The organism is Micrococcus sp. KRD026 (assembly GCF_017168445.1).
GTDB classification, from domain to species: domain Bacteria; phylum Actinomycetota; class Actinomycetes; order Actinomycetales; family Micrococcaceae; genus Micrococcus; species Micrococcus luteus.
The window spans coordinates 41,017-82,685 of record NZ_JABFBA010000027.1; the positions used below are offsets into that span (position 1 = coordinate 41,017).

A 41,669-nucleotide genomic window follows, 5' to 3' on the forward strand; every position below is an offset into this window, starting at 1 on the left:
CGGACGCGGGCGCCCGGCGGCAGCTGGGCCGCCAGGCTGAGGTCCGCGCGGGCCACGACGCCGATCACCGGGTAGCCGCCGGTGACCGGATGGTCGGAGAGGAACAGGACGGGCTCCCCCGAGGGCGAGCGCCGCGCCGGCCGGTCCACCGCGATCATGGCCTCCGGCACGCTCCTCTCCCGCGTGCTGGGCCTCGTCCGTGCGACGCTGGTGACGGTGGCGATCGGCCTGTCCGCGGACATGGCCGACATCTTCGAGATCGCCAACTCCCTGCCGAACGTGATCTACCTGCTCCTGGTGGGCGGCGTGTTCAACGTCGTGCTCGTGCCGCAGCTGATCAAGCACGCCCGCGACGCCGACCGGGGCGCGGACTACACCTCCCGCCTGATGACGCTCGGCACGCTCGTGATGCTCGCCGGCACGGTGGTGGTCATGCTGGCGGCGGCCCCGCTCATGACGGCCCTGACCCGCGGCTGGTCGCCGGAGAAGCTCGAGATGGCCACCGTGTTCGCCCTGTGGTGTCTGCCCCAGGTGTTCTTCTACGGCATGTACGCGTTGGTGGGGCAGGTGCTCAACGCCAACGGGCGCTTCGGCGCCTACATGTGGGCGCCGGTGCTGAACAACGTCGTCGCGATCGGCGCGATCGTGCTGTACCTGGGCATGTTCGGGGCGTACCGGGCCGGGGACGACCTCGCCGGGTGGACGAGCGCACAGACGGTCGTGCTGGCCGGCGGCCACACCCTGGGCGTCGTGCTGCAGGCCGTGATCCTCTTCCTGCCGCTGCGCGGGCTCGGCCTGGGCCTGCGCCCGAGGTTCGGCTGGAAGGGCATCGGCCTGCGGGACACCGGCCGGATCGCCGGGTACACCCTGGTCACGATGGTCGCCACGAACGTGGTGCTCCTGCTGTGCCAGCGGTACGTCACCTCCGCCACGGAGGCCCGCGACCGCGGCGAGCTGCGCATCCCGGGCACGGAGACCTGGAGCGCCGAGATGGCGCAGGCGGCCATCCCCGGTGTGGCCGCGTACAACATGGCGATGCTGATGGCCGTGCTGCCCCATTCGGTGTTCGTGCTCTCCCTGGCCACCGTGCTCTTCAACCGGCTGGCCCGCGCCATGGGCCGCCAGGACATGTCCGCGGTGCGGCGCACGACGGCGCAGGGTCTGCGCGCGTTCACCGTGCCGCTGATGTTCTGCCTCGCCGGCGTGGTGGTCCTGGCGGGCCCCCTGGGCCGCGTCTTCGGCTCGACGGCCGAGACGGCGATGGTGGCCGGCGTCGCGGTGGGCTCGGTCCTGCTCGCGCTGGCGCTGTCCATCCCGTTCCGCTCGGGCTCCTTCTACCTGCTGCGCGTGTTCTACGCCGCCGAGGACGCCAAGGTGCCGATGGTGGTCCAGGTCAGCGGCTCGCTCCTGATGCTGCTGCTCTCGTGGGCGGGCGCGATGCTGCTGCCGCTGTGGTCCATGGCCCTGTGGGTCGCGGTCGCCTCGTCCGTCTCGTACGTGTACCAGTTCGTCCTGACCCATGTGCTCACCGTGCGCCGGTTCGGGGACTACGGCCTCGCATCCGTGCTGCGTGCCCACGTCCAGACCGGCCTGGCCGCGCTGGCCGCGGCGGCCGCGGGCGTCGTCGTCGTGTGGCTGCTGGGCGGGTACACCGGCGGGTTCGCGTGGAACTCCATCGGGACGGCGCTGCTCACGTGCGCGGTGGCCGCCGTGGCGATGGGTCCGGTGTACCTGATGGTGCTGCGGGCCATGCGGTTCCCCGAGCTGGACGACGCCCTCCGGCCGCTCGTCGCCCGCGTGCCGGCGCTGGGTCGTCTGCTGCGCGTCGGCTGATCTCTGGCCGCGACGGCCACGCCACGTATCATCGGATTCCGACCCCGTCGTCAGGAGAAGAGCCCGTGCCCCAGCCCATCGCCGTCGGCGCCGTCCTGGGCGGCCGCTATCGCATCACCCAGCACGTGGTGACGTCCGCGGACCAGGACATGGTGTTCCTGGGCACGGACCAGGTGCTCAACCGCCGCGTCACCGTGCTCGTGGCCTCACGTGAGAACGCCACGCAGGTGGCCTCGTCCGCGCGGGAGCTGGCCACGGGCGAGCGCACCGACGACGTGCAGGTGCTCGACCTGGGGCTGTCCGAGGGCCGCACGTACCTGATCGCCGGCGGGGACCCCGACCCGGACGTCCTGCTGGGTCTGGCGTACCCGCAGGAGCTGTACGTGGAGCCGTTCCAGACGGACAGCCTCGGCTCCGAGCTGTTCGGCGAGTCGCGGACCGGAGACCCCCACGCCTACGACGACGACGAGGCGTACTACACCGACCTCGACCGCCGGCTCCGCGCGGACGAGGACGAGGCCCAGCGTCGTCCCGGGTTCCTGAACCGCCTCTCCGAGCGCCTCGCCGAGCGGGTCCGTCCCTCCGACGGCACCGCGGCGAAGGCGGCCGCCGGGGCGTCGGCCCTGGCCGCGGCGGACGCCGCCACCCGGAAGCAGCAGGAGGAGCGCGAGCGGGCCGAGCGGGAGGCCGCCGAGCGGGCCGAGCGGGAGCGCAAGGAGGCCGAGGAGAGGGCCCGCGCCGAACGGGAGGCCGCGGAGCGGGCCGAGCGGGAGCGCAAGGAGGCCGCCGAGCGCGCAGAACGCGAGCGCCGGGAGGCGGAGGAGCGTGCCGAGGAGGAGCGCCGCGCCGAGGCCGAGCGCGCCCGTCGCCAGGCGGAGCAGGAGGCTGAGGATCGGGCCGCGCGCGAGCGAGAGGCCGAGCAGGCCCGGCTGGCCGCGGAGCGGGAGGAGGCCGAGCGCCGCGAGCTCGAGCGCCGGGCCGAGGCCCGCCGTCGTGCCGAGGAGGAGCGGGCCCGGGAGGCCGAGCGGCGCGAGGCTGAGAAGCGCGCGGCCCAGGAACGCGAGGCCGCGGAGCGCGAAGCTGAGAAGCGCGAGGCCCAGGCGGGCACCGCCGCACTCCCGGTTGTCGCGGCGGGGGCCGCCGCCGCGCAGACCACCGACGCCGATGCCGACGGGGCCACGCCGCCCGTCGAGCCCGTCGAGCCCGTCGAGCCCGTGGCGGCCGAGAAGACCGACGCGCCGGAGCCGGTCGCCCCGGACACCGAGGCGATCCCCGTGCGGCGCCAGCGCCCCGTCCCCCGCCGAGCGATCGTGGCCGAGTCCGCGCCGCCCGTCCACGAGGAGTCCCGCGGCACGGCCGCGCCGGTGGCTGCCGGGGCCGGGGCCGCAACGACGGCCGCCGGTGCGACGGCCGCCGCCGCGGCTCCGAATGCTGAAGCTGCCCCGGCCACCACCGGGGGCGACGACGGCGCCACGGTGGCCGACCCGGGCGACGGCAACGGCCGCACGCGCGGCGGCGGTCCGCTGGCCCTGCTCCTCGTGCTCGGCCTGCTGGCCGCACTCGTCGTGGGCGGGGTGCTGCTGGCCCAGAACCTGCGCGGCGGGCCGGCCCCGCAGGCCGCGGCCGCGTCGTCCGAGTCTGAGTCTGCGTCGTCCGAGTCCGCATCGGACACCCCGTCGCCGTCGGAGAGCACCAGCCCCTCCCCCACCCCGACCAGCGAGAGCGCCGCGGCCGCCCCGCAGCCCGTCCAGGCTCTGCGCTCGGTGCCGGACCTGCCGGAGCACGAGGCCGAGCACGACGCGGACCTGAGCAACCTCATCGACGGCGACCCCACCACCGTGTGGCGCACCTTCGCCTACGCACGGCCGAACTTCGGCGGCTATGTGGAGAGCATGAACCTCGTGGTCCAGCTCGAGGAGCGCACCGAGGTGAACGAGGTGACCCTGCAGAGCACGGGGGCCACCGGTGGCGCCTGGTTCGCCTACATCGCCGACTCCCCCGAGGGCGCGAACGCCAAGGAGATCGGCAACGGCACCTTCGACCAGGACACCGTCTCCATCCCCGTGCCCTTCGAGGGCGCCGAGGCCGAGGCCGAGTACGTGATCGTCAGCCTCACCTCGCTGCCCCAGCTGGAGGGCACGACGTCGGACCTCCCGTTCGGCCTGCGCCTCGGCGAGATCGCCGTCCGCTGACCCCGCGCCCAGGCGACGGCGCGCCGGACCTTCCGGCCGCCGTCGCCGGACGTCGCTGCACCGCGGCCCGACACCGCGGAATACCCGCCCGTGGCTCCGCCGTTGTCCTGGAGGAGCGTCCACCACCCCGATCCACTGGAGGAACCCGTGGCCCCCACCGCCCAGGACCAGAGCGTCCACAACGTCGTGATCGTCGGATCCGGCCCCGCCGGATACACCGCGGCGATCTACACCGCCCGCGCCGACCTCTCCCCCGTCCTCGTGGCCGGGGCGGTGACCGCGGGCGGCGAGCTGATGAACACCACCGAGGTGGAGAACTTTCCGGGCTTCCCGGAGGGTGTGCAGGGGCCCGAGCTGATGGCGAACCTCGAGGCCCAGGCCCGCCGGTTCAACACGGAGGTGGTCTACGACGACGTCGTGCAGGCCGACCTGACGTCGAACCCCAAGGTGCTCACGCTCGGCGACGGCACCCAGCTGCGCACCCACGCGGTCATCCTCACGACCGGCTCCGCCTACCGGAAGCTCGGCGTTCCCGGCGAGGAGCGCCTCTCCGGCCACGGCGTCAGCTGGTGCGCCACGTGCGACGGCTTCTTCTTCCGCGAGCAGGAGATCGCGGTCGTGGGCGGCGGCGACTCCGCCATGGAGGAGGCCCTGTTCCTCACGAAGTTCGCGTCCAAGGTGACCGTGCTGGTCCGCAAGGACGAGCTGCGCGCCTCCAAGGTGATGGCCCACCGCGCCATGGAGAACGAGAAGATCGAGTTCCGCTGGAACACCGAGGTCACGGAGGTGACCGGTGACGACAAGGTCAACACCCTCCGCCTGCGGGACACCCGCACCGGCGAGGCGTCCACGCTGGACGTGACCGGCCTGTTCGTGGCCATCGGCCAGGACCCGCGCACGGACCTGGTGCAGGGCCAGGTGGAGCTCACGGAGCACGGCACGATCCGCATCGACCATCCGTCCTCCCGGACCTCCCAGCCGGGCGTCTTCGCCGCCGGCGACGTCACGGACCACACCTACCGCCAGGCCGTCACCGCCGCCGGCTCGGGCTGCGTGGCCGCCCAGGACGTGGAGCACTACCTCGCGACCGTGGCCGATGTGGAGGAGGCCGCGCCGGCCGGCCCGGAGTCGGACGCGAACCCGGCATGAGCCACTGACTCATGACCCCTGACGGAGCGTCATGAATCATGTCGATAACACCCCTGTCCACCCTCGTCAGACACAGAACAAACCCCAGGAGGCTGCCATGAGCACCATCACCGTCACCGACGCCGACTTCGACCAGAAGGTCCTCCAGTCCGAGCTGCCCGTCCTCGTGGACTTCTGGGCCGAGTGGTGCGGCCCGTGCCGCATGCTCGGACCCGTCCTGGAGGACATGGCCGTGGAGCACGAGGGCAAGGCCGTGATCGCCAAGCTCAACGTGGACGAGAACCCGGCCATCGCCGCGCGTTACGGCGTCACCTCCATCCCGCTCGTCGTGGGCTTCCAGAACGGCGAGAAGGTCGCCGAGTCCGTGGGCGCCAAGCCCAAGGCCGCGCTGGAGAAGGAGTTCTCGGCCCTGCTCGGCTGAGCCCCTCCCCCACTCACCACGACGGCCCCGTCACCCCAGAGGGTGACGGGGCCGTCGTGCGTTGATCTTCAGGACCAGCGGCGGGTGCCCGTGGACGCCGTCCGCGGGAACTCCGGATCAGGACTTCTTGCCCTTCCCCTTGCCGTCCTGACCGCCCTGGATGAGGTCCATGATGCGGTTCAGGTCCTCCACGGTGGTGAAGTCGATGGCGATGCGGCCCTTGCGCGCGCCGAGGGTGATCTTCACGGCGGTGTCCAGGCGGCTGGTGAGCGCGGTGGCGTAGTGGTCCAGGCGCTCGTGGCGGGCGTCGTCCGTGCTGCGCCGCGGCGTGCGGCCCGGCCGGAGCCCGCCCTGCAGCTGCGCGACCGCCTCCTCCGTGGACCGGACGGACAAGCCCTCCGACTGGATCCGCTGCGCCAGACGCTCCATGTCCGACGGGTCCGTGAGACCGAGCAGCGCACGCGCATGGCCGGCCGAGAGCGTGCCGGCGGCCACGCGGCGCTGCACGAGGGGCGGCAGCTTGAGCAGCCGCAGCGTGTTGGAGATCTGCGGACGAGAGCGGCCGATGCGCTGGGACAGTTCCTCCTGCGTGCAGGCGAAGTCCTCCATGAGCTGCTGGTAGGCGGCGGCCTCTTCGAGCGGGTTCAGCTGGGAGCGGTGCAGGTTCTCCAGCAGAGCATCCCGCAGGAGGTCCTGGTCCGGGGTCTGGCGGACGATCGCCGGGATGGTGTCCAGGCCGGCCTTCTGGGTGGCGCGCCACCGGCGCTCTCCCATGATCAGCTCATGGGGGGTGGGGCCGTCCACCTCGCGCACGACGATCGGCTGCAGGATGCCGACCTCGCGGATCGAGGTGACCAGTTCCGCCATGTGGTCCTCGTCGAACACCTCACGCGGCTGCCGCGGGTTGGGGTGGATGTCCCCCACCGGGATCTCCCGCAGGACCGCGATGTCCGCGGACACGGTCCCCTCGGTCGCGGCGGACTCAACGCTCGAGTCCCCCGGTTCCTTCCTCGACGACGTCGCGGAGGTGGCACGCTTGCTGGGCGCCTTCACCGTCGGCATGGCCGGACGCCCCTTGGTCGGCCGCGCCGCGGGTGCATCCTCGGACTCTGCGGAGAAGAACACGTCGACGGGACGCTGCGCGGGTCGCGAGGCACGCTTCGACGAGGTGGGCCCTGCCTTCGTGGCGGACGTGGCGTTCCTGCCAGTCGCAGCCGTTGATTTCCCGGCCTGTGTCGTTCGGCCCGCGGTCTTCCGCTGCGAGGCCGACGGGGCGGGCTCGTTGGACCCCCCTGGCGTCTCGGTCGTCGCGGTGCTCCGCGTCGATGTCGTGGTGGCCTCCGCTGCCGCGGCAGCCTTCGGGCCGCTCTTCACCGGCACCGCAGAGTCCTTCGGGGAGGTGGCCTCGGCGTTCTCTTCCGGGGCTTCTACAGTGCTCTGGATCAGGGCGCCGAGGCCTCGCCCCAGGCCTCCTCGACGGCTCGTCTTCAACGGGTCCTCCTGCAGTGAGTGGGTCTGGGATCAGTGTAGGTGAGCGGCCTGGTCTCGATGGTCCCGGGCGGCGGGAAGACACTTCTCAAGGTGCTCTGGCCCTGACCGCCGGGGGGCGCGCGAGGGCCTGACACGTGCAAGGGGCGCGGCGAGGTTCGGGCCTCGGTTCTGGGGTGAGACGTCCGTATTGGGCCCGGACGGCAGGATGTGGGCGCGCGGACAGCACCTGCCGCGAGCGTGAGTGTTTCACGTGGAACACTCATAGTGGGGGCGCTTCGGAAGGGTGCCGCTGCAATCCTCAAGACCTCCTCGTGTTCCCTCTCGAAGTTCACTCGTTTCACATGAAACGCGAGCCCGCGTCGACGAGCGGACGGTATCAGAATCACGGCTGTCAGTTTGTTGTTCGTGTTCTCCCCGGCCGATCAGCCCTCCGTGCGGACGGTACTCAGATCGCTGGCTACCCGCATGATGTATGTGCTTCATCGGACGCGCAATGGCGGACCAGCAGCGAAGCACTCGTGCCACTTCCCCGCGGTGTGATGTGAACACTCGAATCGCCGAACGGATGAGCTCGGCCTACTCGTCGCTTCGCCGTCAGTGCTTCCTTACACCCGCGCAGCTCACGAATTGAACGCTGCCTCACCATCCGCGTTTCACGTGAAACACGGACGAGTCTGTCATCCAAGTACGACATGAGTTCGGGTAACCCACGTGCTCGCTCACCCGCGAGTCAGTGCCACATTACTGCGCCATTCTCGGTCAGCTCGCTCCCGGCACGGATCGTGTGCTCCCTGGATCGCCTGGGATTGTGACCTCGCGGCACGGCGCTTTCACCCGAAGCTCATTTCACGTGAAACGTATCGTTCGAAGATTCGACCATGCACTCGTGCCACGGAAGTCCGCCCACGAGCGGGTTGCATTCAGATACTGGCGTCCATAGGAGGCGTGAGATGCGTTCGAGGTTCAGACTCCTCGCGCTGCTGACGTCGTGACCCGGGCGCGTCGAGCGCCGGACGTCGGTCGTTCGGTTTCACGTGAAACGTGGCGGCGTACTGGGCACGAACGCCGGGTCGCGGGTCCCATGTCGCGCAGCTTGCACCGACTTGTGCCGTTGACCGTACTGTTCGATGTAGTCGCTGCCGTCAGCAGCGGCCGTACAGACATATGGCAGGCCGTTCCGCCCGACAGACCGGGCCCATTCCTCCCGTCTGCCCATTTTGCCCATTAAGTTTCACGTCCGACTCGTGTGGAACCGGGTCTTCACCCGTCCGTCCGCACGCGGCTCCCTCCGGGGATCGACGCTAGATCTACGCGCGAGCATCGTGTTTTACGTGAAACCCCCGGCCACCACCTGAGTGATCGACGTCCTGCTTCCACGTCGTTTGCAGGGGTCAGAACCGTGTGGCCTGAGCGTCCCGCACTGAGCTGATGCGGGTTTCCCGGGGGAGGGGACCCAGGCTGACTCAGCATTCCCCTGCCGACCCCGTACCTAGCCGTCGGGCCGCGCTGGGGATTCGCCAGACCAACCAGCGCCATGGTGGCACCCACGGCCACCTACCCACGGCGTCCCCTTGTCCACAGATCTTGTCCACATATCAACATCGACGATAGCCGCTAACCACTGCTGACTCCGCAAAGTGCCAGCTCACATGCTTGTCTTTGTATACATTGGGGGCGTGCGGCCGCCCCTCTTCGCCGGACTCTCTCCTACTCCGTACACAGGAATGCACAGTAGAACTGTCCTTCTGGCGCCGCCGTTCGGCCCCTCCAACTCAGACGAATCACAGCAGCCCACCATCGCCGCTGACGTCTGCTCTCGCACACGCTGACGGCAGACCGGCCGCGTGCCTCGCGGCGACACCACGGCCCGTGCTCCGCTCTGGCCCCGATTCCCTGCACGTCACCGACGGCGAGGAGGTCTGACCGTGGGGGAGAGGGGGCACCCAGTCACAGCACCCGGCCTGCTCGCTGGCTGCATCCTCGAGGCTGCAGCGCACCCGGGTGAAGGAGGAGGGACGGATTATACCCTGCACGGCCGCGCCCGGCGGCCAGGACGTTCCCCACGCGTCGCGCAGCCCTCGCGGAGCACTTCAACGCAGCGTGCACCGCCGGCCCCCACACAGCCGCCGTCTCCGCCCCGCCGCCATGCCGTTCACCCCGTGAGTTCGTGCGTCGCCGCCCGCGGCTGCACCCAGGCCTCGCGACAGGTGCGCCTGGCCGGCGGCGGAGGCGCCGGCCCAGCGGAAGAGAGGGGAGCGGGACAGATGGGAGCGGTCCACCACGGGCACCCCTCCCCATCGTCCCGCCGCGGCGGCACCACGCTCGCACCCTCAGAGAAGGTCGTTTCACGTGAAACACGAACTTCCGATATGCCCAGCGTTTCCGCTTGTCTTTTCACCCCCCATCTTCCGGGCCACGCTCACTCACGACGAAGCCCGCCGGGGGATCGCTCCCTCCGGCGGGCTTCGTCGTCGTCAGCAGCGCCATTTGGCGACCGCAACAGCGGGTCGCCTGGGCGTCAGCTCTTCAGGGCCGTCGGCGCACCGCGGCCGGCGATCTCCGCGGCCGCCTCCCGGTACGCCACGGCGCCGGCCGAGGCCGGGTCGTAGGTCAGCACCGTCTGCTGATAGCTGGGGGCCTCGGAGATGCGGACGTTGCGGGGGATCGCGGTGTTCAGCAGCTGCTCCGGGAAGTGCGTCCGGACCTCCTCCGCCACCTGCACGGCGAGGTTGGTCCGCGCGTCGAACATCGTCAGCAGGATGGTGCTCACCTGGAGACGCGGGTTCAGGTGCTTCTGGATCATCTGCACGTTCTTGAGCAGCTGGGAGAGGCCCTCGAGGGCGTAGTACTCGGCCTGGATCGGGATGAGCACCTCCTCGGCCGCCACGAACGCGTTGACCGTCAACAGTCCCAGGGACGGCGGGCAGTCGATGAACACGTAGTCCAGCCGCTCCTGGCCGTCCTGCTCGCGCCAGGCGGTGTACGCCTCGAGCGCCCGAGACAGTCGCTGTTCGCGGGCCACCAGCGAGACCAGCTCGATCTCGGCACCGGCCAGGTCGATCGTCGCGGGCACCACCTGCAGGCCGTCCACGTCCGGGGCGTCCTGCACGACGTCCTGGATCTCCATCTCGCCCAGGAGCACGTCGTACACGGAGGCGACGTCTCCGGTGTGGGGGATGTTCAGCGCGGTGGACGCATTGCCCTGCGGGTCGATGTCCACCACCATCACCCGCATGCCCGCGCGGGCGAGGGCCGCGGCCAGGTTGACCGTCGTCGTCGTCTTGCCGACGCCGCCCTTCTGGTTGGACGTCGTGAACACGCGGGTGCGGTCGGGGCGCGTCAGACGGCGACGCTGGAGCCGCGCGGGCTCCTCGGCGTCGGCGCCGCCCTTCTCGGCGGTCCGGCCGGTCCACTTCTGGCGCAGGGCCCTCCAGGCCCCACCCCGGCTCTCCTGCTCCTGCGCCATGCGGCTCTACCTCCTGGGTCGCGGGTGTGCGGATCTGCTGCCGCCCGGCCCGTCCCGTCCCGGTGGGGGAGGGGTCAGCGGGGACGCGCGCTGACGCGCACGACGGTGGTGGTCTCGGGCAGCAGGCCCTCGCCCACCGTGAGGATCTCGGGCTCGGCACCACCATACTTGCGCAGGACCTTGCGGGCGGCGGCGATCTCGTCGGCCGCGGAGCGGCCCTTGATGGCCAGCAGCTCCCCGGCGCCCTGCAGCATCGGCATGGTCAGCGGCACGAGGGTCTTCAGCGCGGACACGGCGCGGGCGGTCACGACGTCGACGTCGAGGTTCCCGGAGACCTGCTCGGCGCGGCCGCGGATCACGTCCACGTTCTCCAGGCCGAGGTCGGCGACCACCATGTCCAGCCACTCCACGCGCCGCTCGAGCGGCTCGATGAGCAGGAACTGGCAGTCGGGGCGCGCGAGCGCGAGGCACAGGCCGGGCAGGCCCGCGCCGGAGCCGACGTCGGCCACGAGCGCGCCCTGCGGGAGGAGCTCCTCGACCACGGCGCAGTTCAGGACGTGGCGCTCCCAGAGACGGGGCGCCTCGCGCGGGCCGATCAGGCCCCACTCGATGCCGGTGTCCGCCAGGTGGGCCACGTACGCCTCGGCACGGGGGAGGCCCTCGCCGAACAGCTCGACGGCGGCCGGACGCAGCGCATCGGTCAGCGGCGGTGCCGGCTGCCCCACGGGCGCGGGGCGCTCGCCCCGGTCCTGAGGATCCAACCCGGGGCGCCGCTCGTAGGCCGAGCCCCGCTCAGTCATCGGCGGAGATGACCACGTGCCGGCGGGCGCCCTCGCCCTCCGACTCGGAGGTCAGGCCGGCGTCCGCGACGACGTCGTGGACGATCTTGCGCTCGTACGCGCCCATGGACTCGAGGTGCACGGGGCCCTCGCCGGCGCGGACGCGCTCGACGGCCGCCTGGGCGGCGGTGCGCAGGGCGACGTTGCGGCGCTCCCGGTGCCCGCAGACGTCCAGGATCAGCCGGGAGCGGTGCCCCGTGGCGGCGAGCACGGCCAGCCGGACGAGCTCCTGCAGGGCCTCCAGGGTGCGGCCGTCGGGGCCGACGAGGCCGTCCAGGCGCTCGTCGTGGTCCTCGGAGACGACGGACACGTACGTGCGCCCGTCGCGGACCTCGATGTCGATGTCCCCGTCCAGGTCCGCGATGTCGAGCAGCTCCTCGACGTAGTCCGCGGCGACGTCGCCCTCCTCCTCGAGGCGGCGCACCGCCTCCGAGACGGCGGCACCGTCCTGCTCCTCGACGCGGGAGCCCTGGCCCGCGGGGGTCTCGACGACGGCGTCCTCGGCCTCGGGGGCCGGGGTCACGTTCTCGGCGGACATGCTCACTTCCTCCTGCGGTTCTTGCGCTGGGGCTGGAGGCGCTGACCCGACTCGCGGACGACCTCACCGTTCAGCACGGCGCCGCCGCGGCCCGCCTGGGTGTGCGCGGATGAGGGCGTGGCCTCGGCGTTCGAGACCTTCTGGCCCACGGGGGGCAGGCCCTTGGCGGCGCGGCGCTCGTTGAGCTCCTTCTCGGCGAGGGAGCCCGGGGTCGGGTTGTTGCGGATGATCCACCACTGCTGGCCGACGGCCCAGAAGTTGGAGTAGGTCCAGTACAGGAGCACGCCGATCGGGAAGTTGATGCCGCCGATGCCGAAGATCAGGGGCATGGCGTAGAGCATGATCTGCTGCGTCTGCATCATGGGCCCGGAGAGGGCCTGCTGCGTCATGTTCTTCGTCATGAGCATCTTCTGCATGAAGAACATCGAGCCCGACATGAGCAGGATCAGCACGATCGCCGTGACGATCACGGGCCCGCTGCCCGGCGCGCCGAGCGAGTTCATGAAGGTGTCCGACATGCGGGCGCCGAAGATCGTGGAGCCCTCGAAGGAGCGGATCTGGTCCGCGGACAGGGCGTCCATGGCCTCGCCGCGCTCGGCCGCGCCGCGGGCGCCGATCAACACCTGGTACAGCGCGAAGAAGAACGGCATCTGGATCAGCAGCGGCAGGCAGGCGGCGAACGGGTTCGCCTTGTGCTCCTTCATGAGCGCCTGCTGCTCCATGGCCATGGCCTGGCGGGAGAGCTGGTCCTTCTTGCCCTTGTACTTGGCCTGCAGCTTCTGCAGCTCGGGCTGGATGGCCTGCATGGCGCGCTGGGCCTTGATCTGCTTGACGAACAGCGGGATCAGCAGGGTGCGGATGAGCACCACCAGCAGGAGGATGGACAGGGCCCACGTCCAGCCGGAGTCCGCGGGCAGGCCCGCAAACTCCAGGATGCTGTGGAACGCCCCGAGCAGCCAGGACATCAGCCAGCGGAACGGGGAGAGGATGGCTTCGAACATGGGGGTCAATCCTCCTGCGGGAGATCAGGTGGGATGGGAGGGTGGTTCAGGGTGAGGATGCGCGGCTGCCGGCCCGGCGGCCAGCGCCGGTGCCCGGGCGGGACCGGGTCCACGCCGCCGTCGTTCCAGGGATGGCACCGGCCGATGCGCCGCGCGGCGAGCCACGACCCCTTCACCGCGCCGTGCACGTGCACGGCCTCCAGCCCGTAGGCGGAGCAGCTGGGGAAGAACCGGCACACGGGTCCGTACAGCGGGGAGACCACGGCCCGATAGACCGTGAGCAGGCCGGCCAGCAGGGCGGACGGCAGCGCGCGCAACGGTCCCCACTCACGGGAGGGCTCGAGCACGACGAAGGGCGAGGGGGTGACGGTCATCTACGCGTGCTCCGAGGCGGCGGGCAGATGCGGCTTCAGGGCCTTGCCGAGCGCGCCGACGGTCTCGCGGCGCAGCAGCGCGTAGTCCGCCTCGGCGGCGGCCGGCAGCGCGCGAACCTGCACCAGAACCGGCAGGTCGCGCAGCGGAGGCAGGCGCATCTGATCCGCGACGACGGCGCGCAGCCGCCGCTTCACCCGGTTGCGGGTCACCGCGTTCCCCACGGCCTTGGACACGACGAACCCGGCCCGCGGCCGAGGGGCGCTCGGCGACGTGGACCGGGTCTGGTCGGGGTCCGTGGCGACGCTCACCACGACGGTGCGCCGACCCGCGCGGGTGCCGGTGCGACCGAGGTGACGGAACTCCGCGGGCGTGCGGACGCGACGGTCACGGGGCAGCACGGGGCGCGCCGTCCCTGGACCGAGGTCCTCAGGCGGACAGCTCGGCGCGGTTCTTGCCGCGGCGAGCGGACAGGATGGCGCGGCCGGCGCGGGTGCGCATGCGGGCACGGAAGCCGTGCTTGCGGGCACGACGGCGGTTGTTGGGCTGGAACGTGCGCTTGGTCACTGTGATCTCTCCACGACGTGTTGTGTGCCTTCGACCGTCGACCTGAGCAGGTGGACCAGGGGGAAGGACCGGTGAGGCTCTGACATGAAATCCCCGGCGGGCACGATCAACCGACACCCGGGGGACCAGACGACTCTAGTGGCCGGGGTACGCAGGGGTCAAACGGGTGCGCGCGGATCCCGGACGCCCGTGGGCGCCCGGGACGGTCGTCCACAGGATGATAGGGGTTGTCCACCGTCTGTGCACAACCCTGTGGACAACCGTTAGACTCCGAGCACCGTCGTCCGTCTCGCGCAGCCGCCCCCGTCCTCGGGGACGTCTGTCCCAGGAAAGGAAGCCTCCGTGGTGGCAGACCAGGCCGTGCTCAGCTCGTGGCGCTCCGTCCTGGGCTCCCTCGAGGACGACGCGCGGGTCAGCGCCCGCCTCATGGGCTTCGTCTACCTGGCCCAGCCGCAGGGCCTCATCGGCAACACGCTCCTGCTGGCCGTGCCGAACGAGACCACCCGCGAGACCCTCCAGGGCACCCAGGTGGCCGACGCCCTCACGGACGCCCTGACCCAGGAGTTCCGCGAGGAGATCCTGCTGGCCATCTCGATCGATGCGAACCTGCAGCCGCCGCGGACCCCCTCCTCCGAGGCCCGCCGCTCCTCCCTCGCCGGCGGGCCGTCCGACGCCGCGGCGCCGGACGTCGAGCTGCCCCCGGCCGCGACCGCCGCCACCTCCCGCCGCGCCGTCGCCGAGGAGCTGCCGGGCTTCCGCATCGAGCCGCCGGCCGACGTCGTGCCCGCCGCGACCGCGGCCCCGAGCGGGAACGGCAAGCCGACCCCCGCACCGCCGTCGACGTCCGCGGAGACCAGCCGCCTCAACGACCGCTACCACTTCGAGACGTTCGTGATCGGCTCGTCCAACCGGTTCGCGCACGCCGCCGCGAACGCTGTGGCCGAGGCGCCGGCGAAGGCGTACAACCCGCTGTTCATCTACGGCGAGTCCGGCCTGGGCAAGACGCACCTGCTGCACGCGATCGGGCACTACGCCCGCCGCCTCTACCCGGGCCTGCGGGTGCGGTACGTGAACTCGGAGGAGTTCACCAACGACTTCATCAACTCCATCCGCCACGACGAGGGCGCCTCGTTCAAGCAGGTCTACCGCAACGTGGACATCCTGCTGATCGACGACATCCAGTTCCTGGCGGACAAGGAGGCGACGGTCGAGGAGTTCTTCCACACCTTCAACACGCTCTACAACAACAACAAGCAGGTGGTCATCACCTCGGACCTGCCGCCCAAGCAGCTCTCCGGGTTCGAGGACCGGCTGCGCTCCCGCTTCGAGTGGGGGCTGATCACGGACATCCAGCCGCCGGACCTCGAGACGCGCATCGCGATCCTCCGGAAGAAGGCGGAGGCCGAGGGGCTCGTGGCCCCGCCGGAGGCGCTGGAGTACATCGCCTCGCGCATCTCCACGAACATCCGCGAGCTCGAGGGCGCGCTGATCCGCGTGACCGCGTTCGCCTCACTCAACCGGCAGACCGTGGACATCGAGCTGGCCGAGCATGTGCTCAAGGACCTGATCACGGACGAGACGGCGCACGAGATCACCCCGGAGCTGATCCTGCACGCCACGGGGGAGTACTTCAATCTCACCCTCGAGGAGCTGACCAGCAAGTCCCGCACCCGCACGCTGGTGACGGCGCGGCAGATCGCCATGTACCTGCTGCGCGAGCTGACCGAGATGTCCCTGCCCAAGATCGGTCAGGTCCTGGGCGGCCGCGACCACACCACCGTCATCCACGCGGACCGCAAGATCCGCGAGCTGATGGCCGAGCGGCGGACGATCTACAACCAGGTCACCGAGCTCACCAACGAGATCAAGCGGAAACAGCGCGGCGCCTGAGCCACCCGCCGTCCCACCCTCGAGTCCCGGTTCGAACATTCGACCGGGACTCGAGCCTTCGTCCACATTGTCCACCGGTGTGGACAACTCTGTGGAGAACCCCCGGTGCTGTGGACAACCTCCGCCCCTGTGGATGGCGGAATCAGGCCGCTCACGCCGCGTCCACACCCCTGGGGACGGCGACGGTGCACAGGCTGGTGAATCACACGGATGTCATTCGATGGTCCACATGTATCCACAGATCTCCACAGCCGAAAACCGCATGATCTCGCGGTTTTCGACGGGTGTGGACGCGTCCTGTGGACAGGAATGTGGACAACTGGGGGGTGGATCCGGGGATGAGTCTGGACAACTCCGGTCGAACCTGTGCAGAGCGGGGGAAGGACCCCCGGGGCTCGTCCACACCGGATGCACACCCCGAACGAGCGGGTGTCCACACGGTTCCCCCAACCGGATCCGCATGCTGACGCGGCAGAACGGCGTTCTCCACAGGATCCACACCCGCTACCACTACTTCTGATCCCCCTTCAGAGATTCCGCCAAGCAACATCATCTCCGCCACCACACACCGAGCTGAGCGCCTCGAGAGCCCGGGCTGCGCCCGTGCGGTCGGAATCCTTGGAATCACACGCTTGTCATTCGCTTCCGACCTGACACCCGCCGCGCGGACCGCCTATGCTGAGGCCCGCGTGTCGCCGTTCCCCCCGGGCCCGCAACCCCCGTCATCACCCCCAGAGAGGCAGTGCAGCTCGTGAAGTTCACCGTCGAACGCGACATCCTCACCGACGCCGTCTCCTGGGCCGCCCGCTCCCTGTCCCCGCGCCCGCCGGTGCCGGTGCTCTCGGGCCTGCTGATCACGGCCGAGGCCGGCGTCGTGTCCATCGCGAGCTTCGACTACGAGACCTCCGCGCGCCTGGAGATCGAGGCCGACGTCGAGACCGCGGGCCAGGTGCTCGTCTCCGGCCGCCTGCTGAACGACATCGTCCGCTCCCTGCCGCAGGCCCAGGTCACGGTGGAGCTCGACGGCGGCAAGGTGCTCGTCACCTGCCGCTCCTCCCGCTTCGCCCTGGCCACGATGCCCGTGGGCGACTACCCGGCCCTGCCCGAGCTGCCGGCCCCCGCGGGCACCGTGGACGGGGCCGCGTTCGCCCACGCCGTCGCCCAGGTCACCGTCGCCGCCTCCAAGGACGACACCCTGCCGATCCTCACCGCCGTGAAGGTGGAGATCGAGGGCGACACCATGACCTTCCTGGCCACGGACCGCTACCGGCTGGCCATGAAGGAGATTCGCTGGACCCCGGCGGACCCGTCCCTCTCGACGTCGCTGCTCATCAAGGCGCGCACGCTCACCGAGGTCGCCAAGTCCCTCGGCTCCGGCGGCGACCTGGAGATCCTGCTCGGTCAGACCGCCGACCTCGTGGGCTTCGCCTCCGGCGGCCGCCGCACCACCTCCGTGCTCGTGGACGGCGAGTACCCCAAGATCCGCTCGCTCTTCCCCGAGTCCAGCCCCATCCAGGCCGTGGTGGACACCGCCGCCCTGGTCGAGGCGTCCCGCCGCGTGGCCCTCGTCGCCGAGCGCAACACCGCCCTGCGCATGGTGTTCACGGACGGCCAGGTCACCCTGGACGCCGGCACCGGCGACGACGCGAGCGCCAACGAGTCCGTGCCGTGCACGCTCGAGGGCGAGGACATCACCGTGGCGTTCAACCCGTCCTACCTCTCCGAGGGCCTGGCCGTGGTGGACCAGCCGCAGGTGCGCTTCGCGTTCACGTCCGCGCCCAAGCCCGCCCTGCTCACCGGCGTGAACCAGGAGGACGGCGTCGTCTCCGACTACCGCTACCTCGTGATGCCGGTGCGCATCGCCTGACGCAGGGGGCCGGACGCTCCCGTGTACCTGTCCCACCTCACCGTCGCGGACTTCCGGTCCTACCGCTGGGCCGACCTGGAGCTGACGCCGGGGTCCACGGTGCTGCTCGGGGCCAACGGGGTGGGCAAGACCAACCTCGTGGAGGCGATCGGCTACCTCGGCGCCCAGCAGTCCCACCGGGTCAGCTCGGACGCGCAGCTCGTGCGCTTCGGCCGGGACCGGGCCCGGATCGCCGGGCGCGTGCACCGCGGGTCCCGCACCGTCGCCCTCGAGCTGGAGATCCTGCCGGGCCGGTCCAACCGGGTGGCCATCAACCGCGGCGCCCCCGTGCGGGCGAAGGAGGGCCTCGGGATCCTGCGCACCGTGGTCTTCGCCCCGGAGGACCTGAGCCTCGTGACGGGGGAGCCCGGTGGCCGTCGTCGTCTCCTCGACCAGCTCATGGTGCAGCTGCGTCCGGCCCTCGGTGAGGCCGCCGCCGACTACGAACGCGTGCTGCGCCAGCGCAACGCCCTGCTCAAGTCGAGCCGCGGCTCTCGCCGCTGGGGCCCCGAGGAGGACGCGACCCTCGCCGTCTGGGACGAGCACCTCTGCGCCGCCGGCGCCCGCCTGCTCCACGGCCGCCTGCACGTGCTGCGCCTGCTGGCCCGCCCCCTCCAGGAGATGTACGCGGCGCTGACCAACGGCTCCAAGGCCGCGGCCTACGCCTACGAGTCCACCGTCCCGCTGGCCCGTGGCACCCACGCGGAGGTCCCGGCCGTGGCGGACCTGGCCGCGGACATGCACCGGACGCTCGAGGCCCAACGGGAGGAGGAGCGGGCGCGGGCGCTCACCCTGGTGGGCCCGCACCGGGACGAGCTCGCCCTCTTCCTGGGCCCGGCGCCCGCGCGCGGCTACGCCTCCCACGGGGAGACGTGGTCGCTGGCGCTCGCCCTGCGCATGGCGGCCTACGACGTGCTCGTGGCCGACGACCCGGACCCCGACGCCCGCCCCGTCCTGATCCTGGACGACGTGTTCGCGGAGCTCGACGCCGCCCGTCGCCGCCGCCTCGCCGCGCTCGTGCACCGGGCCGAGCAGGTGATCGTCACGGCCGCCGCGCTCGAGGACGTCCCCGAGGAGCTCACGGCCCACCGCGTGCTCATCCGCCAGGACGCGGAGGGCTCCGAGGCCGTGGCCGCCGCGGCCCCCGTGGAGGGGGACATCCGCGAGCCTCGGCGCGAGGGCGGCGCCGATGGCTGAGACCCCCGCCCCGTTCGAGCCGGACCGGCCGGACCTGGCGCTCGTGCAGCTGCGCCGGGTCCGCGAGGCCGCCCGGGAGCGGGGCGAGGCGCCGCTGCGGGCGCGAGGGACGGGCGCGGGCCTGGCCGGAGCCATGGCGGGCACGACGTCGGCCGGCCGGGAGCGGCAGGACCGTCGGCGCCCGTTCGGGGGTGCGGACCGGGACCCGGCCACGGTGTCCACCGTGTTCGGCCGGCTCATCCGCGACCGTGGCTGGTCCACCCCCGTGGCGGTCGGCTCCGTGCTCACCCGCTGGGCCGAGCTGGTGGGGCCGGAGATCGCGCTGCACTGCCGCCCGGAGAGCTTCGAGGACTCCGTGGTGCGGGTCCGGACGAGCTCCACCGCGTGGGCCACGCAGCTGCGCCTGATGAGCCCCGTGCTCCTGCAGCGCTTCGACGAGGCGCTCGGGCCCGGCGTCGTGACCCGCATCGACGTGGCGGGCCCGCAGGCCCCGAGCTGGCGCAAGGGGCCGCGCACCGTGCGCGGCGGCCGCGGGCCGCGCGACACCTACGGCTGAGTCCGGGGCTGCCCCCCGCGGCGCACGACGACGTGCCGGACGCGGCGAGGCCATGGGCGCCGCTCTGGCGCGCTCACAGGGTCGGTGACGGCCCGGGAGGCATGGGCGGTCTCCTGCGCACGTCCTGAGCCGTGTCCCTGGCCGCTGAGCGGGTGTTCTCCCCCGGCGGACCCCCGTCGATGCGGGCCCTCGGGGTGTCAGGCGGTACACTGGGACCAGTGAGAGGGGGCCGGCCGTCGTCCGTCCCCCACCCCCGTGGATCTGCGGGAGCGTGTCGCGTGCCGGTTATGTCCGGGCGGCGTCGCGCGCCTGCGCGCGGGTCGACCCTGCCGCCGACGTCCGAGGAAGTGAGCCACCCGTGGTTGACGCCATGCCCGAGAACCCCGCGGAGGAGCCGACCGCCGCGTCGGCCGCGCCGAACCCGGAGGCCGTGCCGGACGCCGTCGGGCAGCCCGAGGCCCCGGTGAAGGACCGGAAGGTGCCCGGTGAGTACGGCGCCAGCGCCATCACCGTGCTCGAGGGCCTCGAGGCCGTCCGCAAGCGCCCCGGCATGTACATCGGCTCCACCGGCCCGCGGGGCCTGCATCACCTCGTGTACGAGGTCGTGGACAACTCCGTGGACGAGGCGCTGGCCGGCTACGCCACCGGCATCGACGTCACGCTGCAGGCCGACGGCGGCGTGCGCGTGGCGGACGACGGCCGCGGCATCCCCGTGGACCTGCACCCCACCGAGGGGAGGCCGACCGTCGAGGTCGTCATGACGATCCTGCACGCCGGCGGCAAGTTCGGCGGCGGCGGCTACGCCGTCTCGGGCGGCCTGCACGGCGTGGGCATCTCCGTGGTCAACGCGCTCTCCCGCCGCGTGGACACCGAGGTCCGCCGTCAGGGGCACGTGTGGCGCCTGTCCTTCGCGGACGGCGGCGTGCCCCAGGGCGAGCTGGTGAAGGGGGAGGCCACGGACGCCACGGGCACCGTGCAGACGTTCTACCCGGACCCGGAGATCTTCGACTCGATCGAGTTCGACTACGAGACCCTGCGTGCCCGCTTCCAGCAGATGGCCTTCCTCAACAGGGGCCTGCGCATCACCCTCACGGACGAGCGCGTCCAAGAGTCCAACGAGGTCGTCGACGACGAGATCGCGGGCGAGGGCGCCGCCGGCGACGACGTCGCGGAGAACGGCCTGGCGGAGGAGGCGGAGCAGGAGCCGCAGCGCCGCTCCGTCACCTACCTGTACGAGAACGGCCTGCTCGACTACGTCCAGCACCTCAACTCCGCCAAGAAGGTCGAGTACGTCCACGACGACGTCATCGCCTTCGAGGCCGAGGACGTCTCGGACGGTCGCTCCATGGCCGTCGAGGTGGCCATGCAGTGGACCTCCGCCTACTCCGAGTCCGTGCACACCTACGCGAACACGATCAACACCCACGAGGGCGGCACCCACGAGGAGGGCTTCCGCGCCGCGCTGACCTCCCTGGTCAACCGCTACGCGCGGGAGAAGGAGATCCTCAAGCCCAAGGAGGACAACCTCACGGGCGAGGACATCCGCGAGGGCCTGACCGCCGTGATCTCCGTGAAGCTCTCCGAGCCGCAGTTCGAGGGCCAGACCAAGACCAAGCTCGGCAACTCCGAGGCCCGCGGGTTCGTGTCCAAGGCGGTCACGGACCACCTCGGCGACTGGTTCGAGCGCAATCCGGGCCCGGCCAAGGAGATCATCCGCAAGGCCATCATGGCCTCGCACGCCCGCCTGGCCGCCCGCAAGGCCCGGGACAACGCGCGCCGCAAGTCCCCGCTGGAGTCCTTCGGCATGCCCGGCAAGCTGGCCGACTGCTCCTCGAAGGACCCCGAGCGCTGCGAGGTGTACATCGTGGAGGGCGACTCCGCCGGCGGCTCGGCCAAGCAGGGCCGCAACCCGGAGACGCAGGCCATCCTGCCGCTGCGCGGCAAGATCCTGAACGTGGAGCGCGCCCGCCTGGACAAGGCCCTGGGCAACGCCGAGATCCAGTCGATGATCACGGCGTTCGGCACCAACATCGGCGAGGAGTTCGACATCTCCAAGCTGCGGTACCACAAGATCGTGCTCATGGCGGACGCGGACGTGGACGGTCAGCACATCACCACGCTCCTGCTGACCGTGCTGTTCCGGTACATGCGCCCGCTCATCGAGGCCGGCCACGTGTTCCTCGCGCAGCCGCCGCTGTACCGCATCAAGTGGTCCAATGCCCCGCACGACTACGTGTTCTCGGACGAGGAGCGCGACGCCGCCGTCGAGGCCGGCCTGGCCAAGGGCTGGCGCTACCCCAAGGACAACGGCGTGCAGCGCTACAAGGGCCTGGGCGAGATGAACTACCAGGAGCTCTGGGACACCACCATGGATCCGGAGAACCGCACCCTGCTGCAGGTGACCATGGAGGACGCCGCCGCCGCGGACGCCGTCTTCTCCATGCTCATGGGCGAGGACGTGGAGTCCCGCCGCACCTTCATCCAGCAGAACGCCAAGGACATCCGCTTCCTGGACGTCTGAGCCGGACCCGCAGACCTGCCTGAGTCGACCACCCTCCCCGCCTGAGGGGAGCACGAGAGGACCCGCGTGAGCGACGAGACCACCCCCCAGACCCCGGACGAGCCCGTCGAGGGCGCCCCGATCCCGGGGACCCCGCAGACCGGCCTGGACATCGAGGTCGAGCACTACGTGCTCCCCGAGGGCGCCGCCGACAAGGTCGAGCCCGTCGACCTCGAGTCGGAGATGAAGCGCTCGTACCTGGACTACGCGATGGCCGTGATCGTCGGCCGCGCGCTGCCGGACGTGCGCGACGGCCTCAAGCCGGTGCACCGTCGCGTGCTCTACGCGATGTACGACGGCGGCTACCGCCCGGACCGCGCGTTCAACAAGTCCGCCCGCGTGGTGGGCGACGTGATGGGCAACTACCACCCGCACGGCGACACCGCGATCTACGACGCCCTCGTGCGCCTCATCCAGGACTGGGTCCAGCGCTACCCGCTGGCGCTCGGCCAGGGCAACTTCGGCTCCCCGGGCAACGACGGCGCGGCCGCCCAGCGCTACACCGAGACCAAGATGGCCCCGCTGGCCATGGAGATGGTCCGGGACATCGACGAGGACACCGTCGACATGCAGGACAACTACGACGGCAAGCAGCAGGAGCCCGTCGTCCTGCCCGCCCGGTACCCGAACCTGCTGGTCAACGGCTCCTCGGGCATCGCCGTCGGCATGGCCACGAACATCCCGCCGCACAACATGCGCGAGGTGGCCGCGGGCGTGCAGTGGTACCTCGAGCACCCCGAGGCCACCCGCGAGGAGCTGCTCGAGGCGCTCCTGGCCCGCGTGCACGGCCCCGACTTCCCCACGGGCGCCCAGATCCTGGGCCGCAAGGGCATCGAGGAGGTCTACCGGACCGGCCGCGGCCCCATCACCATGCGCGCTGTGGTCAACGTGGAGGAGATCCAGGGCCGCACGTGCCTGGTGGTCACCGAGCTGCCCTACATGACCAACCCGGACAACCTCGCCGCGAAGATCGCGGAGATGGTGCGGGACGGCAAGATCAACGGCATCGCGGACATGCGCGACGAGACCTCGGGTCGCACCGGCCAGCGCCTGGTGATCGTGCTCAAACGCGACGCCGTCGCCAAGGTGGTGCTGAACAACCTCTACAAGCACACCGAGCTGCAGTCGAACTTCTCGGCCAACATGCTCGCGCTCGTGGACGGCGTGCCGCGCACCCTGTCCCTGGACGGCTTCGTGCACCACTGGGTGAAGCACCAGATCGACGTGATCGTGCGCCGCACCGCGTTCCGCAAGCGCAAGGCCGAGGAGCGCGCGCACATCCTGCGCGGCCTGCTCAAGGCCCTGGACATGCTGGACGAGGTCATCGCGACCATCCGCCGCTCGGCCTCGGCGGACGTGGCCCGCGAGGCCCTCAAGGAGCTCCTGGACATCGACGACGTCCAGGCCCAGGCCATCCTGCAGATGCAGCTGCGCCAGCTCGCCGCCCTGGAGTCCCGGAAGATCCAGGACGAGTACGACGACCTCATGGCGAAGATCGCCGAGTACAACCGGATCCTGGAGTCCCCGCAGCGTCAGCGCGAGGTCATCTCCGAGGAGCTCGCTGAGATCGTGGCCAAGCACGGCGACGACCGCCGCACCGAGATCATGGCCGGCTTCGACGGGGACATGTCCATCGAGGACCTGATCCCCGAGGAGGAGATGGTCGTCTCCATCACCCGCGGCGGCTATGTCAAGCGCACCCGGATCGACCAGTACCGGTCCCAGGCGCGCGGCGGCAAGGGCGTGCGCGGGGCGACGCTGCGCGGCGACGACGTCGTCGAGCACTTCCTCACCGTGTCCACGCACCACTGGCTGCTGTTCTTCACGAACTTCGGCCGCGTGTACCGCATCAAGACGTACGAGCTGCTCGAGGCCGGCCGCGACGCGAAGGGCCAGCACGTGGCCAACCTGCTCGCGTTCCAGCCGGACGAGCGGATCGCCCAGATCCAGCCGCTCGTGGACTACGGCCGGGCCCCGTACCTCGTGCTCGCCACGCGCGGCGGCCTCGTGAAGAAGACGCCGCTGCTGGACTACGACACGAACCGCACCGCCGGCCTGATCGCCATCAAGCTGCGTGAGGGGGACGAGCTGGTCTCGGCCCGCGTGGTCTCGCCCGACGACGACCTCATCCTGATCTCGCACAAGGGCCAGTCCCTGCGGTTCACCGCCACGGACGAGGCGCTGCGTCCCATGGGCCGTGCGACCTCGGGCGTGACCGGCATGAAGTTCCGCGACGACGACTCCCTGCTGACCATGGACGTGGTGGAGGAGGACGGCTACGTCTTCACCGTCACGGACGGCGGCTTCGCCAAGCGCACCCACGTGGACGAGTACCGCCTGCAGAACCGCGGCGGCCTCGGCATCAAGGTCGCCAAGCTCGTGGACGACCGCGGCGAGCTCGCCGGCGGTCTCGTGGTGCGCGAGGACCAGGAGGTCCTCGTGGTGATGGCCTCGGGCAAGGTGGTGCGCTCCGCCGTCGCCGGCGTGCCGGCCAAGGGCCGCGACACGATGGGCGTGATCTTCGCCAAGCCGGACAAGCGGGACCGGATCGTCGCCGTCACCCTGAACAACGAGCAGGAGATGGAGGCGAAGGCGGACGCCGAGGCCGAAGCGGGGCCGGATGTACCCTTGGACGCAGACATCGACCCGACCGACCCCGTAGCCGCACCGGAGGACGCCCTGACGCAGGACGCCGGTGAGGGTGCAGACGGAGGAGAGCAGTGAGCACGTCCGCGTCGTCGCGTCCCGGCCAGGGACGGAGCACCGGGAAGGCCGCCGAGCCGCGGTCCGGTCGTCCGGTGCGCAAGGCCAGCGGGTCCTCGCAGGAGGACCTGGTCCGCGCCGTCCCGAAGGCCAAGGTGCGCCGCGCCCGCCTGGTGCTGACCCGGGTGGACCCGTGGTCCGTGCTGAAGCTGGCGTTCCTGCTCTCGGTGGCGCTGGGCATCCTCACGGTGGTGGCGGCGGTGGCGCTGTACTCGCTGTCCGACGTCCTCGGGATCTTCGACAGGGTCAACGACGTGATCGGCACCGTGCTCGGCTCCGAGGCCGGGCGCTACACCGTGGCGTCCCTGGCCCCGCTGAGCACCGTGACCTCGCTGGCCACCGTGCTGGCCGTGGTCAACGTCATCCTGCTGACCGCCCTGGCCACCGTGGCCGCGCTGCTCTACAACCTCTGCGCGAGCCTCGTGGGCGGCCTCGGCGTCACGTTGACGGACGACTGAGCAGACCCTCGACGACGCCCCGCGCGGATTTGCGCGGGGCGTCGGCGCTCCTGTACAGTCATCTCCTGTTGTGAACGGCGTCAGCCGTGAGCGACGGTGAGGGCGTATAGCTCAGGCGGTTAGAGCGCTTCGCTGATAACGAAGAGGTCCCAAGTTCAAGTCTTGGTACGCCCACTCCCACCACACAGAGCCCCGGTCCGCTGGGGCTCCGTTCGTCTCCGGAGGTCCTCTCATGGGTCGACTGGCACGCGTGGCCCTCGTGGTCGGCGCCGCGGTAGCCGCCTATGGGGCGCGTCTCTGGCGGGAGAACAGTGCGGGGAAGGACGTCTGGGCCACGGCCACGGACGACCTGCCGGCGGACGCCGACGGCGTCGAGCCGGCACCGGAGGACTGACCGGTCCTCACGGGGGCATGGCGCAATTGGTAGCGCACCTGCTTTGCAAGCAGGGGGTTAGGGGTTCGAGTCCCCTTGCCTCCACCGAAGAAGGGCCCGGGAGTCGTGAGACTCCCGGGCCCTTTCGTATGCCCAGGGTGGCCGCCGGCGCCGGCACCGTGGGCAGAAACCGGCGACCCGGGGGCTCCTGGGGCACAAACTGCAGGACTTCGGGCCCCGTGGGCAGAAGAGAGGGCGTTTCTGCCCACGGAGGGACGGGGATGGCCTGCCCCGAACCCCCGCCGCCGGACCCGCCCACCGCGCCCGTGGCCGTCGCGCGTGGTGTTGGATGGTCCGGTGAACACCATCATCGACACCCCGTCCCCCGACCGACCCGCCCCTGGGCAGGGCACCCCGGCCTACGCCCGGGTGCCCGCGAGCTACTACGACATCTTCGTGGGCGTCTTCATCGCCCTCCTGATCCTCTCCGGCGTCACCGCGGCCAAGCTCTTCTACGGCCCCACCGTCCCGGTCATCTCGGACCTCTTCTACGACGGCGGTCCCCTCATCTTCGACGGCGGCGCCTTCCTGTTCCCGTTCGCGTACATCGTCGGCGACATCCTCGCCGAGGTGTACGGCTGGCGCCGGGCCCGCCGCGCCATCGTCCTCGGCTTCGCGATGCTCGTGCTCGCCGCCCTCACCTACACGGTGGTCTCCTGGACCACGCCCGTCGAGGGCTTCGAGGTGTGGGACCAGGCCCTCGCGCCCATGCTGCGGATCACCGTGGCCGGCTTCGTCGCGTTCCTCGTGGGCTCCCTGCTCAACGCGTCCATCGTGGTCCGCCTCAAGGAGCGCATGAAGGAACGGCACGTGGCGTTCCGGCTCATCCTCTCCACCGTGGTCGGCCAGTTCTTCGACACCCTGATCTTCTGCACCATCGCCTACGCCGGCACCATCTCGCTGCTGGAACTGGCGAACTACACGGTGACCGGCTTCGCGTACAAGACGCTCGTGGAGATCCTCATCGTGCCGGTGACCCTGCTCGTCATCCGCGCCCTCAAGCGCCGGGAGCCCACCTACCGGGCACCCGGCTTCGAGATCCACCGCGACGACGATCCCGCCCTCGCCCCGGCCGCGTCCCGCTGACCCGCACGGGCCCCGGCGTCGGCCGCGCCGGGGCCCGTCCGTCGCGCGCACCCCGCCCAGCGACTACCGTCGGTGCCATGGGCAAGGACCTCTTCGAGCACGAGCAGCAGCAGACCCTCAGCCGTGAGCAGGCCGCCGCACGCCTACGCGACCTCGCCGACCAGCTCTCCCGGCAGAACGAGGTGCGGGTCGAGCACGGCGGCCGCGACGTCGTCGTCACCGTCCCGGACCGCGTGGGCCTCGAGGTGGAGCTCGAGGTCGAGGACGGCGGCGACGCCGAGCTGGAGATCACCCTCAGCTGGTGACCGGCCCCGGGGCGGCCGCTGCCTCCCCGTGCCTCAGAACGTCCAGAGCTCCCCGGGGGCCAGGCGCCGGTAGTCGGTCACGCCCTCGGCGAGACCCGAGAGCACCCGATCCACCACGCCCTTGCCGTCCTCGCTGAGGATGCCGTCGTGGATGGGGCGGGTGTGCGTCGCCGCGATGGCCCGCATCTGGTCCACCACGTCCGCGATGCGCAGCCACGGCGCCGCGGCGGGCAGCAGGAGCACCTCGACGTCGGCGTCCGGCACCGTGAACGAGTCGCCGGGGTGCAGCACGGCCCCGTCCACGAGGTAGGACACGTTGACCGGGCGCGGCACCTCGGCGTGGATCACCGCGTGCTCCCCGCCGAGCACCTCCACCCGGAAGCCGGCGGCCTCGAACGTCTCTCCGGGGACGGCCGTGTGCACGCGCCCGGCGGCGAGCCCCGCCTCCGCCAGCGGCCCCGTGAGGTCCCGTGGCGCCCAGACGTGCGCCTCCGTGCCGGCCAGCGCCCGGGCCAGCTGCTCGGGGACCACGTGGTCCGGGTGGCCGTGCGTCACGAGGACGGCGTCCGCGCCGTCCAGGACCGCCGCGTCGCTGAACGCGCCGGGGTCGAACGCGAGGCGCCGGCCGGCCTTCTCGAGGCGGACGGCCGAGTGGCCGAAGAGGGTCAGGGTCGTGCTCATGCAGATCACTCCTCCGCCCGGCGTCGGGATCCCGGGCGCTCCCAGCCTCCCGCGTGCTCCCGGCGGTGGACAAGGCCCGCGCCCCCTCGGTCCTGCCGAGGATGCGCGGGCCGGGTGCCGTCCGCTGCGCGCTCAGGGCGCGGGGGAGCGGGTCAGCGCTGCTGCCCGGGCTGGACGCCCAGCACCTTGGCGTTGGCGGCGGCCACCGGGTCCGGGGCGGCGGTGTCCACGCGCACGCCCTCGCCCGCCGCGGCCGAGCCGGCCTCGGCCACGACCTTCTGCTGCTGGGCGTAGGGGTTGTTCGCCTCCACCACCGGGATGTTCGCGGTGATCGGGCCCGGGACCGGGGCGGTCCACGGATCCTGCACCGGCTTGGTCAGGCGCCACAGGGCGTAGCCGGCGCCGGCGGCGGCGGCCGCCATGCCCGCGACGATCCAGGCGCGGCCACCCGAGCGGGAGGTCCGGCGACCGGCGGCACGGTTCAGGTCCTTCTCGGCCGCGCCGGCGTACTGCTCGGCACCCTTGCGCAGGCGCTGCACGATCGCCTTGTCCCCGGTGAGCCTGATCAGGGCCTGCTCCAGGGCGTCCGGGACCTCGACGTCGTGGGCGGTCTTGCGGGCGTGCGCGGCACCGTCGGCCAGGCGGGCGGCGGCCACGGGGAGGACCTCCTCCTTGCGGCGCTGGGCGTAGTCGCCGGCGTCGGCCAGGCGGGCCTGCACCTGCGGGCCCACCTTCCCGCCCTGCTCCTGCAGCGCGGACAGACCCGTGGCGAGGAGGCCGGCGAGGGTCAGGCCGCCCGCGGCGGCGGCGTCCTTGGCCTGGCCAGCGCGGTCGCTGAACAGGGCGGCGGACCGCTGCGCGTCCTTACGGGCGCCCTTGGCGGCCTGGCGGCCGTCCCGGCGCAGCTGCTTGGCCTTGCGGCCCCCACGATGGCGGCCCTTCTTCGCGGCCTTCTCAGCGTCCTTGCGCGCCGCGGCGAACTGCTGCTGCACCTCGTGGCCGGCGTCCTGCGCCTGGGCCTGCAGGTGCTCGAGGAAGTCCTGGACGGTGTCCACGCCCTTGGCGACGGCGGGGGCCAGCAGCCCGTACTGGTGCGCGACGGCCTCGCCGGCCTTGCGCGCCCCACGCTCGACCACGGGGCCGTACTCCTGCTTGGCGTCCTGGGCCTTGCGGCGGCCCTCCTCGGCCGCGGCGGAGCCGCCGATCAGCCCGTAGGCCGCGGCCACCTCGCTCCAGGCGCGGGTGGACTCCACCTTCGGGGCGGCCCAGTGGCGCAGGTTCTCCGCCTGGCGTGCGACGAACGCGTTCGCGCCGCCGTCGTGCTGGATCTCGTCGTGCAGGGTCGTGCGAGCCATGTGATGCCTCCCGTGGGTTCTGGATGGTCGTTGAACGCGGTGGTCCTCGAGGCCCAGCCTAGTGGCCGACCCCCGCCGTGGCACGGGTCCCGGCACGCCGGGAGTGCGTACGCCGATCGCGGAAGACCCGCCCCCGGACGGCGGGATCCGGACGGCCCGCCGCCGCGGATGGAACAATGGGGCGCATGGCGAACAAGACGCACACCGCGACCATCCACACGAACCACGGCGACATCGTCGTCGAGCTGTTCGGCAACCACGCCCCGAAGACCGTGAAGAACTTCGTGGGCCTCGCCACCGGCGAGCAGGAGTGGACCCACCCGCAGACCGGTGAGAAGAACAACGGCGCCCCGCTGTACTCCGGCACCGTGTTCCACCGCATCATCAAGGACTTCATGATCCAGGGCGGCGACCCGCTCGGCATGGGCATCGGCGGCCCCGGCTACCAGTTCGGCGACGAGATCCACCCCGAGCTGCAGTTCGACCGCCCCTACCTGCTGGCCATGGCCAACGCGGGCCCCGGCACCAACGGCTCGCAGTTCTTCATCACCTCCGTGCCCACCGGCTGGCTCAACGGCAAGCACACCATCTTCGGCGAGGTGAAGGACGAGGCCTCCCAGAAGGTCGTGGACGAGCTCAACGCCGTCGCCACCGATCCCCGTGACCGCCCGCTCGAGGACGTCGTCATCGAGTCCATCGACATCGACGAGGCCTGAGCAGCCCCTCGGTGAGCACCACCCCCTCCGACCCGCACGGCCCGGACTCCGCGGACGGCACACCCCCGGTGTGCCCGCGGCATCCGGGCCGTGCCGCGTATGTGCGCTGCGCCGTCTGCCGGCGCCCTGCGTGCCTCGACTGCCAGCGTCCCGGCTCCGCGGCCGGACCGGTCTGCGTGGACTGTGCGTCCGGCGTCGTGGCCGGCCCTGCTCCGACGGTGGCTCCCGCCGCCGGCGCCGCCGCGACGGTCCCGGCCCGACGGCGGACGGGCTTCGCCGCCTCGCCCGTCACCTGGATCCTGCTGGCGGTCACGGTGGTGGTCTACGCGGCGCAGTGGCTGACCCGGGATCAGGCGTCCGGCGTGACCGAGGCGCTCTGGTACGCCGGGCTCTACACGTCCCCGTACGGCATGGAGCCGTGGCGGATGGCCTCCTACGCGCTCGTGCACGACGTCACCGGCCCCACGCACCTGCTGCTGAACATGCTCGCGCTGTGGGTGATCGGGCGCGTGCTCGAGCCCGCGCTGGGCTGGTGGCGGTTCCTCGCCCTCTACGTGCTCTCCGCCGTGGGCGGTGCGGTGTTCGCACTGTGGGTCTCGGACCCGCTGCAGCCCGTCGTCGGGGCGTCCGGCGCCGTGTACGGCATGTTCGCGGCCCTGTTCCTGCTCACCCGGGTGCGGGGCGGGCAGGTGCGCTCGATCGCCGTGCTGATCGGCCTGAACCTCGTGTTCTCGTTCCTGCTGCCCGGGGTGGCCTGGCAGGTGCACGTGGGCGGGCTGCTGACGGGCGCCGTCGCCGCCGTCGTGTTCTCCCTGGCCGGCGGGCTGCGGCCCGGCCGCGCGCGCGTGCCGTCCGTGGGCGCCCAGGTGGCCGGCCTCGTGGTCGTGGCGGCGGCGCTGGCGGCGCTCACGGTGCTCGGCGCCGCACGGGTCACGGTGGCCGGCCTGCTGGGCTAGGCCGTCGTCCCCGACCGTCCCCGGAGTTCTCCACAGCCGGGTGTGCACTTCTTCCCACAGGGGTGTCCACACCTGTGGACAACTCCGGGGACAACTCGTCTCCGGGCGGGATCGTGCGGATTCGTCATCCACAGGGTTGCCCACCGCTGTGGAGAACTACACGCGTGTCATTCGCTCCAGCGGGACATCATCAGGAACCCGACGAGCGCGATGCCGAAGCCCACGAGGATGTTCCAGCCGCCGATCTGCACGATCGGGAAGAGACCCTGGGTCAGGTAGTAGACGATGATCCAGAGCAGGCCGAGGATCAGCAGGCCGAACATCACGGCCTTGTACACGGGGGAGAGGGGCTTCGGACCCGGGTCCACGTCCCCGAGGTCCGTCCGCACGGCGGAGCGGCTGCGGCGCGCGGCCTCGAGCTCCTCGCGCTTCCGACGGGCCGAGTCCTTGCGCTTGCCGGCGGGTGCTGCCACGGGTCTTCTCCTCGGGTGGGGGGTGGTGGGCGCCCCCACCGGCGGAGACCGGGGCGGGGACGGTATCCTGCTGACCTGCCCAGGACCGGGGTCAGCGACGTGCCCGGCCAGTCTATGCACCCCGCTCCCACGCGGCGGGGAGGAAAGAGCGCCCCCGTGCAGAGCCCCGAGGTCTCCGTCCTCGTCGTCGACAACTACGACAGCTTCGTCTACACCCTGGTGGGCTACCTCGAGCAGCTCGGGGCCCGCACCACCGTGATCCGCAACGACGAGGTCACCCCCGCCCGCGCCCTCGAGCTCGCTGCCGAGCACACGGCCGTGCTCATCTCGCCCGGGCCGGGCGCACCCGCCGACGCCGGTGTCTCCCTCGACCTCATCCGCTCCGCCGCCGACGGCGGCCGCCCGCTCTTCGGGGTGTGCCTGGGGCACCAGGCCATCGCGGAGGCGTTCGGCGCCACCGTGACGCACGCGGAATCCCTCATGCACGGCAAGACGTCTCTGGTCCGCCGCGGCGAGCACCCCATGTTCGAGGGCGTCCCCTCGCCGTTCACCGCCACCCGCTACCACTCGCTGGCCGCCGTGCGGCCCACCGTGGACGAGGCGGTCCTGGAGATCACCGCCGAGACCGAGGACGGCGTCGTGATGGGACTGGCCCACCGCACCGCGCCCCTGTGGGGCGTGCAGTTCCACCCCGAGTCCGTGCTCACCGAGGGCGGCTACCGGATGCTCGGCAACTGGCTCGAGTCCGTGGGGCTCTCCGGGGCCGCCGAGCGCGGCGGCCGGCTCTCGCCCCTCGTCCGCCAGGACTGACCGGCCCCGGGGCCCGGTTCGCGGGTCCGACGGCGCCCCGTCCGCTCAGGTGGACGGCGGCGGATCGATCGAGGGCTCGGGCTCCGGCGTCAGCGTCGGCAGCGGGTCCACCGGCGTCGCGGTGGACGAGGTGCTCGGCGACTGCTCGGTCGGCTCCGACGAGGTCGACGGGGCCGCCGACGTCGGCGCCGGGCTCTGCGTCGGTGACGGCGTCGCGGTCGTCGTCGGCTCGGGGCTGGGCGTGGCCGAGGCGGACGGCGAGGGCGAGGGTTCCGCGCTCGCGGAGGGCTCGGGGCTCTCCGACGGCGGGGGGCTCGGTGACGCGGACGCCGACGGCGTGGGCTCGGGCGCCTCGCTGGACGGCGGCGCCGGCTCGGAGGGCTCGGCCGTGGGCGCGATCCACGAGGACGCCGTCAGGGTCAGGGAGGAACGGTTGTCCACGCGGACGCCGGCGGGCGGATCCTGGGCCACGACCGTTCCGGTGTCCGTGGTCGCGCCGTCCTCGTCCTGGATCCGCACGCGCAGCTCGGGGGCGCTCAGCGCCAGCTGACGCCGCGCGTCCGGAGCGCTCATCCCCACCACATCCGGCACGTCGACCATGCCGCTGGACAGGTGCAGCACCACGGAGGAGCCGGGCGGCACGTGCGTGCCCATCGCGGGGTCGGTGCGGGCGAGCAGCCCGCGTTCGAGTCGGCCGTCGTCCTGGTACTGCACGGAGGAGACACGCAGGCCCAGCCGTTCCAGCTCGCGGCGGGCCGCGTCCTCGGACAGCCCGTGCAGGGAGTCGGACAGCGCGATGCCCTCCTTGCCGCGGGACACCCGGATCCGCACCTCGGCCCCGCGGGGCACCTCCGTGCCCGTCTGCGGGTCGCTCTGGGTGACGGCCCCGTCCGGGGCGTCGGCCATGTACGCCGACGAGACGACGGCCACCAGGCCCGCGTCCTCGAGCGCCGCGACCGCCTCGTCCTGCTGCAGCCCCACCACCGCGGGCACCTCCGCGGTGGTGGGCAGAGCCGCCGCGAGCCACGGCGCCAGGACCAGGACCAGCGCCACCAGGACCGCGCCGGCCGCCAGGAGCGTGCGCCGGCGGAGGCGCCGGCGCACGCGACGGGGTGTGGCCGTCGCCGACGCCGGCGTGTCCCCGGGCGGTTCGGGCCGGGGCGTCGCGACCGCACCGGGCGTCACCGGCTGGCCGGCCGTCACCGGGCGGGGGCCGTCCATGGCGGCGGCGGCGGCCAGCTGCGCGGCGGAGGCGGCGCCGGGCAGTCCCGCACCCGCGACGGCATGGTTCGCCGCCTGGGGGTGTGCGGCGTCCGGCTCGGCCGGGATGGAGGGCGTCGGCCGGGTCAGCGGGACCGCGGCCGTCGGCACGTCGGCGTCGTCGGCCCCGTGCTCCGCGGCCGCAGAGCCCAGCACCGCGCCGACGAGGGCGGGAGGGACGGCATCGAGCGGCGGGGTGTGACGGCCGGGGCCGGCGTGCGGATCCGCGGCGGCCTCCTCGAGGGCCGCGAGGAACGCGGCGCCCGTGGGGAACCGGTCCTCCGGATCCTTGCGCAGGGCGCGCAGCACCACGGGGTCGAACGCGGGCGGCAGGTCGGGGTCGACGTCGGAGGGCGCCGGCGGCTCCTCGCGCACGTGTTGATAGGCCACGGCCAGCGGCGTGTCACCCGTGAAGGGGGGTCGGCCCGTGAGCAGCTCGAACAGCAGGCAGCCGGCCGCGTAGAGGTCGGCGCGGCCGTCCACGATGCGGCCCGTCGCCTGCTCCGGGGCCAGGTAGAGGGCCGTGCCCACCACGGCCTGGGTCTGCGACGTGGTGGCGGAGGTGTCGGCCAGCGCATGGGCGATCCCGAAGTCCATCACCTTGACGGCGCCCGTCTCCGTGACCATGACGTTCGCGGGCTTCACGTCGCGGTGGACGATGCCCTCCTCATGCGCGTGCTCGAGCGCTTCCAGCACGCCCCGGGTCCAGGCCACGGCACGGTCCGTGCCCACGGCGCCCTCGGCGTGCAGGATCTCCCGCAGCGTCCGGCCGGAGACGAGCTCCATCACCAGGAACGGGCAGTCCACCGGATGGAGGCCGTCCTCGAGAGAGACCTCGCCCGTGTCGTACACGGAGACGATCGAGGGGTGGTTCAGGGAGGCCGCCGAGCGTGCCTCCTTGCGGAAGCGTGCCTGGAAGTGCGGATCGCGCGCCAGGTCCCGGCGCATCAGCTTGACCGCCACCGGGCGGTGTAGCCGCAGGTCCTCGCCGCGGAAGACGTCCGCCATGCCGCCGCGCCCGATCAGCTCACCGATCCGGTACCGCCCGTTCAGGATCCTCTGCTCATCCACAGACACGTCCGCGTGCCCGTCCCGCCCGCCGCTCAAGCGGAGGGCGTGGCGTCGGCGGACGAGGCCTCCGCACCACGCGCGTCAGCGGACGGGTCGGTGGTGGGCTCGCCCGTCGGTGCCGTGGACTCCCCGGAGGACTCCGTCGTCGGATCCCCCGTGGGCGTCGTCGGCTCCTCGGACGGCTCCGGCATGGGCTCCGGGTCGGCGGTGGCCGTCGGGGATTCGGCGGTGGGGGACGGGCGGGGCTCGTCCGAGGCCGACGGGCTCGGCTCGCTGCTCGGCTCGGTGCTCGGCTCCTCCGACGCGCTGGGCTCCGGCTCCGAGGCGGGCTGGGACGCCTCGCGGGTCGGCGCGGCGTCGGACCCGCCGGTGGCCACGATCAGCTGCACGTGCGTGTCGTAGCGGTGACGCTCGCCCTCGCCGGGCACCACGCGCACCACCTCGCCGTCGGCGCCGTCGGCGGACGGGTCGTCCACCCGGTCCACGGTGAAGCCGCGGTCGCGCAGCGTCTGGATCGCGCTCTCCACGGGTTGGCCCACGAGGCCCTCCGGGATGACGCCCTCCCCGGTGGAGACGGCCAGCGTGACGGTCTCACCGCGCCGCAGCGCCCCCACCGGGTTGATCTCCTCGACGGTGCCCTGCGGGCTCTGCGCGTCGCGGTCCTCCTCGCGCACCGCCAGGCCGAGGCCCTCGAGCTCGGTGCGCACCTCGCTCACGGGGCGACCCTTGTACGCCTCCGGGTCCACGTGCACGGACGACTCCTCCTGCGAGGTCGCCGGCGCTGAGCCGCCGACGCCGCGGTCACCCGTGAGCAGCGGCCACAGCAGCGCCCCCAGCAGGGCGAACACCACGAGCCCGAGCAGCGCCCACAGCGGCCAGCGGTTGGCGCGTCGCCGGCGGGCGGGCGCGGATCCTCCCCCGGCGGGCGGGCCCGGGTCCACGACGTCGCCCGGGCGGGTCTGCTGGTCGCGCACGGCGGCGATCTCGTGGTCGCGCGTGCGAGCGCTCGCGGCGGCGCCGAACGCACCGGCCGCGCCCACGGCCGCCGCACCGGCGGCGCCGGTGCCGCGGGCGGCGTCGTCGGTGCGGGGCTGGGCCGTGGTCACCGGCAGCGCCGCGGTGGCGGGGGAGCCGTCCGCCCGGGTGCCCTCGGCGCGCGGATGGGTGGTGCGCATGCCGTCGTAGTCCAGGGGAGCGGTCTCGGCGCCCGAGGGGTCGGTCACGCCCTGCTCCTCGAGGAAGACGGCCAGGGCGGGCACGGCCTCCACGGCGCCGCGGGTGTCCTTGCGCCGCAGCGCGTCGGCGGCGTCCGAGAGCGCGGCCGCGTCCGAGGGCCGCTCCCGGGGGTCCTTCGAGAGCATGCACATGATCAGGGCGCGCACCGGGGCCGGGACGGTGTCCGGCAGGGGCGGCGGCGTGTCGTTGACCTGGGCGAGGGCGATCGCGATCTGGGACTCGCCCGTGAACGGGCGATGCCCGGCGAGGGCCTCGTAGCCGATGATGCCCAGCGAGTAGAGATCGGAGGAGCCGGTGGCCTGCTGCCCCGTGGCCTGCTCGGGCGCGAGGTACTGGGCGGTGCCCATCACCTGGCCGGTGGCCGTGAGGGGGACCTGGTCCGCCAGGCGCGCGATGCCGAAGTCCGTCACCTTCACCCGGCCGGTGGGCGTGATCATGAGGTTGCCGGGCTTGACGTCGCGGTGCACGAGCCCCTGGGCGTGGGCCGCCGAGAGCGCGGCCGCCGTCTGCGCGATGATCCGCAGGGTCCGCTCGGGGGAGAGCACCTTCTCCTTCTCGAGGATGGAGGACAGCGGCTGGCCCGGCACGAGCTCCATGACGAGGTAGGCGGAGCCCTTCTCCTCGCCGTAGTCGTAGACGTTGGCGACGCCGGGGTGGTTCAGCAGCGCGGTGTGCTGGGCCTCCGCCCGGAAGCGGCGCAGGAAGTTGGGGTCACCCGTGTACTCCTCCTTGAGGATCTTCACGGCGGTGATCCGGCCCAGGACCTTGTCCCGCGCCTTCCACACCTCGCCCATGCCGCCGATCGCGATGCGATCGGTCAACTGGTACCTGCCGCCGAGGGTGATGCCCGATGTCGGCCTCATTCCGTGACCACCGCTTCCATGATTGCCTTCATGCCACTGACGACTGTCTGATGTCCAACCCCCGGCGGCTCGTCCTCCACCACGATCGTCACGGCCGCCCGGGGGTTCTCGCTCGCGTCGAAGCCGGTGATCCAGGAGTGCACGTTGCCCGTGTCCCCGACCTCGGCCGTGCCCGACTTCGCCGCGATCCGCACCGTGTCCGACTGCACGGATCCCAGGATGCCGTCCTCCACCGCCGAGACCATCATGTCCGAGACCTGCCCGGCCACCTCGGGGGTCGTGGCCCGGCCGCGCTCACGGGGGCTGAACTCCTGCACCGTGGTGAGGTCCGAACGGCGGACCGCCTTGATCAGCTGCGGCTCCATGACCACGCCGTCGTTCGCGATGCCGGCGGCCACCATGGCCATCTGCAGCGCGGTGGCCTGCACGTCCCGCTGGCCGATCGAGGACTGCGCCAGCGTGGCGTCGTCCAGGTCGGAGGGGAACACGGAGCCGGTCACGGGCAACGGGTAGTCGAAGGAGTCGTTGAAGCCGAACCGCTCGGCGACCTCCCGGATCCGGTCTTGGCCCAGCTCGACGGCGGCCATGGCGAACGGCGTGTTGCAGGACTGCGCCAGCGCCCACGTGAGGGTCTGACGCCCCACGGTGTTGCACGGTGAGCCGTCGTAGTTGGGCAGCTCCGTGGTCGTGCCGGGCAGCGTCCACGCGGCGGGGATGTCCACCGTCCCGCCCGGGGTGTAGTCACCGGACTCGAGCATGGCCACCGCGTCGATCAGCTTGAACGTGGAGCCGGGGGACACGAGCTGCTCCGCGGCGCGGTTGCGGTATGCGCTGGCGCCGGGGATCTGGTCGATCGCGGCCATGGCCGACTGCGCCTCGGCCGGGCTGTGTGAGGAGAGCGCGTTGGAGTCGAAGCCCGGCTTCGACGCCATGGCCAGGATCTCGCCCGTCGTCGGGTCCGTGACCACGGCGGAGGCGCGCACGCCGTCCGGGAGCGCGTCGTACGCCAGACGCTGCAGCTCGGGGTCGATCGTCAGCTCCACCTGGTCGCCCTCGGGCGTGGCACCCGTGATGATCTCCATGGCGCGGTCCACGAACTGGGACGTGGGGGTGCCGGAGAGCTGCTCGTTCATGGCCGCCTCCAGCCCGTCGGTGCCGTAGGTGAGCGAATAGAAGCCCGTGAGCGGGGCGTACAGCTCGGTCTCGTGGTAGACGCGCTGGTAGTGGTACGCGTCGCCGGAGGGGACGGACTCGGCGATCGGCTCGCCGTCCACGAGGATCGGCCCGCGCGGGGCGCCGAACTCCAGGAACATCTGCCGAGAGTTCAGGGCGTGCGTCTTGAGCTGGTCCGCGGCCAGCACCTGGATGACGGACGCAGCCAGCGCGAGCACGAGGAGCATGGCCGCCATGACGGTCCACGTGCGTCGGATCGCCTCGTTCACCGCTCCTCACCTCCTCCCGGGGGCACGGCGGCCGCCGGGAGCGCCGTGCCGGGGTCGAGGTGGCCGGCGCCGGGCCCGGACGCGTTGACCATCCCGTCCACGACCACGGGCCGGCGGGCGGCGTTCGAGATGCGCAGCACGAGCCCCACGATGATCCAGTTGGCCAGCAGCGAGGAGCCGCCGGCGGCGAGGAACGGCGTCGTGAGGCCGGTGAGCGGCAGCACGAGGGTCACGCCGCCCATCACCACGAACACCTGCCACGCCATGGTGAAGGCCAGGCCGGAGGCGAGCACCTTGCCGAACGCGTCGCGCACGCCGAGGGCGGCGCGCATCATGCGGGTGACGAGCAGGAGGTACAGGACGAGCACGGCGGCCAGGCCCACGAAGCCGAGCTCCTCGCCGATGGCCGTGAGGATCATGTCCGAGAAGGACAGCGGCACCTGGGTGGGGTTGCCCGCGCCCAGGCCGGTGCCCATCAGCCCGCCCGAGGCCATCGCGAACAGGCCCTGGACCACCTGGTAGGAGCCGCCGAAGTCGCGATGGTAGATCTCGGGGTCGAAGGCCCTCAGCCAGATCTCGAACCTGGCGGTCACGTGCGGCATGAACAGGAACGCCAGCGCCGCGCCGAAGGCGATCAGGCCCAGGCCGAGGAGGATCCAGGAGGCGCGGGACGTGGCGATGTAGAGCATCGCCATGAACATGCCGAAGAACAGCAGGGCCGAGCCCAGGTCGCGCTGGAACACGAGCACGCCGAGCGCCAGGAGCCAGCCGGCCAGCAACGGGCCGAGGTCCCGGGCTCGGGGGAAGGTCACCGGGCCCACACGGCGGCCGGCCAGCAGGATCAGGTCGCGGTTCGCGGAGAGGTAGCCGGCGAAGAAGATGGCCAGCGTGATCTTGGCGATCTCGCCGGGCTGGAAGGTGCCGAATCCGACGTCGATCCAGATCCGCGCCCCGTACATGCTCAGGCCCAGCCCGGGCACGAGCGGCAGGAGCAGCAGCACGCCGGACGCGGCGAGGAACAGGTAGGCGACCAGGCCGCCGCCCACCACGGCCACGAACGCGTACAGGCCGTCCTTCTCGACGCCGGCCCACGCCCAGTGCCGCACCCCGGCGGTCCGGCGCGCGGACATGTCCCACAGGACCGTGAGCAGGCCGAAGGCCGCCATGAACGCCAGCCCGGAGAGCTTCACGGCGCAGCCGGCGCCCAGCAGCACGCCCGCCAGCAGTCGCCACGGGCGCCAGCCGAGCCACGGCCCGCTGGCCAGGGCGTCGCGTCCTAACCGGGCGACGTCGTGGGCCAGCCGCTCCGCGAGCAGCCGCCGCCCGTGGACGCGGTCCGCCAGGAGCGCGGCGAAGGCCGCGAGCACGAAGAACGAGAGGAAGATGTCCAGCAGCCCGATGCGGGACATCACCAGGTGGTGGCCCTCCACGGCCAGCAGCAGCCCGGCGACCGCGCCCAGGGACACCGAGCGCAGCAGGTGCTGCGTGGCGAGGGCGACCAGCAGGACGGACAGCGTGCCGGCCACCGCGGCACTGAATCGCCAGCCCACCCCGTTGTCCGGACCGAACACGAGCATGCCCAGGCCGATCAGCCACTTGCCCAGCGGCGGGTGCACCACGTAGGCGGCCCCCTCGAGCGGCTCCGCCTCGCCGCGCGCGAACGCGTCGTTGACGTCCTCGTCCCACCGCCGCTCGTAGCCGGACTCCAGGAGGGAGTAGGCGTCCTTGGGGTAGTAGGTCTCGTCGAAGATCAGCTGGTCCGGGTGGGCCAGGTTCGTGAACCGCAGGACGCCGGCGATCGCCGTGACCAGCAGCGGCAGGATCCAGTGCCACCGCGTCAGGGGCGCCGCACTCACCCCGAGGCGGGCGCGCAGGGCGGCGACGCCGAAGGGGCCGTCGTCGACCGCGACGGCGGCGGGGCGGGAGGGTAGTTGAGTCCCGCATAGTGGTGTAGCGCCCGGTGGTCGGGCGTGTCGTCTCAGACGTGGACGCGGCCACCGTGTGATCCGTCGAGTCAACCTTCCACAGAATCCTCGAATGGAGTCATCACGATGACCGCTCCTCATATTCTCGACCCTGCCGGCCTGCTCGGAGAAGCCCTGTCTGAAGCGTCCCCGGACATGATGCGCCATCTGCTGCAGACCATGATCAACACCTTGCTGTCCGCGGATGCCGACGCGGTGGTCGGTGCCGAATGGGGCAAGCCCAGCTCCTCGCGCACTGCTCAGCGGAACGGGTACCGCCACCGGGACCTGGACACCCGGGTCGGCACCCTGGACGTGGCCATCCCCAAGCTCAGATCGGGCACGTACTTCCCGGACTGGCTACTTGAACGCAGGAAGAGAGCGGAGTCGGCGCTGATCACCGTGGTCGCTGACTGCTACCTCGCCGGGGTCTCGACCCGACGGATGGACAAGCTGGTCAAGACTCTGGGCGTCAACGCCCTGTCCAAGTCCCAAGTCTCCCGGATGGCCACCGAGCTCGACGAGCAGGTCGAGGCCTTCCGCCACCGCCCGCTCGGGGTGGCCGGCCCGTTCACGTTCGTGGCCGCCGATGCGCTGAGCATGAAGGTCCGCGAGGGCGGGCGCGTGGTCAACGCCGTGGTGCTGCTGGCCACCGGGGTCAACGCTGACGGCCACCGCGAGGTCCTGGGCCTGCGGGTCGCCACCTCGGAGACCGGGGCGGCGTGGAACGAGTTCTTCGCCGACCTGGTCGCCCGCGGCCTGGCCGGGGTCCGGTTGGTCACTTCTGACGCCCACACCGGACTCAAGGACGCCATCGCGGCGAACCTGCCCGGAGCGACGTGGCAGCGCTGCCGCACCCATTACGCGGCGAACCTGATGGGCATCACCCCGAAGAACATGTGGCCGGCCGTGAAAGCCATGCTGCACTCGGTCTATGACCAGCCCGATGCGGCCAGCGTGCACGCGCAGTTCGACCGGCTCCTGGACTACGTGAGCGGGAAGCTGCCCACCGTGGCTGAGCACCTCGACGCCGCCCGGGCGGACATCCTGGCCTTCACCACGTTCCCGAAGGACGTCTGGACGCAGGTCTGGTCGAACAACCCGGCCGAGCGGCTCAACCGGGAGATCCGCCGTCGCACCGACGCGGTGGGCATCTTCCCCAACCGGGCGGCCATCGTCAGGCTAGTGGGTGCGGTGCTGGCCGAGCAGACCGATGAATGGGCCGAGGGTCGACGCTACCTCGGTCTCGAAGTCCTGGCCCGCTGCAGGCTCACCACCGTGACCAACACCGGAGACGAGGTGGACCCCGACACCGAACTCAACCTCGGCCTCAGCGCCTGACCCCCATGAAGGATCAGACCGCTACACCATCACGAGGGGCTTGACCCTATTGCTTCGCGGCTGGACGTGATGAACCGGCTGGGCCGGGCGATGGCCGACCCGACCCGCTCCCGCATCCTCATGACACTCCTCGAGGGCCCGAGCTACCCGGCGGTACTCGCCCGCGACCTAGGGCGTGTCTGAGAATAGATGCACGAGTCAGCTGAGACCCTGGGGACATGTTTCGGTTCCAGATGCTCTCCGACGCCCAATGGGAGTTGATCGCCCCGATGCTCCCGACCCGGACCGGCCGCGCCGGCAGGCCGTTCGCCGACGCCCGCGCCATGGTGGAGGCGATCATCTACCGGTACCGGTGCGGAATCGCTTGGAGGGATCTGCCCGAGGTCTACGGGCCCTGGCAGACCGTGTGGACCTGGCATCGGCGCTTGGCCGAAGAAGGCACATGGGACACGGTGCTGGCCACGCTGACCGCCGCCGC

General features: G+C 71.9%; 34 protein-coding genes, 2 tRNA genes and 2 pseudogenes. 22 read left to right on the forward strand and 16 right to left on the reverse strand.

Features of this window, described 5'->3' with window-relative positions; genetic code table 11:
* Window positions 1–125: pseudogene (locus J1M40_RS09695) on the reverse strand (allophanate hydrolase subunit 2 family protein); the annotation flags it as partial.
* A 31-nt stretch (window positions 126–156) separates the two neighbouring features.
* Between J1M40_RS09695 and murJ the strand changes: the two are divergent.
* From murJ to trxA, 4 genes are all read left to right on the forward strand, one after another.
* Window positions 157–1,833, forward strand: a complete 1,677-nt coding sequence (gene murJ, locus J1M40_RS09700) for a murein biosynthesis integral membrane protein MurJ (RefSeq protein WP_241252205.1) — start codon at window positions 157–159, stop codon at window positions 1,831–1,833.
* Between the two features lie 65 nt (window positions 1,834–1,898).
* Window positions 1,899–4,025: a hypothetical protein gene (locus J1M40_RS09705; RefSeq protein ID WP_101965675.1), complete on the forward strand. Its 2,127-nt coding sequence runs from the start codon at window positions 1,899–1,901 to the stop codon at window positions 4,023–4,025.
* 147 nt (window positions 4,026–4,172) lie between these two features.
* A complete protein-coding gene (gene trxB / locus J1M40_RS09710; RefSeq protein ID WP_010079783.1) occupies window positions 4,173–5,174 on the forward strand; it encodes a thioredoxin-disulfide reductase in 1,002 nt (333 codons plus the stop codon).
* 31 nt (window positions 5,175–5,205) lie between these two features.
* A complete protein-coding gene (gene trxA / locus J1M40_RS09715; protein ID WP_323662986.1) occupies window positions 5,206–5,595 on the forward strand; it encodes a thioredoxin in 390 nt (129 codons plus the stop codon).
* A 117-nt stretch (window positions 5,596–5,712) separates the two neighbouring features.
* Here trxA and J1M40_RS09720 read toward each other — a convergent pair whose 3' ends face one another.
* From J1M40_RS09720 to rpmH, 8 genes are all read right to left on the reverse strand, one after another.
* Window positions 5,713–7,086 (reverse strand): ParB/RepB/Spo0J family partition protein, encoded by a 1,374-nt coding sequence (locus tag J1M40_RS09720; RefSeq protein ID WP_078025341.1) that lies wholly within the window; start codon window positions 7,084–7,086, stop codon window positions 5,713–5,715.
* A 2,518-nt stretch (window positions 7,087–9,604) separates the two neighbouring features.
* A complete protein-coding gene (locus tag J1M40_RS09725; protein ID WP_101965674.1) occupies window positions 9,605–10,552 on the reverse strand; it encodes a ParA family protein in 948 nt (315 codons plus the stop codon).
* Window positions 10,553–10,626: 74 nt separating this feature from the next.
* Window positions 10,627–11,352, reverse strand: a complete 726-nt coding sequence (rsmG, locus tag J1M40_RS09730; protein ID WP_080694941.1) for a 16S rRNA (guanine(527)-N(7))-methyltransferase RsmG — start codon at window positions 11,350–11,352, stop codon at window positions 10,627–10,629.
* Complete coding sequence (locus J1M40_RS09735) at window positions 11,345–11,929, reverse strand: R3H domain-containing nucleic acid-binding protein (RefSeq protein WP_101965673.1); 585 nt, start codon at window positions 11,927–11,929, stop codon at window positions 11,345–11,347. The genes rsmG and J1M40_RS09735 overlap by 8 nt, the downstream gene beginning before the upstream one ends.
* 2 nt (window positions 11,930–11,931) lie before the next feature.
* Complete coding sequence (gene yidC / locus J1M40_RS09740; protein ID WP_036337315.1) at window positions 11,932–12,930, reverse strand: membrane protein insertase YidC; 999 nt, start codon at window positions 12,928–12,930, stop codon at window positions 11,932–11,934.
* Window positions 12,931–12,935: 5 nt separating this feature from the next.
* On the reverse strand, window positions 12,936–13,304 hold the full coding sequence (yidD, locus tag J1M40_RS09745; RefSeq protein WP_020628390.1) for a membrane protein insertion efficiency factor YidD: 369 nt from the start codon (window positions 13,302–13,304) through the stop codon (window positions 12,936–12,938).
* On the reverse strand, window positions 13,305–13,703 hold the full coding sequence (gene rnpA, locus J1M40_RS09750) for a ribonuclease P protein component (protein WP_002856442.1): 399 nt from the start codon (window positions 13,701–13,703) through the stop codon (window positions 13,305–13,307). It lies immediately after the preceding gene.
* Window positions 13,704–13,731: 28 nt separating this feature from the next.
* On the reverse strand, window positions 13,732–13,869 hold the full coding sequence (rpmH, locus tag J1M40_RS09755; RefSeq protein ID WP_002856443.1) for a 50S ribosomal protein L34: 138 nt from the start codon (window positions 13,867–13,869) through the stop codon (window positions 13,732–13,734).
* A 342-nt stretch (window positions 13,870–14,211) separates the two neighbouring features.
* Between rpmH and dnaA the strand changes: the two genes are divergently transcribed.
* The 12 genes from dnaA (at window position 14,212) to J1M40_RS09815 (ending at window position 27,023) form a co-directional block, all read left to right on the forward strand.
* The gene (dnaA, locus tag J1M40_RS09760; protein ID WP_101965672.1) at window positions 14,212–15,759 is read left to right on the forward strand and encodes a chromosomal replication initiator protein DnaA; all 1,548 of its coding nucleotides are present in this window, start codon (window positions 14,212–14,214) and stop codon (window positions 15,757–15,759) included.
* A 751-nt stretch (window positions 15,760–16,510) separates the two neighbouring features.
* Window positions 16,511–17,626, forward strand: a complete 1,116-nt coding sequence (dnaN, locus tag J1M40_RS09765) for a DNA polymerase III subunit beta (protein ID WP_002856446.1) — start codon at window positions 16,511–16,513, stop codon at window positions 17,624–17,626.
* 21 nt (window positions 17,627–17,647) lie between these two features.
* Complete coding sequence (recF, locus tag J1M40_RS09770; RefSeq protein WP_073117166.1) at window positions 17,648–18,862, forward strand: DNA replication/repair protein RecF; 1,215 nt, start codon at window positions 17,648–17,650, stop codon at window positions 18,860–18,862.
* Window positions 18,855–19,418, forward strand: a complete 564-nt coding sequence (locus J1M40_RS09775) for a DUF721 domain-containing protein (RefSeq protein WP_002856448.1) — start codon at window positions 18,855–18,857, stop codon at window positions 19,416–19,418. Before recF ends, J1M40_RS09775 begins: the two co-directional genes overlap by 8 nt.
* 358 nt (window positions 19,419–19,776) lie before the next feature.
* Window positions 19,777–21,939 carry a DNA topoisomerase (ATP-hydrolyzing) subunit B gene (gyrB, locus tag J1M40_RS09780; protein WP_342356899.1) on the forward strand — a complete coding sequence of 721 codons (2,163 nt, stop codon included), beginning with the start codon at window positions 19,777–19,779 and terminating at the stop codon, window positions 21,937–21,939.
* Window positions 21,940–22,005: 66 nt separating this feature from the next.
* Entirely contained in the window at window positions 22,006–24,702 is a 2,697-nt protein-coding gene (gene gyrA, locus J1M40_RS09785; RefSeq protein WP_036337305.1) for a DNA gyrase subunit A, read from the forward strand.
* On the forward strand, window positions 24,699–25,199 hold the full coding sequence (locus J1M40_RS09790; RefSeq protein ID WP_010079768.1) for a DUF3566 domain-containing protein: 501 nt from the start codon (window positions 24,699–24,701) through the stop codon (window positions 25,197–25,199). The genes gyrA and J1M40_RS09790 overlap by 4 nt, the downstream gene beginning before the upstream one ends.
* A gap of 100 nt (window positions 25,200–25,299) precedes the next feature.
* A tRNA-Ile gene (locus J1M40_RS09795) sits at window positions 25,300–25,373 on the forward strand.
* A 58-nt stretch (window positions 25,374–25,431) separates the two neighbouring features.
* Window positions 25,432–25,593, forward strand: coding sequence for a hypothetical protein (locus J1M40_RS09800; RefSeq protein WP_206450747.1), 162 nt, complete (start codon window positions 25,432–25,434; stop codon window positions 25,591–25,593).
* An 11-nt stretch (window positions 25,594–25,604) separates the two neighbouring features.
* Window positions 25,605–25,677, forward strand: a tRNA-Ala gene (locus J1M40_RS09805).
* Between the two features lie 252 nt (window positions 25,678–25,929).
* A complete protein-coding gene (locus tag J1M40_RS09810; protein ID WP_206450748.1) occupies window positions 25,930–26,718 on the forward strand; it encodes a queuosine precursor transporter in 789 nt (262 codons plus the stop codon).
* 77 nt (window positions 26,719–26,795) lie between these two features.
* Window positions 26,796–27,023: an amphi-Trp domain-containing protein gene (locus J1M40_RS09815; RefSeq protein ID WP_020624434.1), complete on the forward strand. Its 228-nt coding sequence runs from the start codon at window positions 26,796–26,798 to the stop codon at window positions 27,021–27,023.
* Between the two features lie 33 nt (window positions 27,024–27,056).
* Here J1M40_RS09815 and J1M40_RS09820 read toward each other — a convergent pair whose 3' ends face one another.
* Both J1M40_RS09820 and J1M40_RS09825 read right to left on the reverse strand, forming a co-directional pair.
* Complete coding sequence (locus tag J1M40_RS09820) at window positions 27,057–27,704, reverse strand: MBL fold metallo-hydrolase (protein ID WP_036314438.1); 648 nt, start codon at window positions 27,702–27,704, stop codon at window positions 27,057–27,059.
* Between the two features lie 152 nt (window positions 27,705–27,856).
* On the reverse strand, window positions 27,857–29,059 hold the full coding sequence (locus tag J1M40_RS09825) for a hypothetical protein (RefSeq protein WP_020624436.1): 1,203 nt from the start codon (window positions 29,057–29,059) through the stop codon (window positions 27,857–27,859).
* A gap of 185 nt (window positions 29,060–29,244) precedes the next feature.
* On the opposite strand from J1M40_RS09825, the gene J1M40_RS09830 reads away from it, so the two are divergent.
* Window positions 29,245–29,775, forward strand: a complete 531-nt coding sequence (locus J1M40_RS09830; protein ID WP_010079725.1) for a peptidylprolyl isomerase — start codon at window positions 29,245–29,247, stop codon at window positions 29,773–29,775.
* Window positions 29,776–29,993: 218 nt separating this feature from the next.
* Window positions 29,994–30,731, forward strand: coding sequence for a rhomboid family intramembrane serine protease (locus J1M40_RS09835; RefSeq protein WP_235188127.1), 738 nt, complete (start codon window positions 29,994–29,996; stop codon window positions 30,729–30,731).
* Between the two features lie 167 nt (window positions 30,732–30,898).
* Here the strand turns inward: J1M40_RS09835 and J1M40_RS09840 are convergent, their stop codons facing one another.
* Entirely contained in the window at window positions 30,899–31,204 is a 306-nt protein-coding gene (locus J1M40_RS09840) for a cell division protein CrgA (RefSeq protein ID WP_036337280.1), read from the reverse strand.
* Window positions 31,205–31,360: 156 nt separating this feature from the next.
* On the opposite strand from J1M40_RS09840, the gene J1M40_RS09845 reads away from it, so the two are divergent.
* Complete coding sequence (locus J1M40_RS09845; protein ID WP_036337278.1) at window positions 31,361–32,014, forward strand: aminodeoxychorismate/anthranilate synthase component II; 654 nt, start codon at window positions 31,361–31,363, stop codon at window positions 32,012–32,014.
* A gap of 45 nt (window positions 32,015–32,059) precedes the next feature.
* On the opposite strand, the gene pknB is transcribed toward J1M40_RS09845, so the two are convergent.
* The 4 genes from pknB to J1M40_RS12780 are packed head-to-tail and all read right to left on the reverse strand — an operon-like array spanning window position 32,060 to window position 39,742.
* A complete protein-coding gene (gene pknB, locus J1M40_RS09850) occupies window positions 32,060–34,345 on the reverse strand; it encodes a Stk1 family PASTA domain-containing Ser/Thr kinase (protein WP_206450749.1) in 2,286 nt (761 codons plus the stop codon).
* Between the two features lie 32 nt (window positions 34,346–34,377).
* On the reverse strand, window positions 34,378–36,444 hold the full coding sequence (locus J1M40_RS09855) for a protein kinase (RefSeq protein ID WP_036314450.1): 2,067 nt from the start codon (window positions 36,442–36,444) through the stop codon (window positions 34,378–34,380).
* Window positions 36,441–37,886 carry a penicillin-binding protein 2 gene (locus tag J1M40_RS09860; protein WP_036314452.1) on the reverse strand — a complete coding sequence of 482 codons (1,446 nt, stop codon included), beginning with the start codon at window positions 37,884–37,886 and terminating at the stop codon, window positions 36,441–36,443. The genes J1M40_RS09855 and J1M40_RS09860 overlap by 4 nt, the downstream gene beginning before the upstream one ends.
* Complete coding sequence (locus J1M40_RS12780; RefSeq protein WP_342356900.1) at window positions 37,883–39,742, reverse strand: FtsW/RodA/SpoVE family cell cycle protein; 1,860 nt, start codon at window positions 39,740–39,742, stop codon at window positions 37,883–37,885. Before J1M40_RS12780 ends, J1M40_RS09860 begins: the two co-directional genes overlap by 4 nt.
* 195 nt (window positions 39,743–39,937) lie before the next feature.
* Here J1M40_RS12780 and J1M40_RS09875 point away from each other — a divergent pair, with 195 nt between their 5' ends.
* From J1M40_RS09875 to J1M40_RS09880, 3 genes and pseudogenes are all read left to right on the forward strand, one after another.
* Window positions 39,938–41,191 carry an IS256 family transposase gene (locus J1M40_RS09875; protein ID WP_206450750.1) on the forward strand — a complete coding sequence of 418 codons (1,254 nt, stop codon included), beginning with the start codon at window positions 39,938–39,940 and terminating at the stop codon, window positions 41,189–41,191.
* A 69-nt stretch (window positions 41,192–41,260) separates the two neighbouring features.
* Window positions 41,261–41,365: pseudogene (locus J1M40_RS12785) on the forward strand (ArsR family transcriptional regulator); the annotation flags it as partial.
* 44 nt (window positions 41,366–41,409) lie between these two features.
* Window positions 41,410–41,669 (forward strand): transposase (locus J1M40_RS09880; protein ID WP_206450751.1); only part of this gene is annotated, 260 nt, incomplete at its 3' end.

What these genes read in the sequence shown, in the direction of transcription:
- murJ (WP_241252205.1), top strand. Translation starts at nt 157, where the DNA reads ATGGCCTCCGGCACGCTCCTCTCCCGCGTGCTGGGCCTCGTCCGTGCG.
- J1M40_RS09855 (WP_036314450.1), bottom strand. Translation starts at nt 36,444, where the DNA reads ATGAGGCCGACATCGGGCATCACCCTCGGCGGCAGGTACCAGTTGACC.
- rsmG (WP_080694941.1), bottom strand. Translation starts at nt 11,352, where the DNA reads ATGACTGAGCGGGGCTCGGCCTACGAGCGGCGCCCCGGGTTGGATCCT.
- J1M40_RS09735 (WP_101965673.1), bottom strand. Translation starts at nt 11,929, where the DNA reads ATGTCCGCCGAGAACGTGACCCCGGCCCCCGAGGCCGAGGACGCCGTC.
- J1M40_RS09820 (WP_036314438.1), bottom strand. Translation starts at nt 27,704, where the DNA reads ATGAGCACGACCCTGACCCTCTTCGGCCACTCGGCCGTCCGCCTCGAG.
- J1M40_RS09725 (WP_101965674.1), bottom strand. Translation starts at nt 10,552, where the DNA reads ATGGCGCAGGAGCAGGAGAGCCGGGGTGGGGCCTGGAGGGCCCTGCGC.
- yidC (WP_036337315.1), bottom strand. Translation starts at nt 12,930, where the DNA reads ATGTTCGAAGCCATCCTCTCCCCGTTCCGCTGGCTGATGTCCTGGCTG.
- J1M40_RS09875 (WP_206450750.1), top strand. Translation starts at nt 39,938, where the DNA reads ATGACCGCTCCTCATATTCTCGACCCTGCCGGCCTGCTCGGAGAAGCC.
- J1M40_RS09825 (WP_020624436.1), bottom strand. Translation starts at nt 29,059, where the DNA reads ATGGCTCGCACGACCCTGCACGACGAGATCCAGCACGACGGCGGCGCG.
- J1M40_RS09815 (WP_020624434.1), top strand. Translation starts at nt 26,796, where the DNA reads ATGGGCAAGGACCTCTTCGAGCACGAGCAGCAGCAGACCCTCAGCCGT.
- yidD (WP_020628390.1), bottom strand. Translation starts at nt 13,304, where the DNA reads ATGACCGTCACCCCCTCGCCCTTCGTCGTGCTCGAGCCCTCCCGTGAG.
- J1M40_RS09800 (WP_206450747.1), top strand. Translation starts at nt 25,432, where the DNA reads ATGGGTCGACTGGCACGCGTGGCCCTCGTGGTCGGCGCCGCGGTAGCC.
- J1M40_RS09775 (WP_002856448.1), top strand. Translation starts at nt 18,855, where the DNA reads ATGGCTGAGACCCCCGCCCCGTTCGAGCCGGACCGGCCGGACCTGGCG.
- J1M40_RS09830 (WP_010079725.1), top strand. Translation starts at nt 29,245, where the DNA reads ATGGCGAACAAGACGCACACCGCGACCATCCACACGAACCACGGCGAC.
- trxA (WP_323662986.1), top strand. Translation starts at nt 5,206, where the DNA reads ATGAATCATGTCGATAACACCCCTGTCCACCCTCGTCAGACACAGAAC.